General features: G+C 70.5%; 40 protein-coding genes and 1 pseudogene. 18 read left to right on the top strand and 23 right to left on the bottom strand.

The window, feature by feature from the left end; translation table 11 throughout:
* The first annotated feature begins 62 nt into the window (after positions 1–62).
* The 5 genes from ACIPSA_RS43530 (at position 63) to ACIPSA_RS43510 (ending at position 5729) form a co-directional block, all read left to right on the top strand.
* Complete coding sequence (locus ACIPSA_RS43530) at positions 63–671, top strand: TIGR03086 family metal-binding protein (protein WP_402645727.1); 609 nt, start codon at positions 63–65, stop codon at positions 669–671.
* Between the two features lie 113 nt (positions 672–784).
* The gene (locus tag ACIPSA_RS43525; protein ID WP_402645725.1) at positions 785–2092 is read left to right on the top strand and encodes a DUF692 domain-containing protein; all 1308 of its coding nucleotides are present in this window, start codon (positions 785–787) and stop codon (positions 2090–2092) included.
* Between the two features lie 171 nt (positions 2093–2263).
* A complete protein-coding gene (locus ACIPSA_RS43520) occupies positions 2264–3058 on the top strand; it encodes a DUF4142 domain-containing protein (protein WP_402645722.1) in 795 nt (264 codons plus the stop codon).
* Positions 3059–3154: 96 nt separating this feature from the next.
* Complete coding sequence (locus ACIPSA_RS43515; protein ID WP_402645719.1) at positions 3155–3940, top strand: TIGR04222 domain-containing membrane protein; 786 nt, start codon at positions 3155–3157, stop codon at positions 3938–3940.
* 133 nt (positions 3941–4073) lie between these two features.
* The gene (locus tag ACIPSA_RS43510; RefSeq protein ID WP_402645716.1) at positions 4074–5729 is read left to right on the top strand and encodes an alpha/beta hydrolase; all 1656 of its coding nucleotides are present in this window, start codon (positions 4074–4076) and stop codon (positions 5727–5729) included.
* Between the two features lie 147 nt (positions 5730–5876).
* Here ACIPSA_RS43510 and hemQ read toward each other — a convergent pair whose 3' ends face one another.
* A complete protein-coding gene (gene hemQ / locus ACIPSA_RS43505) occupies positions 5877–6608 on the bottom strand; it encodes a hydrogen peroxide-dependent heme synthase (RefSeq protein WP_402645714.1) in 732 nt (243 codons plus the stop codon).
* A gap of 5 nt (positions 6609–6613) precedes the next feature.
* A complete protein-coding gene (gene hemG / locus ACIPSA_RS43500; protein WP_402645710.1) occupies positions 6614–8068 on the bottom strand; it encodes a protoporphyrinogen oxidase in 1455 nt (484 codons plus the stop codon).
* A gap of 158 nt (positions 8069–8226) precedes the next feature.
* Between hemG and ACIPSA_RS43495 the strand changes: the two genes are divergently transcribed.
* Positions 8227–9126 carry a DUF4349 domain-containing protein gene (locus ACIPSA_RS43495; protein ID WP_402645707.1) on the top strand — a complete coding sequence of 300 codons (900 nt, stop codon included), beginning with the start codon at positions 8227–8229 and terminating at the stop codon, positions 9124–9126.
* Positions 9127–9163: 37 nt separating this feature from the next.
* Complete coding sequence (locus tag ACIPSA_RS43490) at positions 9164–10609, top strand: FAD-dependent oxidoreductase (protein ID WP_402645704.1); 1446 nt, start codon at positions 9164–9166, stop codon at positions 10607–10609.
* Here ACIPSA_RS43490 and ACIPSA_RS43485 read toward each other — a convergent pair.
* On the bottom strand, positions 10606–10890 hold the full coding sequence (locus ACIPSA_RS43485; RefSeq protein ID WP_402645701.1) for a hypothetical protein: 285 nt from the start codon (positions 10888–10890) through the stop codon (positions 10606–10608). The two genes, ACIPSA_RS43490 and ACIPSA_RS43485, sit on opposite strands and share 4 nt — an antisense overlap.
* A 92-nt stretch (positions 10891–10982) precedes the next feature.
* On the opposite strand from ACIPSA_RS43485, the gene ACIPSA_RS43480 reads away from it, so the two are divergent.
* Positions 10983–11807, top strand: a complete 825-nt coding sequence (locus tag ACIPSA_RS43480; RefSeq protein ID WP_402645699.1) for a rhomboid family intramembrane serine protease — start codon at positions 10983–10985, stop codon at positions 11805–11807.
* A gap of 1 nt (position 11808) precedes the next feature.
* On the opposite strand, the gene hemE is transcribed toward ACIPSA_RS43480, so the two are convergent.
* On the bottom strand, positions 11809–12876 hold the full coding sequence (gene hemE / locus ACIPSA_RS43475; RefSeq protein WP_402645697.1) for a uroporphyrinogen decarboxylase: 1068 nt from the start codon (positions 12874–12876) through the stop codon (positions 11809–11811).
* Positions 12877–12996: 120 nt separating this feature from the next.
* Here hemE and ACIPSA_RS43470 point away from each other — a divergent pair, with 120 nt between their 5' ends.
* The 5 genes from ACIPSA_RS43470 to ACIPSA_RS43450 all read left to right on the top strand — a co-directional run bounded on the left by ACIPSA_RS43470 (position 12997) and on the right by ACIPSA_RS43450 (position 19825).
* Positions 12997–13674 (top strand): DUF3000 domain-containing protein, encoded by a 678-nt coding sequence (locus ACIPSA_RS43470; protein WP_402645694.1) that lies wholly within the window; start codon positions 12997–12999, stop codon positions 13672–13674.
* A gap of 282 nt (positions 13675–13956) precedes the next feature.
* Positions 13957–14619, top strand: coding sequence for a response regulator transcription factor (locus ACIPSA_RS43465; RefSeq protein ID WP_263213751.1), 663 nt, complete (start codon positions 13957–13959; stop codon positions 14617–14619).
* Positions 14620–14767: 148 nt separating this feature from the next.
* On the top strand, positions 14768–16057 hold the full coding sequence (locus ACIPSA_RS43460; RefSeq protein WP_402645690.1) for an HRDC domain-containing protein: 1290 nt from the start codon (positions 14768–14770) through the stop codon (positions 16055–16057).
* A 424-nt stretch (positions 16058–16481) separates the two neighbouring features.
* Complete coding sequence (locus ACIPSA_RS43455; protein WP_402645687.1) at positions 16482–17699, top strand: thiolase family protein; 1218 nt, start codon at positions 16482–16484, stop codon at positions 17697–17699.
* Positions 17696–19825, top strand: a complete 2130-nt coding sequence (locus tag ACIPSA_RS43450; RefSeq protein WP_402645684.1) for a 3-hydroxyacyl-CoA dehydrogenase NAD-binding domain-containing protein — start codon at positions 17696–17698, stop codon at positions 19823–19825. Before ACIPSA_RS43455 ends, ACIPSA_RS43450 begins: the two co-directional genes overlap by 4 nt.
* A 71-nt stretch (positions 19826–19896) precedes the next feature.
* Here ACIPSA_RS43450 and ACIPSA_RS43445 read toward each other — a convergent pair whose 3' ends face one another.
* Genes ACIPSA_RS43445 through ACIPSA_RS43420 form a run of 6 tightly spaced genes read right to left on the bottom strand, consistent with a single transcriptional unit; the run spans position 19897 to position 29350 of the window.
* A complete protein-coding gene (locus ACIPSA_RS43445) occupies positions 19897–20289 on the bottom strand; it encodes a hypothetical protein (RefSeq protein WP_402645913.1) in 393 nt (130 codons plus the stop codon).
* A 55-nt stretch (positions 20290–20344) separates the two neighbouring features.
* Positions 20345–21733 carry a hypothetical protein gene (locus tag ACIPSA_RS43440; protein ID WP_402645681.1) on the bottom strand — a complete coding sequence of 463 codons (1389 nt, stop codon included), beginning with the start codon at positions 21731–21733 and terminating at the stop codon, positions 20345–20347.
* 50 nt (positions 21734–21783) lie between these two features.
* Positions 21784–23862 (bottom strand): PIG-L family deacetylase, encoded by a 2079-nt coding sequence (locus tag ACIPSA_RS43435; protein WP_402645678.1) that lies wholly within the window; start codon positions 23860–23862, stop codon positions 21784–21786.
* A complete protein-coding gene (locus tag ACIPSA_RS43430; RefSeq protein ID WP_402645676.1) occupies positions 23859–26723 on the bottom strand; it encodes a stealth conserved region 3 domain-containing protein in 2865 nt (954 codons plus the stop codon). Before ACIPSA_RS43430 ends, ACIPSA_RS43435 begins: the two co-directional genes overlap by 4 nt.
* Before the next feature lie 9 nt (positions 26724–26732).
* The gene (locus ACIPSA_RS43425; protein WP_402645673.1) at positions 26733–27674 is read right to left on the bottom strand and encodes a hypothetical protein; all 942 of its coding nucleotides are present in this window, start codon (positions 27672–27674) and stop codon (positions 26733–26735) included.
* Positions 27671–29350: a stealth family protein gene (locus tag ACIPSA_RS43420; protein WP_402645671.1), complete on the bottom strand. Its 1680-nt coding sequence runs from the start codon at positions 29348–29350 to the stop codon at positions 27671–27673. Before ACIPSA_RS43420 ends, ACIPSA_RS43425 begins: the two co-directional genes overlap by 4 nt.
* A 585-nt stretch (positions 29351–29935) precedes the next feature.
* Between ACIPSA_RS43420 and ACIPSA_RS43415 the strand changes: the two genes are divergently transcribed.
* Positions 29936–31051: an LCP family protein gene (locus tag ACIPSA_RS43415; protein ID WP_402645668.1), complete on the top strand. Its 1116-nt coding sequence runs from the start codon at positions 29936–29938 to the stop codon at positions 31049–31051.
* 106 nt (positions 31052–31157) lie between these two features.
* Here ACIPSA_RS43415 and ACIPSA_RS43410 read toward each other — a convergent pair whose 3' ends face one another.
* Entirely contained in the window at positions 31158–32174 is a 1017-nt protein-coding gene (locus ACIPSA_RS43410; protein WP_402645666.1) for a hypothetical protein, read from the bottom strand.
* Positions 32175–32357: 183 nt separating this feature from the next.
* Between ACIPSA_RS43410 and ACIPSA_RS43405 the strand changes: the two genes are divergently transcribed.
* Entirely contained in the window at positions 32358–32702 is a 345-nt protein-coding gene (locus tag ACIPSA_RS43405) for a hypothetical protein (RefSeq protein WP_402645663.1), read from the top strand.
* 32 nt (positions 32703–32734) lie between these two features.
* A complete protein-coding gene (locus ACIPSA_RS43400) occupies positions 32735–33115 on the top strand; it encodes an NTP pyrophosphohydrolase (protein ID WP_402645660.1) in 381 nt (126 codons plus the stop codon).
* 178 nt (positions 33116–33293) lie between these two features.
* On the opposite strand, the gene ACIPSA_RS43395 is transcribed toward ACIPSA_RS43400, so the two are convergent.
* The 10 genes from ACIPSA_RS43395 to ngcE form a co-directional block, all read right to left on the bottom strand.
* Positions 33294–34742: an ArnT family glycosyltransferase gene (locus tag ACIPSA_RS43395; RefSeq protein WP_402645657.1), complete on the bottom strand. Its 1449-nt coding sequence runs from the start codon at positions 34740–34742 to the stop codon at positions 33294–33296.
* 73 nt (positions 34743–34815) lie between these two features.
* The gene (locus ACIPSA_RS43390) at positions 34816–36309 is read right to left on the bottom strand and encodes an amino acid permease (RefSeq protein ID WP_402645655.1); all 1494 of its coding nucleotides are present in this window, start codon (positions 36307–36309) and stop codon (positions 34816–34818) included.
* A 146-nt stretch (positions 36310–36455) separates the two neighbouring features.
* Positions 36456–38384: a 1-deoxy-D-xylulose-5-phosphate synthase gene (dxs, locus tag ACIPSA_RS43385; RefSeq protein ID WP_402645652.1), complete on the bottom strand. Its 1929-nt coding sequence runs from the start codon at positions 38382–38384 to the stop codon at positions 36456–36458.
* Positions 38385–38604: 220 nt separating this feature from the next.
* A complete protein-coding gene (locus ACIPSA_RS43380; protein WP_402645649.1) occupies positions 38605–39927 on the bottom strand; it encodes a sugar ABC transporter permease in 1323 nt (440 codons plus the stop codon).
* Positions 39924–40715, bottom strand: coding sequence for an ATP-binding cassette domain-containing protein (locus tag ACIPSA_RS43375; RefSeq protein WP_402645910.1), 792 nt, complete (start codon positions 40713–40715; stop codon positions 39924–39926). Before ACIPSA_RS43375 ends, ACIPSA_RS43380 begins: the two co-directional genes overlap by 4 nt.
* Positions 40716–40986: 271 nt before the next feature.
* On the bottom strand, positions 40987–42087 hold the full coding sequence (locus ACIPSA_RS43370) for a sugar ABC transporter substrate-binding protein (protein WP_402645646.1): 1101 nt from the start codon (positions 42085–42087) through the stop codon (positions 40987–40989).
* Positions 42088–42209: 122 nt separating this feature from the next.
* Complete coding sequence (locus tag ACIPSA_RS43365; protein ID WP_402645644.1) at positions 42210–43409, bottom strand: ROK family transcriptional regulator; 1200 nt, start codon at positions 43407–43409, stop codon at positions 42210–42212.
* A 208-nt stretch (positions 43410–43617) separates the two neighbouring features.
* The gene (locus ACIPSA_RS43360; RefSeq protein ID WP_402645641.1) at positions 43618–44541 is read right to left on the bottom strand and encodes a carbohydrate ABC transporter permease; all 924 of its coding nucleotides are present in this window, start codon (positions 44539–44541) and stop codon (positions 43618–43620) included.
* Positions 44542–44558: 17 nt separating this feature from the next.
* A complete protein-coding gene (locus tag ACIPSA_RS43355) occupies positions 44559–45494 on the bottom strand; it encodes a carbohydrate ABC transporter permease (RefSeq protein ID WP_402645638.1) in 936 nt (311 codons plus the stop codon).
* Positions 45495–45561: 67 nt separating this feature from the next.
* On the bottom strand, positions 45562–47007 hold the full coding sequence (gene ngcE / locus ACIPSA_RS43350) for an N-acetylglucosamine/diacetylchitobiose ABC transporter substrate-binding protein (RefSeq protein ID WP_402645635.1): 1446 nt from the start codon (positions 47005–47007) through the stop codon (positions 45562–45564).
* A 401-nt stretch (positions 47008–47408) separates the two neighbouring features.
* Here ngcE and ACIPSA_RS43345 point away from each other — a divergent pair, with 401 nt between their 5' ends.
* Positions 47409–51149 carry a GH92 family glycosyl hydrolase gene (locus tag ACIPSA_RS43345; protein ID WP_402645908.1) on the top strand — a complete coding sequence of 1247 codons (3741 nt, stop codon included), beginning with the start codon at positions 47409–47411 and terminating at the stop codon, positions 51147–51149.
* Between the two features lie 62 nt (positions 51150–51211).
* On the opposite strand, the gene ACIPSA_RS43340 is transcribed toward ACIPSA_RS43345, so the two are convergent.
* Positions 51212–54475 carry a GH92 family glycosyl hydrolase gene (locus ACIPSA_RS43340; protein WP_402645633.1) on the bottom strand — a complete coding sequence of 1088 codons (3264 nt, stop codon included), beginning with the start codon at positions 54473–54475 and terminating at the stop codon, positions 51212–51214.
* 352 nt (positions 54476–54827) lie between these two features.
* A complete protein-coding gene (locus tag ACIPSA_RS43335; protein WP_402645905.1) occupies positions 54828–55901 on the bottom strand; it encodes a lytic polysaccharide monooxygenase in 1074 nt (357 codons plus the stop codon).
* A 290-nt stretch (positions 55902–56191) separates the two neighbouring features.
* Between ACIPSA_RS43335 and ACIPSA_RS43330 the strand changes: the two are divergent.
* Positions 56192–57671, top strand: a pseudogene (locus ACIPSA_RS43330) (histidine kinase); the annotation flags it as partial.

The raw sequence follows: 57671 nt of genomic DNA, 5'->3' as shown, positions 1-57671 counted from the left end.
GCCCGTTGGAGGCGCGAGGCAAACAACTAGCACGATCGTTCGCACAATTTTATGCTCGGCTCATGACTGTCACGGGAACGGACATCGTGGAGCTGGACCGGATCGCCGTCTACGAGTCCCTGCGAGTGCTGGGACTGGCGAAGGAGACCGACTGGGAACGGGACACCCCGTGCGCGGGGTGGACCCTGCGGCGCCTCACCGCGCACATGACCGCGCAGCACCACGGGTTCGCGGCGGCCGCCCGCGGGGCGGGCCTTGACCCGGAGTACTGGCGGGAGCCGGAGGACATGCGCGAGCCGGCGCGCGTGCACCGGGTGGCCGCCACGGCCGTGCTCGCGTCCTTCGCCGGACCCGGCGTGACGGAGCGGGAGTTCGCGTTGCCGGAGCTGGGCAGGGGTTTCCCGGGGAGGCGGGCCATCGGCTTTCACTTCGTCGACTACGTGGTGCATGCCTGGGACGTCGCGGCGGCCCTGGGCGTGGACCTGGAACTGCCCGACGACGTCCTCGGAGCGGCGCTCGCCGTGGCCCGGCGGGTCCCGGTCGATCCGGCCGGCCGCGGCCCGGGGTTCGCCTTCGCCCCGGCCCTGGCCGTACCGGAGGGGTCCGGGCCGCTGGAGGAGACACTGCGGCTGCTGGGCCGGGAGCCGGAGCGATGGCCGGTACGGGCCTGAAAGTCCCGGGGCCCGGTCGCGAACCTCAAATATTGCTCTGAAAGTGCGCGATGCGGGGTTCGGGGCCGGGCGCCGGGGCGATACCCCCGTCACGCGAAGGAGGGGGAAGGGCCATGCGGCGACTGGGGACGGGGATCGGCTGGCGGCCGGAGATCGCGGACGCCGTGGAGCGCATGCCCGGCATCGACTGGGTGGAGGTCGTGGCGGAGAACGTGTGCCCCGGGCATCTGCCCGAGTCGCTGCTGCGGCTGCGGGAGCGCGGGGTGACCGTGGTGCCGCACGGTGTCTCGCTCGGCCTCGGCGGCGCGGACCGGCCCGACGAGGGGCGGCTGACCGCCCTCGCCGAGCGGGCGGCGGCGCTGGGTGCGCCACTGGTCACCGAGCACATCGCGTTCGTCCGGGCGGGCGGGCCGCTGACGGCCTCCCCCCGCCTGGAGGCGGGCCACCTGCTGCCGGTGCCCCGCACCCGGGACGCCCTCGACGTGCTGTGCGAGAACGTGCGCGTCGCGCAGGAGGCGCTGCCCGTGCCGCTCGCCGTCGAGAACATCGCCGCGCTGATCTCGTGGCCCGGCGAGGAGCTGACCGAGGGGCAGTTCCTGTACGAGCTGGCGGACCGGACCGGGGTGCGGCTGCTCATCGACGTGGCGAACCTGCACACGAACCACGTCAACCGGGGCGAGGACCCGGCCAAGGCGCTCGCCGAGCTGCCGCTGGAGGCGATCGCCTACGTCCATGTCGCGGGCGGCTTCGAGCGCGGCGGCGTCTGGCACGACAGTCACGCCCACCCCGTCCCGCGGCCGGTCCTCGGCATCCTGACCGACCTCGCCTCGCGGGTCGCGCCGCCCGGGGTGCTGCTGGAGCGGGACGAGAACTTTCCCGAGCCCGGCGAGCTGGAGCGGGAGCTGGGGGCGATCCGGGACGCCGTGGCCGAAGGGCGTGCGATGCGCTCGGTTTCCGGCACCTCGCCGGAGGTCCGCCCCGCACCCCTGCGGGCCCCCGCCGACGGCACCCGGGAGCGGCTCGCGCTCACGCAGACCGCGGTCCTGTCCTCGCTGGTCGCCGGGACGCCCGTGCCCGAGGGGTTCGACCGGGTGCGGATGGGGGTGCAGGCGCGGGCGCTGGCCGCGAAGCGGGCGGGCGTGGTGGCGAAGGTCGCGCCCGAGCTGCCGGAGATCCTGGGGGACGGGTACCGGACGGCGTTCCTCGACTACGCCCACGGGCACCCGATGACCGATGGCTACCGGCGCGACGCCCTGGACTTCGCGGGACATCTGCTGTTCGCGGGGCGGATCGAGGACGCGGACGTGCGGCGGGAGCTGCGGGAGTGGTGGCTGGAACGGTCGGGGCCGGTGCCCCGGTCCCGGCGGCCGGTGGTGCGGGTCGCCCGGGCCGCGCGGAGGGTGCTGCTGCGGAAGGGGTGACAGCCGTAACATCTGCGCCCTTTTTGGCGCGTTTCATCACTCCATGTCCCCTCGCCCGTACGGTGGTTGGCTCGAACCCCGCAGTAAATTGGCCTGAACTCAGCAGTAATATGGCCAACCCCGCACCCATCCGACCCTCACTGGCGTGCGGTGCCGTAAGCAGGAGGCACCATGCGACCACGACCCCCGATCAAGGGCCGAGGCATATTCAGCGGCACCGGGCTCATCATCACGGGCCTGGCGGCGACCGCGGCGGCGCTGCTCTACCCGATCTTCTCGTACAGCGGCCCGCCCGGGGCGGCCGACGCCGACACGCTCAGCGCCCAGACCGTGCTGACACAGTACGGCCGGCTGTCCGCACTGGACCGGGACTTCGTCACCAAGGTCCGGCTGGCCGGGCTGTGGGAGCTGCCCGCCGGGCAGCTGGCCGAGGAGAAGGGCACCACCCAGGCCGTACGGACGGCCGGAGAGCACCTCGTCGCCGGGCACACGTCCCTGGACGCGCACGTCCGCATGGTCGCCACCCGGCTCGGCCTGCCCCTGCCCAACGAGCCCAACGAGCAGCAGAAGCAGTGGCTCGCCACCCTGGGCGGGGCGCAGGGGCAGGACTTCGACCGCGAGTTCGCCAACATCCTGCGGCTCGCCCATGGCCGGGTGTTCTCCGTCGTCGCCCAGGTCAGGGCCGGTACCCAGAACTCGCTCGTGCGCGATCTCGCCGACGACGCCAACAGCACCGTCCTGGACCACATCAGGGTCCTGGAGGCCACGGGATACGTGGACTTCACCTCCCTGGCCCAGAACCTGGCGGCCACCACGAGCCCCTCGGCCTCCCCCTCCCCCGTGCCGACCGTCGACCCGGCCCAGGCGGTCCCGGTCACCCCCTCGCCGTCGGCCACCCCCTCGTCCTCGGTCACCTACTCGCTCCCGCCGGCCGTCTCCGGCCCACCGCCGACGAACGGCTCCTGACCTGTGTGAGAAGCGGAACGTCACGTACCGGCAACACTCCGTCCGGATGGTGAAAAGGGCATGGCGTTTCCCAGGCCCCTGGCATAGAAACACGTCATGTTCTGGGTCCTTCTCCTGCTGCTGGCCTGGGCCGTCGCCGGCACCGCGTGCACGCGACTGTGTCTGGCCGCCGTACGCGCGGCGGCCGTTGACGCGGAAGACGCGAGCGCGAGCCGGGGACACGATCTGACGCTGTACGAGGCGGCGTTCCTGTCGGGCGGACCCGCGCGGGTCGCCGACCTCACCATGGTCTCGATGGCGCGTCAGCGGCGGCTGCTGCTCGCGCACACCGGCTGGGCGACCGTCGTCGACCCGCGGGGCCGGGACGACATGGAGCGGTCCGTCATAGGGGCCATAGGACCGGAGGGCCAGTCCCGCATCGAGCCGGTGCGCTCCGCCGCGGCGGGCGCCGACGCCGTGCGCAGCCTCGCCGACGGGCTGGTCCGGGCGGGGCTCGCGGTACCCGACGGGGCCCGTACGACCGTGGCGGCCGGGGTCCGGCAGGTCCGGGTCGCCGCGCTGGCCGTCGTCGCTCTGGGCACGACCGCGCTGCTGATGCCGGCTCAGACCGAGATGCCGCGCAACCTGGTCGCCGCCTGGTTCGCGCTTCCCCTCGCCCTGACCCTGAGCTGCCTCGCCATCGCCCGGGTCGAGGTGCACCCGTACTCGCGCTGGGCCTCCCCGGCCGGGCAGCGGCTGCTCGGCGCCCTGCCCCGGCGCGCGACCGGTGCCGGTGACGACCGCACCTATCTCACCTCCGTGGCCGTACGCGGAATCCGCGCGATCGGCGAACCGGAGCTGCGCGCGGCCTTCGCCCACCGCGAGCAGCCCTGGCGTGAGTGAGCGCATCGGACGGGCGCATAGGGGGCATTGACGCCGACACCGCCGGGGCGGTGCTTGCCTTCGCCAACGGCCGAACGAATTATCCCTTTTGTTGCCGCAGTGCCAGTGCTGCCGCGCACCGAAGGGATACGCCATGCGAGCTGCCGCCCTCTACACGGCCGCCGGGTCCTTGCTTGTGACCACCCTCGCCGCCGCCCCGGCCGACAGTGCGCCGGGGGCTCCGGGCGGCCCCGGAGCGGTGGCGGAGCAGCGCGGCACCGCGGTCGCCGTCGCGCGCGCCCAGGTGGAAGGCATCGCCTTCGGGAAGTGCCCCGCCGAACAGAACGCCCCGGACAACCTGGAGTGCGGCACGGTGCGCGTCCCGCTGGACTACGCGCATCCCGACGGCAAGCAGATCACGCTGACCGTGAGCCGGGCCCTCGCCACCCACAAGGACCCGCACAACAGCAAGCGGAAGGTGCCCCGTCAGGGCGCCCTCGTCTACAACCCGGGCGGTCCCGGCGCCTCCGGCATGTACTTCCCGCTGGTCGGCATGGTGCCGGAGTGGAAGCGGATCGCGGCCGCGTACGACCTCATCGGCTACGCCCCGCGCGGGGTGGAGCGTTCGGCGCCGCTGTCCTGCCAGGATCCCAAGCGCTTCTTCAAGGGGCCCTCGCAGTCGCCGACGCACCCCTCGGAGTCGTACAAGAAGAAGCGCATCGCCGAGGCGAAGGCGTACGCACGCGGCTGCGCCAAGCGGTCCGGAAGCGGACTGCGGTACTACAACTCGCTCAACAACGCTCGTGACCTGGACGTCCTGCGCGCCGCGCTGGACGAGCCGAAGCTGACCTTCATGGGCGCGTCGTACGGCACCTACTTCGGGGCCGTGTACGCGACGCTGTTCCCCTCGCACGTACGGCGGATGGTGCTGGACTCGGTCGTGAACCCGGACCCGGCGCAGATCTGGTACCGCGACAACCTGGAGCAGTCGGCCGCGTTCGAGAGCCGCTGGACCGACTTCCGCGAGTGGATGGCCCGGCACGACGACGTGTACGGGCTCGGTGACACGGCCGAGAAGGTGCAGCGCACCTACGACAGTGCGCGGACGCGGCTGGCCGCGAAGCCGGCGGGTGGCGAGGTCGGGCCGGGGCAGCTGCAGGGCGCGTTCCTGACGGCCGGGTACTACGACGACTTCTGGCCGAGCCGCGCCGCGGCGCTCTCGGCGTATCTGAAGGGCGACCCGAAGCCGCTGGTCCGCGTCGCCGGGCCGGCCACCGGGGCGGCCGCCGAGGCCGAGAACGCGAACGCCGTGTACACGGCCGTGGAGTGCAACGACGCCTCCTGGCCGACGGACTGGAAGGTGTGGGACCGCGACAACACGAGGCTTGCGCGCGTCGCGCCCTTCGAGACCTGGGACAACGCGTGGATGAACCTGCCGTGCGCCTACTGGCCCGCGCCCCGGCAGCGGCCGCTGGACGTGCGGACCGGGCCCGGTGAGCTGCCGCCGGTGCTCATCATGGCCGCCGAGCGGGACGCGGCCACGCCCTACGACGGCGCCCTGGAGATGAACCGGCGGCTGGCCGGCTCGGTGCTGGTGACCGAGCGGGACTCCGGCACGCACGGCGTCGCGGGCGGGCCGAACCGGTGCGTCAACGCCCACCTGGACGCCTACCTGCTGGAGGGCCGGCTCCCGACGCGGCGCGCGGCGGCCTGCGAAGGTCACCCGGAACCGAAGCCGGAGGCGCCGGCCGGCCGCTCCCGGAAGCAGTCCGTGAGGGACTCCCTGAAGGGAAAGGCCGACCAGCGCTGAGCGCTCCGCTGGAAGTCCGGTGCGTCGTCCGCGGGACCGTCGTGGCTGGTCGCTCCCCCAAGTTCTCGGCTTCGCTCGAACGGGGGGGACCCCCATCGCGGCGGAGCCGCATGTCGATACCGCCCCGCGCCCCTTCAGGGCGCTGCCCTACGCGAGCCCCGCCACCAGTTCGGCAATGTCCTTGCGGCGGCCCGTGAAGAACGGGATCTCCTCGCGGACGTGCATGCGGGCCTCGGAGGCGCGCAGGTGGCGCATGAGGTCGACGATGCGGTGGAGCTCGTTGGCCTCGAAGGCGAGGATCCACTCGTAGTCGCCGAGGGAGAACGAGGCGACCGTGTTGGCGCGCACGTCCGGGTAGCCGCGGGCCATCTTGCCGTGGTCGGCGAGCATGCGGCGGCGGTCCTCGTCGGGCAGCAGGTACCAGTCGTAGGAGCGCACGAAGGGGTAGACGCTGACGTAGTCGCGCGGCGTCTCGTCGGCGAGGAACGCCGGGATGTGCGAGCGGTTGAACTCGGCCGGCCGGTGCAGCGCCATGTTCGACCAGACCGGCTCCAGGGCGCGGCCCAGCCTGGTGCGGCGGAAGAGGCTGTACGCCTCCTGCAGCTGGTCGCTGGTCTCGGCGTGCCACCAGATCATGAGGTCGGCGTCGGCGCGCAGACCGGACAGGTCGTACGTGCCGCGGATCGTCACGTCCTTGGCGGCGAGCTGGTCGAACAGCTCCTGGACCTCGTCGGCGTAACCCGCGCGGTCCTCGGGCAGCACGTCCTTCAGCTTGAAGACGGACCACAGCGTGTAACGGATGACCTCGTTGAGGTCCTTGGCCAGCTTGCCCTTGTTCGGGATCCTGCCGGTCTCGGTGGTGGGGGCGTCGTCACTCATGTCCCTTATTCTCCTGCTCCTCCGTGCAGACTCTGCACCGGGTTGGCGGTGAGCTCCTGCACACCGCGCAGATCGCCGCCCAGCAGGTCCACCGCCGCGTACGCGCTCGCGATGCAGGCCGGGATGCCGACGCCGTCGTACTGTGCGCCGCAGACCACCAGGCCCGGCAGCTTGGCGACCTGCTCACGGACGCGGGCCACGCGCGCGTGGTGGCCGACCGGGTACTGCGGCAGGCCGTCGTCCCACCGGGTGACGCGGGTCTCCAGGGGCTCGGCGTCCAGGCCGATGGCCTCGCGCAGGTCGCCCCGGGAGATGGCGACGAGGTCGGCGTCCTCGCGGCCGAGGATCTCCGTCTCGCCGTACCGTCCGACGGAGGTGCGCAGCACCAGCACGTCCGGGTCCTCGTCGGCGATCCAGCCCCACTTCTGGGAGGCGAAGGTCGACGCCTTGATCGTGCGGCCGTCCACCGGCGGCACCAGGAAGCCGCTGCCCTCGGGCAGGGCGAGGCCGGCGCGGCGGTAGGCGAGGGTGACCAGGGCCATGGAGGCGTACTCGATCGTGCGCAGCTCGGCGGCGGCCGCGGGGGACTCGGCGCCCAACAGCCCGGCCGCGACCGGGGCGGGCACGGCGACGACCACCGCGTCGGCGGGCAGCACCCGGTCACCGGCGACCACCCGCCAGCCCTCCGGCGCCTCCCGGCGCAGCTCCGTCACCGGCGTCCCGGTCAGGATCTCGCCGCCGCGGGCCCGCACCGACTCCGCCACCGCGAGCGGCAGTTGGCCCACGCCGCCCTCGATGCCCATGAACACCGGGCCGCTCTGCCCGCTCGCGGCGGCTCTGGCCTGGATCTCCCGGACGGCTTCGGTCAGCGAGTCATGGGTCCGCGCGGCCTCGAAGAGCTGCGGGACCGCCGAGCGCATCGAGATGCGGTACGCGTCGCCCGCGTAGACACCGCCCAGGAGAGGCTCGACCAGGCGGTCGACGACCTCGTGGCCGAGGCGGGCCGCCACGTACTCGCCGACCGCCACGTCGTCGCCGACCTCCGTGCGGGGCAGGTCGGCGTCGCGCTCGATGCGGGCGAGGCCCTCGTCCGACAGGACGCCGGCGAGGGCGGCGGCGGTGCCCGGTACGCCCATCACATGTCCCTTGGGCATGGGGCGCAGGGCGCCGCGGGTCCAGATCGAGGCCGCCGCGGTGGCCGGCGGCCGGAGCCCGCCGCTCAGGCCCACCTCGCGCGCGAGGGTGACCGCCTCGGGCCGGCGCGCCAGCATCGACTCGGCGCCCAGGTCGACCCGGACGCCCGCGATCTCCCCGGGCAGCAGCTTTCCGCCGACCCGCTCCGAGGCCTCCAGGACGGTCACGCGCATCCCGCGCCCGAGCAGTCTGTGCGCGGCGGCCAGCCCCGCGATGCCGGCCCCGATGACGACGACATGATCCGTTCCCGTGCCTGATCCGCTCATGGCTCCACCTTCTCAGACGCCGCTGACACTCCCGCCAGGGCCATGCGGCCCTTTCGAGTCCCGACCGTGACCTCATCGGGACCGTCCCGGCCAAACGTCCCGGCCCGCCCCGGCGTCGAAGGAGCGTCATCAGTCACGGCCCTCGGGGGTACCACCGCATGCGCACACGACGTTCCGTACGACCGGCCCAGGCTCTGGCCGGACTCCTGCTCGCCACCACGCTCGGGCTCGCGGGCTGCAGCGCCTCGGACTCCTCCGGCGGCGCGAGCAGCGACTCCAAGGCCGCCGCGGGAAGCGCGCCCCAGCGGGGTGCCGCGGAGTACGCCGCCGGCTCGGAGAAGGGCTCTGGGGCCAAGGCGCCCGAGCTCACCGCGAACCGCATCATCCGCACCGCCTCCCTCACCGTGCAGGTCAAGGACGTGCCCAAGGCGCTGGACGAGGCCCGCGCCACCGCCGAGAACGCGGGCGGCTACGTCGGCAAGGAGAGCACCAGCCGGGACCCCCGGGGCCACGAGCGCACCCGCGTCGTCCTGCGCGTGCCCACCGACAAGTACGACGAGGTCCTCACCGACCTCCAGGGCACCGGCAAGCTGATCGACCGGAGCACCAAGGCGCAGGACGTCACCGACCAGGTGGTGGACGTGGAGAGCCGCATCCGCTCGCAGCGGGCCAGTGTCGCCCGGGTCCGCGAGCTGATGGACAAGGCGGCCAAGCTCAGTGACGTGGTCACCCTGGAAGGGGAGTTGAGCAGCCGCGAGTCCGACCTGGAGGCGCTGCTGGCGCGGCAGGCGTCCCTGAAGGACCGGACGAGCCTGGCCACGATCACCCTGTCGCTGTCCGAGACGCCGGTGAAGAAGGCCGCGAAGGACGACGACCCGGACTTCGCGGACGCGGTGTCCGGCGGCTGGCACGTGTTCGTCACGATGCTGCGCTGGATCGCCCTCGCCCTGGGTGCGGTGCTGCCGTTCGCCGTGCCGGCGGGACTGCTCCTGGTGCTGTGGCTGCGGGTCGTACGCCCCCGCAGGGCACACCGCGCGACCCCCGGCGAGGAGGGCTGAACGCGACTGAAATGCCCCGTCCCCGTAGCGTGTTCACATGGGCATGAGCGGTGGACGGGGCACAGCGGAGCGGTTGGTCGTGATCGGCGGTGACGCCGCGGGGATGTCGGCGGCCTCGCAGGCGCGGCGTATGCGCGGGCCGGGCGAGCTGGAGATCGTGGCGTTCGAGCGCGGCCACTTCACCTCGTACTCGGCGTGCGGGATCCCGTACTGGGTGGGCGGCGACGTCGCCGGACGGGATCAGCTGATCGCGCGCACGCCCGAGGAGCACCGGGCGCGCGGGATCGACCTGCGTCTGCGTACCGAGGTCACGGAGATCGACGTGGAGCGGCAGCGGGTACGCGCGCGTGACGTCGATTCCGGCGCCGAGTCCTGGACGTCGTACGACAAGCTCGTGATCGCGACCGGCGCCCGCCCGATCCGCCCGGACATGCCGGGCGCCGACGCCCCCGGTGTCCACGGTGTGCAGACCCTCGACGACGGCCAGGACCTGCTGGACTCCCTGGCACGCACGCGTGGCGGCAGCGAACCGGCGCGCGCGGTGGTGGTCGGCGCGGGTTACATCGGCGTCGAGATGGCCGAGGCTCTCATCAACCGGGGCTATGAGGTGACGGTCGTCAACCGCGGCAGCGAGCCCATGTCCACGCTCGACCCCGACATGGGCCGCCTGGTGCACAAGGCCATGGAGGACCTGGGCATCACCATGGTCGACGACGCCGCGGTCACCAAGGCCCTCACCGGGCAGGACGGCCGGGTGCGGGCGGTGGCCACGCAGGACGCGGAGTATCCGGCGGACGTGGTGGTGCTGGGCATCGGCGTGCGCCCCGAGACCACCCTCGCGAAGGCGGCGGGCCTGCCCCTCGGCCACCACCACGGCCTGCTCACCGACCTCGCGATGCGGGTGCGCGGCCACGAGAACATCTGGGCCGGCGGCGACTGCGTCGAGGTCCTCGACCTGGTCTCCGGCCAGGAACGGCACATCGCCCTGGGCACCCACGCCAACAAGCACGGCCAGATCATCGGCACCAACGTCGGGGGCGGTTACGCCACCTTCCCGGGCGTGGTCGGCACGGCGGTGAGCAAGGTCTGCGACCTGGAGATCGCCCGCACCGGTCTGCGCGAGAAGGACGCGCGCCGGGTGGGACTGCGCTTCGAGACGGTCGTCATCGAGTCGACCAGCCGCGCGGGCTACTACCCCGGCGCCTCCCCCATGACGGTGAAGATGCTGGCCGAACACCGCACGGGACGGCTGCTCGGCGTGCAGATCGTCGGCCGGGAGGGCGCGGCGAAGCGGGTCGACATCGCCGCGGTGGCCCTCACCGCGGGCATGACGGTGGAACAGATGACGGCCCTGGACCTGGGCTACGCCCCGCCGTTCTCGCCGGTGTGGGACCCGGTGCTGGTGGCGGCGAGAAAGGCGGCGGCGAAGGTCCGCGCGGGGACTGTCCAGGGCCCGTCCGACGGAGCGGGCGGGACGGCCTAGGCCGTCCCGCTGATCCTCGGCAGGGAGGTCACGCCCGGGGCGGACGACACGGCCGCGGGCTGCTCCCCCGCGGGCTTCGCGTGGGCGGCGGACGGCCTCGTGGAGCGCAGCCGGTTGCTCACGGCCTCGTCGAGCGTCACCGGCCGCTGCATCTGCGCGGCGAGCCGCCCGGCCTCCTGGCCGAGCCGGGCCACGTCCTCCCAGGGGAGACGTACGACAAGGGACAGTTCCGCCTCGCCGTCGGGCAGAGCATGCATGGGAAGAGTAACTCGCTCGTTCATCGCCTGATCCTCACGTCGGTTGAGGAGTGATACGCGCGCGTGGCGGGCCGTGTTCACCGGTTCGACCGCCGTATCGGGGGCAGTACTTCTGTGTGGTGATCCCCGTCCATGACGTGAATCCGGTGCGCCGCACCCCTTGGGTGACGTATGCGCTCATCGCCGCCAACGTCCTCGTCTTCGTCGCGACGCCCGGTGTCACCGGTTCCGTGGCGGGCGGCAGCGATCTGGCTCAACTGTGTCATCTGCAGGCGTTCATGGAGCACTACGCGGCGGTGCCCAGAGAGCTGATCCACCATCAGCTGCCCCGGCTGGTCCCGACCGGGGCCGTGGGGGTCGGCCCGCACGGCCCGGGGTGCGTGGCGGGGCCGCCGGCCTACGACAAGTCGCCCGAACTGTCGGTCTTCACGGCGATGTTCCTGCACGGCAGCTGGCTGCACCTGCTGGGCAACATGCTCTTCCTGCTGATCTTCGGCAACAACGTCGAGGACCGGATGGGCCACATCCGGTACGTGCTCTTCTACGTCTTCTGCGGCTACGCGGCCGGTTACGGCTTCGCGCTGCTCAACGACGGCTCGGGAGACCCGCTGATCGGCGCGTCAGGGGCGATCGCCGGGGTCCTGGGCGCCTATCTGGTGCTGTTCCCGAGGGCCAGGGTCTGGGTCCTGGTGCCGTTCCTGGTCTTCCTGCCGCTGCGGCTGCCCGCCTGGCTGGTGCTGGGCTTCTGGTTCGCACTGCAGGCGGTGTACTCGTCGGGTCACGGCGTGTCCGGCGCCGGGACGGTGGCGTACTCGGCGCACGTCGTGGGTTTTGTCGCGGGCATGCTGCTCGCGCTGCCCCTGCGTCCGGGCACCCCACCGCCGCCGGAGCCGCCCCGCCTGCTGTTCGGCAGACAGGCGCGGACCCGGCAGACGTGGTGAATCAGCGGGCGGTCTGCGTGTGGACGTACTCCACGAGCCGGGTGAGCGCGTCCGGGTCGGTGGACGGCATCACGCCGTGGCCGAGGTTGAAGACGTGCCCCTCCAGGCCGGCGGCCGCGTCGAGCACCTCGCGCGCCTTGGTCTCCACCACGTCCTTGCCGGCGAACAGGACCGTCGGGTCGAGGTTGCCCTGCAGCGCCTTGCCGGGGCCGATCCGGCGGGCGGCCTCGTCGAGCGGGACGCGGTAGTCGACTCCGACGACGTCCGCGCCGGCCTCGCCCATGAGCCGGAGCAGCTCGCCGGTGCCGACACCGAAGTGGATGCGGGGGACGCCGTACCCGGAGACCGCGTCGAAGACCTTCGCGGAGGCGGGCAGCACCGAGCGGCGGTAGTCGGCGGGGGCGAGCGCGCCCGCCCAGGAGTCGAAGAGCTGGACGGCGGAGGCGCCGGCCTCGATCTGCACCTTGAGGAACGCGGCCGTGATGTCGGCGAGGCGGTCGAGCAGGTCGGCCCAGAGCTCGGGGTCGCCGTACATCATCGCCTTGGCGTTCTCGTACGTGCGTGAGGGGCCGCCCTCGACGAGGTAGCTCGCAAGGGTGAACGGGGCGCCGGCGAAGCCGATCAGCGGGGTCGAACCCAGCTCCTGGGTGAGCAGGCCGATCGCCTCGGTGACGTACGAGACGTCCTCGGGCGTGAGGTCACGGAGCTGGGCGAGGTCGGCGCGGGTGCGGATCGGGTGCTCGACGACCGGGCCGACGCCGGGCTTGATGTCCAGGTCGACACCGATGGCCTTGAGCGGGACGACGATGTCGCTGTAGTAGATCGCCGCGTCCACGTTGTGCCGGCGCACGGGCTGGAGCGTGATCTCGGTGACCAGCTCGGGCCGCGTGCAGGACTCCAGCATGGGGATGCCCTGGCGCACCTTGAGGTACTCCGGCAGCGAGCGTCCGGCCTGGCGCATGAACCACACGGGGGTGTGCGGCACGGGTTCACGCCTGCACGCCTTCAGGAAGGCACTGTCGTACGTCGCTGTCGGCTGCTGGCCCGTGGGGCTTCCGTTCGCACTCACGACGGCAAGTCTCGCACGCCCCCGGAGCCGCCGTGGCCGCGCCCTGTGCGGCACCTCGGGTGGTGCCTTAGGTGGTGTCTCTCCCTGCGCGAAGCCCCGCTTCCCCTTAATCTTCCCCGCATGGCTGCGGCTCAGGGACGACTGTCGGACGGCGCTGGCGGAATGGACGACGCGAAGGACAAGGGGGAGGCGGAGCGGCATACGGGCAACACGGCTCCGCCCGCCTTCCGGGCCGCGGTCGAGGCGCTCAGGGGCGCACGGCTGCGGCCGCAGGTCGAGGTGGAGCCGACACCGCCGCCGCAGCGGCTCGCCCCGTTCTCGTACGCCCTGGAGGCCGCGATCGTCGACGGCGACCAGGACCTCGCCGACGGGCGCCTGGTGCTGCTGCACGACCCGGCCGGGCACGACGCCTGGCACGGCACCTTCCGGCTGGTGACGCTGGTGCGTGCCGAGCTGGAGCCGGAGATGGCGGCGGATCCGCTGCTGCCCGAGGTGTGCTGGTCGTGGCTGACCGGGGCGCTCCAGGCGCGTGGGCTGTCGTACGGCGAGCCGAGCGGCACGGTCACGCGCGCGAGTTCGCACTACTTCGGCGGGCTGTCCGAACGCCCGGCCGCCTCGCAGATCGAGATCCGCGCCTCCTGGACGCCTCGCGAGGGCCTGGGCGGGGTACCGGACACGGCGGCCCACCTGGCCTCCTGGTGCGATCTGCTGGCCCAGGTCGCCGGCCTGCCTCCGGCCGCGCCCGGCGACGCGTCGGTGGTGACCCTGCCGCAGCGCCGGGGACCGCAGTCCCGCTGACCCCTCGCCGCCGCTTTCGCCGTCCCCCGGTTGATCATCATCTCGTTGACCATCTCTTTGTCGATACGGCCACTTTCAGTCTCGTAATCGCCACCGGTCGAACCGACTCGATCTTCGGGTGATCGATCGCGTGTCCGAATTGCACGGATTGTTACTCACTAGATCGTGATCATTCCCTAAAGGCGGACGGGTTTGGTGCCGAAGACGACTGTGACCTTGAAAGCACGGTTCGTCCCGGCTTCATCCCCAGAGCCGGCCCCTTCCCGCACCCCAGGAGGCCTGGTGTCCGTTCTCCTAGAGCAGCCCGCAAGCCTGGTCGCCTACCGCCCGAACAAGCCGACCGCCATGGTGGTCGTGGCCGACCCGCGCGTCCGCTCCACCGTCACCCGCCATCTGTGGGCGCTCGGTGTGCGCGATGTCATCGAGGCCTCGTCCATCGCGGAGGCTCGTCCCCGCATCGGCAACCCCCGTGACATCTGCGTCGCCGACGTCCACCTCCCGGACGGTTCCGGCCTGACCCTCCTTTCCGAGACCCGTGCCGCCGGCTGGCCGAACGGGCTGGCACTGTCCGCCGCCGACGACATCGGCGCCGTGCGCAACGCCCTGGCCGGCGGGGTCAAGGGCTATGTCGTCACCGGCACCCGGACCAACATCGGGCTCCCCACCCGGCCGGGCACCTCCCCCATCGGCGCCACCGCCGCCCGTATGCACCGCCGCCCCCCGGGTTCCCCGAGCCACCCGGGTGGCTACCGCGAGCTGTCCGGCCGCGAGGTCGAGGTGCTGCGGCTGGTCGCGGAGGGCCAGTCGAACAAGGCGATCGGCGTCTCGATGGGCCTGTCCGCACTGACCGTCAAGAGCCACCTCGCCCGGATCGCGCGCAAGCTCGGCACGGGCGACCGGGCCGGGATGGTCGCGGTGGCCCTGCGCACCGGAATCATCCACTGAACCGGCTGGAGGACCGCCCCGGAGCATGGTGGCCGTTCACTCACGTGAACGGGATGTTTCACCGACCTGACTGGTTTACGACCCCCTGACGCCCGTCGACGGAACGTTACGTCGACGGGCGCTGTCCACGCACAGATACCCTTGACAGGTGACCGACGCCCAAGAGACCGCAGCAGACATGCCACTGCGCACCACCGGGGGGACCCCTCCGGACGACGGCGTATCTTCTGCGACGGAGGCGCCGATCCCTCTGCTCGCCCCGCGTGAGGGCGTTCCGCCGGTGATCGCCGACGAGGCCTCGCTGGCCGAGGTGGTCGCCGCGTTCGCCGCGGGCTCCGGCCCGGTCGCCGTGGACGCCGAGCGCGCCTCCGGCTACCGCTACGGCCAGCGCGCCTACCTGGTGCAGCTGCGTCGCGAAGGTGCCGGGAGCGCGCTGATCGACCCCGTCGCCTGTCCCGACCTGTCGGGCCTCGGCGAGGCACTGTCCGGCGTGGAGTGGGTGCTGCACGCGGCCACCCAGGATCTGCCCTGCCTCCGTGAGATAGGCATGGTCCCCAGCCGCCTGTTCGACACCGAACTGGCCGGCCGGCTCGCCGGGTTCCCCCGGGTCGGCCTCGGCGCGATGGTCGAGAGCGTGCTCGGATACGTACTCGAAAAGGGGCACTCGGCCGTCGACTGGTCGACCCGGCCGCTGCCCGAGCCCTGGCTGCGGTACGCGGCCCTGGACGTCGAGCTGCTCGTCGACCTGCGGGACTGCCTGGAGAAGGAGCTGGACCGGCAGGGCAAGCTGGAATGGGCCCGGCAGGAGTTCGACGCGATCGCGTCCGCTCCGCCGGCCGAGCCCCGCAAGGATCCCTGGCGACGCACGTCCGGCATGCACAAGGTGCGCCGGCGGCGGCAGCTCGCCGTGGTGCGGGAGCTGTGGGAGACCCGGGACCGGATCGCCCAGCGGCGTGACGTGTCACCCGGAAAGGTGCTCGGCGACACCGCGATCGTCGAGGCGGCGCTGGCCCTGCCGGTGAACGCGCACGCGCTCGCGGGACTGAACGGGTTCGGGCACCGGATGGGACGGCGCCAGCTGGAGCAGTGGCAGGCCGCGGTGGACCGTGCGAACGCCCTGCCGGACACGCGGCTGCCGCAGCCGGGGCAGCCCGTGACCGGGCCGCCGCCGCCTCGGGCCTGGGCCGACAAGGATCCGGCCGCCGCGGCTCGGCTCTCCGCCGCGCGGGCCGCCGTCTCGGCGGTGGCCGAACGGCTCGGCATGCCCCAGGAGAATCTGATCGCGCCCGACACCGTACGGCGGCTCTGCTGGGAGCCGCCGAAGTCGGCCGACGCCGAGTCGGTGAGCGGTGCGCTCGCCGGATACGGTGCGCGGCCGTGGCAGGTGGAGCAGGTGACGCCCGCGCTCGTGGAGGCACTTGCCGCGAAGGAGGCGTAGCCGCCGCGTACGGCGCGGCCGTCGTGGCACTTCGCCGCGTACGGCCGCCCGCGGGCACCGGCCGCCGACCGGCATCGGCAAGGCCCGCGCACGGGCACGGCTGACGCCGCCCTCCCCACGGAGAGGCGGGCCGCCGACAAGGCCGCACGGCCGCGCGGCGTCATCGTGCGGCGGCCGCCGAAAACCCGGTCCGCGCCGGTCCCGGACCGCCGACCGGGATCGGCAAGGCCCGCGGAAGCGGAACAGGGGCGTCGAGATCGCGCCAAGATCCCGGGGCGATCTCCAGCGGCCGGGATGTGACGTTCGCCGCTCCCCGCGCCAGGGCTGTGCAGCTACGTTACCCACAAGTAGCATGAGCCCTGAGCGCGCGCTCAGCGCTTGCGCGTCGCAGCAGTGCCATCCCGCACCCTGGAGGAGAGCCATCGTGCCTCGTACCGTCAGGGATGTCGTCTTCGTCGACGGCGTCCGCACCCCGTTCGGCAAGGCGGGCCCGAAGGGCATCTACCACGAGACTCGCGCCGACGACCTCGTCGTGAAGGCGATCCGGGAGCTGCTGCGCCGCAACCCCGGCCTCGACCCGAAGAAGATCGACGAGGTCGCCATCGCCGCGACCACGCAGATCGGCGACCAGGGCCTGACCCTCGGCCGCACCGCCGGCATCCTCGCGGGCCTCCCGCAGTCGGTGCCCGGCTACTCGATCGACCGCATGTGCGCCGGCGCCCTGACCGCCGTGACGACCACCGCGGGTTCGATCGCCTTCGGCGCCTACGACGCCGTCATCGCCGGTGGCGTCGAGCACATGGGCCGCCACCCGATGGGCGAGGGCGTGGACCCGAACCCGCGCTTCGTCAGCGAGAAGCTGGTCGACGAGTCCGCCCTGTTCATGGGCATGACCGCCGAGAACCTGCACGACCGCTACCCGAGCATCACCAAGCAGCGCGCCGACGAGTACGCCGTGCGCTCGCAGGAGAAGGCCGCCAAGGCGTACGCCAACGGCAAGATCCAGCAGGACCTGGTGCCGATCTCGGTGCGCCGCACCAACCCCGAGGCCGGCGAGACCGGTTGGGGCCTGGTCACGGCCGACGAGCCGATGCGCCCGGGCACGACCCTGGAGAACCTCTCCGGTCTGAAGACCCCGTTCCGCGTCCACGGCCGGGTCACCGCCGGTAACGCGGCCGGCCTGAACGACGGCGCCACCGCCTCGATCATCGCGAGCGAGGACTTCGCCCGCGAGAACAACCTGCCGGTCAAGATGCGCCTGGTCTCCTACGCCTTCGCCGGCGTCGAGCCCGAGGTCATGGGCTACGGCCCGATCCCGGCCACGGAGAAGGCCCTCGCCCAGGCGGGCCTGTCCATCTCCGACATCGGTCTCTTCGAGATCAACGAGGCCTTCGCCGTCCAGGTCCTCGCCTTCCTGGAGCACTACGGCATCGCCGACGACGACGCGCGCGTCAACCAGTACGGCGGCGCCATCGCCTACGGCCACCCGCTGGCCTCCTCCGGTGTCCGTCTGATGACGCAGCTGGCCCGCCAGTTCGAGGAGCAGCCGCACGTCCGCTACGGCCTGAACACCATGTGCGTCGGCTTCGGCATGGGCGCGACCGTCATCTGGGAGAACCCGCACTTCGAGGGGGACAAGTGAGCACCACCGCTGAGCTTCTGAAGGGTGCGGCCGAGCTGTTCCCCGACGAGGTCGTGACGTCCGCGCACGTACGCCACCTCGACCTGCCGTTCGGCGCCGGGCGCTTCGCGCTCATCACGCTCGACAACGGCCTGGACCACACCAAGCCGACCACCTTCGGCCCGGCCTCGCTGGCGAACCTCAACACCGCCATCGACCAGGTCGAGGCGGAGGCCGCGGCCGGCGACATCGTCGGCGTCGGCATCACCGGCAAGCCGTTCATCTTCGCGGTCGGCGCCGACCTCAAGGGCGTCGAGCTGCTGAAGAAGCACGAGGACGCGCTGGCCATCGGCAAGGGCGGTCACGAGGTCTTCAAGCGCCTCGCGGGCCTCGCGGTCCCGACCTTCGCGTACTACAACGGTGCCGCCATGGGCGGTGGCGTCGAGGTCGGCCTGCACTGCTCCTACCGGACCGTCTCCAAGGCGATCCCGGCGTTCTCCCTGCCCGAGGTCTTCCTGGGCCTGGTCCCGGGCTGGGGCGGCTGCACGATCCTGCCGAACCTGATCGGCGCCGACAAGGCCGTCTCGGTCATCATCGAGAACAGCCTCAACCAGAACAAGCAGCTCAAGGGCCAGCAGGTCTTCGACCTGGGCATCGCCGACGCTCTCTTCGAGGGTGCCGACTTCCTGGAGCAGTCGCTCATCTGGACGGCGAACGTCCTCAAGGGCGAGACCGAGGTCGAGCGCCCGGTGATCGACCGCGGCGAGGGCTGGGACCAGGCCGTCGCCAAGGGCCGCTTCATCGCGGACTCCAAGGTGCACGGGGCCGCCCCGGCCGCCTACCGCGCCCTCGACATCATCGCGGCCGCCAAGAACGGCGACCTGCAGCAGGGGTACGACGCCGAGGACAAGGCGCTCGCCGACCTGATCATGGGTGGCGAACTGCGTTCCGGCATCTACGCGTTCAACCTGGTGCAGAAGCGCGGCAAGCGCCCGGCCGGCGCCCCGGACAAGAACCTGGCGCGCCCGGTCACCAAGGTCGGCGTGGTCGGCGCGGGCCTGATGGCCTCGCAGCTCGCCCTGCTGTTCCTGCGCCGCCTCGAGGTCCCGGTCGTCCTGACCGACATCGACCAGGAGCGTGTCGACAAGGGTGTGGGCTACGTCCACGCCGAGATCGACAAGCTGCTCGGCAAGGGCCGGATCAACCAGGACAAGGCCAACCGCCTCAAGGCGCTGGTCACCGGTGTCCTGGACAAGGCCGAGGGCTTCTCCGACGCGGACTTCATCATCGAGGCCGTGTTCGAGGAGATCGGCGTCAAGCAGACGGTGTTCGCGGAGGTCGAGGCGGTCGCCCCGGCGCACGCGATCCTCGCCACCAACACCTCCTCCCTCTCGGTGACGGAGATGGCGTCGAAGCTCCAGCACCCCGAGCGGGTCGTGGGCTTCCACTTCTTCAACCCCGTCGCCGTCCTCCCGCTCCTGGAGATCGTCCGGGGCGAGAAGACCGACGACGCCTCGCTGGCCACCGCCTTCGCGGTCGCCAAGAAGCTGAAGAAGACCGCGGTCCTCACCAAGGACGCCCCGGCGTTCGTCGTGAACCGCATCCTGACCCGCTTCATGGGCGAGATCCAGAACGTCATCGACGAGGGCACCCCGGTCGAGGTCGCCGAGAAGGCCATCGAGCCGCTCGGCCTGCCGATGTCCCCGCTGGTCCTGCTGGAGCTGGTCGGCCCCGCGATCGGTCTGCACGTCTCGGAGACCCTCAACCGGGCCTTCCCGGACCGCTTCACGGTCTCCGAGAACCTCGCGGCCGTCGTCAAGGCGGGCAAGCGCGGCTTCTACGTCTACGACTCCGGCAAGCCGGAGCTGGACCCGGAGGTCGCCGCGCTCCTGAAGCAGGGCGATGTCGTCCTGACCGAGGAGCAGGTCCGCGCCCGCGTCCTGGACGCGGTGGCCCAGGAGATCGGTCTGATGCTCGACGAGGGTGTCGTGGCCGAGGCCCAGGACATCGACCTCTGCCTGATCACGGGCGCCGGCTGGCCCTTCCACCTGGGCGGCATCACGCCGTACCTGGACCGCGAGGGCGTCTCGGAGCGCGTGAACGGCAAGAAGTTCCTGGCTCCGGGCGTGGCGAGCGTCCCGGCGTAACCGGTTCCGCAGCGTTCCGTACGAACGGACGATGCCCGGCGCACCCGAGTGGTGTGCCGGGCGTCGGCGTTTCAGGAAGCGGGCGGACGGGCGTCCTCGACGTGGATGACGTGCAGTTCCCTGCCGTCCTGGTCGCGCTTGGACCGTCCGTGCATCCCGACGGCCAGGTGCGAGGGGTCCTCGGACTCGTCGAGGGCGACGAAGGTGACGACGTCCGGATGATGGCCCGTCACCAGCCAGCCCACATCATTCTTGAGTTCGAGCACGCGGAAGTCGCCGGCCGGACCGCCCACGTGCACGGGGCCGAACTCCCGCAGGATCTCGGTCGCCCGTTCGTCGAGCGGCCCCTCGGGCTCTTCCAGCACCACACAGGTGCCGTGCTCGAAGAGCACCCACGATTTTCCGGAGCCGGTGAGGAGACGCCGCCATGCGTCGATGAGTGTCTCGGTGTCCACGGCGGCCATCATCGCGCACTCAGACCTCCCGCCGACCGGTGGGTGCTCGGCGAGGAGCCGTGGGTCACCACTGCGGCATGGCCGGGTAGTGCTCGCACTCGCCGGAGCAGGCGGTGCGGGACGAGAGCGACGTGTGCAGCCAGCTGTCCTCGGGGATGCCGTGCACGCGCAGCGTCAGCGCGGTGGGCGCCGAGCGGATGGCGCTGAACACCGCCACGAACTCGACGGTGTGGGTGCCCGGCCGCCAGTCGTGGGCGTGGGTGACCTGCCAGGTTCCGTCCTTCTTGACGGGCACCTCGGCGATGAGCCTGCCCTGTTCGAGGACCACCACCTTGGACGTGCCGCGGGACGCCGTGCCGAAGAAGCGGGGCCGCGGTCCGCTCCAGACGTCCGGCTCGGGGCCGAGGACCTCCGGCGGCTCCAGGCGGTCGAGAACTTCGAACTCCAGTACCGAGGTGCGTGAGACGGCGTTGCCGACGACCGCGAGGACCTCGACGCTGTGCAGGCCCGCGGACCAGCACATGGCTCGGCGCCACTGCCACGCCCCCGACGCGGAGACCGCGCTGCCACCCAGGTAGCGGCCCTCCTCGTAGAAGAGAACGTAGTCCGTCCCGACGGGTGCCTTACCGGCCAGCTTGCGCTGGGCACTGACCAGCTGACCGGGAGCGGGCGAGGTGAATACCGGGTTGTCCAGCAGGGTCGGCGCCATGGTGAGCGCCATCTCCGGATGACTCACCGTGAACTCCGTCAGCACCGGCGGCAGTTCACTGGGAGTCAGCGACTGCTGGTCGACGATGTCGCGCGGCAGGCCGGGCGTCTCGAGCAGGCCGGCGGCCAGCCGACAGGCCACCGTGCGCGCACCCAGCTCGTTGAGGTGGGAGGAGTCGACGATGCCGTCGGGGTGGTTGGGGTGCTCGCCCGGGTCCAGCCACCGGTACAGCCGGCGGGCGCGCGTCGGTCCGAGTTCCGTGAGCATCTGCGTGGTGAACGCGGCCATGTCGACCAGCGCGGCACCCGTCTCGGCCGAGGCCTCTCGGGTGAGCTGGACGAATCCGCCGTGGGTGTCCGTGACGACTCCGGCCTCGTCGAAGGTGCATCGAGCCACGGGGGTGAGCAGCACGGGGATGGCTCCCTCGGACCGGATCGCGTCGACGCACAGGCGCAGATACTCCTTGTACTCGCGGGGCCCGTGGTAGCGGTCGGGCTGGTCGATGCGCTGCTCGACGTGGCCGAATGCCAGGAGCACCACGTCGTCGGGGCTGAGGAGGGTGAGGAGCGTGGCCATGCGCTTGGTGAAGTAGCCACGCAACGTCATGGCATCACGGGCGTAGTTGCGCACCTCGTTGCCCTCGACGAGAAACTCGCCGAGGTACTGTCCCCAGCCGGCGAGCGGTGCCTCGCTCTCGGGCCGGGAGGTGGCCACCGAGTTGCCCAGGATGCAGATCTTCCTCATGTTTTCCTCATTGCCTTCCTCATTTCCCTGTTCGGTGGTGCCGGGACCCGTCAGACGACCGTCGGCGGCCCGAAGCCGTCGGCGATGTCCGGCGTCTTCTGCCGCATCACTCTCAGCCGCGAGTCCGTCCCCATCACCGCCACGACGACCCGGCCGGACCGGTCCAGCGCGAGCGCGGGCGGCCGGGCCATCAGCACGTCGTGGTCGGACCACTCCAGGTCCTGGTCCCGGCCCCGGCCGCAGCCCTGGGTGGCGAGCACCGTCGTGCTCAGCCGGTTCTCCGCGTTGCGGCGCGCGAGGACGATGCGGTCCTCCGGGCCGGTCATCCGCCGTAGCGCCGCGATCCTGCCCGTTCCGCCGTGTCCGCCCAGACGTTCGGCCCGTCCGCTCCACCGGCCGTCAGGTCGCCGGCGCAGGCACATCACCTCGCCGGAGTCCTCCTCGCGGTAGAAGACCGCCACGCGCGAGCGTCCGATCTGCACCGGCGTGATGCCTCCGCTCGGGCGCCAGGCGTCGGGATCGGCCGACGTCAGGCTGTCCTGCATCTTGTACGGGCCGTACATGCCGTCCTGGTACCAGCGCACCCCGCTGCCGCGGTTCGCCGCGTACAGCTCGATCCGTCCGGTGCTCATCAGGACCGCGTTCAGGCAGTCCTGCGTGTCGCGGCCGCGCAGGTCCTCCCAGTCGCCCCAGCCGTCCACGGTCTCGCGGCGGGCGCTGACGCCGGATCCGAAGTTTCGCACGAAGACGTGCAGGATTCCCGCGCTGCCCACGACGGCCTCGGGAACTCCGACCTCCCGGCAGCGCTTCCAGTCCTTCGTGTCGTCGTCGGGGTTGCCGATCCGCTGCCAGGGCACCACCGAACCGGTATGGGCCTGCCGCCACATGCGGACGATCTCCACGTCCACCCGGCCGGCCAGCGCCCGGGTGCGGCGCAGCGCGACGAGATGCACCCCGCCGTCGGAGTCCGGGGCCACGGACAGCGACGGAGCGAGGCCGCTGCCGGGCAGCACGGCCGGCGGGCCCCACACGTCGCTGCCCGGCTCGCTCTCGGTCCAGACCGCGACCCGGCCGCCCAGCGTGACGTAGGCGGCGAGGCGGCCGTCGGCCTGCAGATGGAGCCAGTCCGTGCCGCCCTCGTACCGGGCCCGGGTGCTCCATCCGTAGCGACGGGTGTCGGCACCGTCGGACAGCTGCAGGTCACCGCAGTAGCGGTGGCGGCAGTCGTGGCCGTCGGCGGAGGTGTACACCTCCAGGACGCGCTTCTTCTCGGCCCAGGCGTGCTCCGTGAGGTTGCTGGGCCAGATCTTGTTGCCGTAGCCGACGCAGTGGTCCACCAGGGGCGGCGCGCCGCCCTCCACGACGTACCGCTCCAGGGCCGCGAGCGCGAACTGCGCCGTCGCGGTGTGGTCCTGGTGGTCGCTCGGCTTCGGGCCCCGCTCCTCGTCCCAGTCGGTGTGCCAGGGGTCGGGGTCCATGGTCCAGAACTGGCTGGGCCGCGTGCGGTGGAGCAACTCGACCAGGCAGCGCAGCAGACCGTCCTTGGTGATCTGCTGCGGCTCGCGCAGCGGGGACTCCGCGGCGATCAGGGTGAGCTGGGAGACGGCCTCCCCTGTCCACAGTTTCACGAGCCGGACGGACGGCACGTCGGCCGGGAATCCGTGCCCGGTGTTGACGATCCGCAGCCCGAAGAAGAACAGCTGGACATGGGGGGCGGCCAGCAGCGTGGAACGCTCCGCGGTCACTCCCGCCGAGAACGACACCACGTCGCGCGCCCACGGGCTCTCGCGATCGCCCGTGACCATGTCCGCGTACGCCGCGCGCAGTCCCTGCTGTCGCGCCTCGGCGTATCCCTCGTAGTCCGGCGGGCTGTCCATACGGCGGGGGTCGCGGGTGTCGATGTTGCGCCCGTCGGCCTCCGCCGCCGTCAGGTACACGCTCGTGACCCGGTGGCCCGCCTCCAGCGCACGCTGCAGGTCGGGGTTGATGAAGTACAGGTCGTCGTCCGGGTGCGCCAGTATCTGGACGAGCGACGCCTGCACGGGGGGTCCTCCGGTGGGCTGTGCGACGGCGTCGCCTCGCCCGCGGACGGACGGGCGGCGGTGCAGTTCCGGCATGCCGAAGCTCATAGCGGCCATTCCGGCAGACGTCCCGCGTGGAATCTCTGGTTGCGCGGCGAACCCGTCTCGAACTGGCTCGCGATGGGGAAGTAGCTGGGCAGGAAGGCGGCCAGCGTTGCGTCCTGCTCGTCCTCCGACACGTCTCCGTCGTGGAAGTCGTTGAGGCAGAAGACGTCGTTGGACCGTGTGGCGAGCATCCGGTTGAGCTTCTTCACCTGCTCGCTCAGACCGACGTTGACGAACCCGCCCCCGATACGGCCCGGCACACTGCGGCCCGTGTAGTAGCCGAAGTAGTGGTGCAGTGACGAGGCGACCGACACGTCGGAGGCGTTGCGCAGCTGGTTGCCCGCGGTGTTGCGCAGCGCATCGGCGAAGTGGGTCTCCAGATCTCGCATGACGCTCCGGCGCAGCGGATGCGGCGCGTGGATGAACGAGTTGACCAGGACCCGGCCGAACTTCTCCGACAGCAGCCGCCGGTTGTTCTTCGCCGCCATGCGACTGAACTCGTCGCCGTCGGCGATGGGGTTCATGGGGATGGCGTTCGACGACGGGAAGTGCTTCGACTGGCCGTTGCCCAGGAAGAAGAGGCTGGGCTGGATCGGGCGTGCCGCGAAGACGTCGTCGTTGAAGTACAGGAAGTGCTCGGAGAGGCCGTCGATGTGGTGCAGCCGGCTCTCGATGGCGTGCGAGTTGTACGTGGGCAGCTGTCCCTGACCGGCGAAGATCTCCGTGTGGTCCACCACGCGCACCCGGGGGTGGGTCGTGTCCAGCCACGCCGGGACCTGACGGTCCGTCACCAGGTAGATGTTCCGGATCCAGGGCGCGTACATGTCGAGGGACCTGAGGGAGTAGCGCAGCTCGTCCCGGTTGCGGAACCGCGCGGCGCTGGTCGCCGCGTCCTGGGTCTCGATGCCCTTGGACGCGAGCACGGCGTTCTTGCGCTCCAGCCAGGCCACGTCGGAGCCGTCGACCCAGGTGTACACGGCGTCGATGGGGAAGGTGACGTCGTCGTGGAGCTCCTGGTTGAACGCCTCGATCGTTGGGTACTCACGACCGCCCAGGCGCATGAAGTCCCGGAGCAGTGCCGCCTTGGGCAGCCGGGCGCCGATCAGCGTGCGGAACGGGGAGACCAGGTAGTCGGGGTCGTTCTCGTCCGCTTCCCAGAAGGCGACGGTGCAGCCGTACGTGGCTCCGAGCCGCAGCGTGCGGGAGGGGGTGACCACGCTCTGGTAGACCCGGACTCCCGCGCAGGGAGTCTCCGCATGGTCGGCCGTCAGGCCGCCGACCGTGGTGATGACGGAGTTGTCCCGGTCGTTGAGCAGCGCGACGTACACCGCCTGCCGCTTGAAGCTGTGCCCGAACGCCCTGAGGACGGCCTCACGGTAGCTGGCGTGCACGGCGACGGTGTGCCGCACCTTGGCCGTCCGGGTGACGAAGTACGGGATGTCGGCCGCCTCCAGGGCGGTCGCGACCATCGCGAGGTTGGCCTGCACGATGTCGTACGGGGTCTCCGCCTCGATGACGCGGCACACCTGCCCGCCGTCGCGCACGAGGCCGCCGCCCCGCCGCAGCATGCGTTCCTCGGCCGTGGCGAGCTCGTCCGTGTGCTGTGTGCTACGCGGCGCGGCGGCGGCCGCCCTGGCCTGACCACCAGATCCCGACGTCAGCGAGTGGGCCGCGATCCGCGCGGCCTTGCGCACGGCGCGGCGCCCGGAGACGCGGTCCTCCTCCAGGCTCGCGAAGAGCCGGTCGAAGTTGCGGTTGTACCGGAAGCCCGCCGCGGTCTCGGCCGCCTCGGCGCCCATGGACCAGCGGATCTCGGTGTTCTCGATCATCTCGAGCAGGGCCAGGGCGAGGGCGTCGGTGTCGCCGGGAGTGACCAGCAGGCCGGTCCGTCCCTTCTGCACGACCTCGCGCGGGGCGGTCGGGCTGTCGTAGGCGACCACGGGTACACCGGCGGCGTGGGCCTGCATCAGGAACAGTCCCAGCGCGTCCTCGGTCGCCGTGCTGAGAGCGATGCTCGCCTTGGCCCACTCCTCGGAGAGGTCCGCCGGCGCCTCGCCGACGAACTGGACACTGCTGTGCAGACCGAGCTCGTCCCGGCGCGCCCGCAGCTCCTTGCCGAGCGGGCCGTCGCCGATGATCCGCAGGGTCCAGGTGGGGTGCTGTGGACCGATCTTGGCCCACGCGGCCAGCGCCTGCGCGATGCCGAAACGTTCCTCCAGGCGGGCGACGAGCGTGACCATACGCGTCTCGAGCGTCGACCGGGGCCGGAACCTCCGGGTGAGCGCGGGCCGGGCGATCGTGACCGGCGGCACCGCCGGCCCGAAGGTCTCGGTGAACCACTGCCGCGAACGGGCACGCGGCAGGGCGAGCGCGTCACAGCGCACGATGTGCCGCAGCAGCGGCTCGGCGGCGAAGCCGGCGACCTCGGGAGCGCCCAGCTCGTAGTGGACGGTGATGATGTGCGGCGGCAGGAAGCGTGCGGCGTACGCGAGGAGCGCGGGCGACGTGGTGACCAGGATGTCCGTGTCGAGGTTCTGGAGCGCGTGCTCCATCTCGATGTCGGCGAGCCGGTGGAACCGGTCGTCCCAGCGCCGCTCGACGAAGTCGCTGGGCAGGGAAGCCAGGGCCGCCTCGGCGTCGGGGGCGAGACCGGTCCGGCGCACGGCCCGGGACCTGAGGGACTCGATGAGGAACGTGACGTCGACGCGCGGGTCCGGGGACACGAAACGACGGCGGCGTTCCTTGAAGACGCTGACGATCCGGACTTGCTCGTGCCGGCCAGCGAGCGCAGCGGCATGACCGAACACGGCGCGCTCCGCGTCGCCCAGCACGTCCGCCTGGGTCAGCAGAAAAGCGACTCTCAATCTGGTTCCTTACTCAGCCCGAGCGCCATCGCTACAGGTGAACCTGAGGCTCCCTGCAGGCGTGTACCGGGGTTCGATCCGCATCAGGATGCCGCGGCGCGGTGCCACGAGGATCTTGCGCATCGTGAACACCCGCCCCGGCACCCGTACGTCGTGAAGCCGCCTGCCGAGGCGGAGGGGCGCGCCCCTGTCCGGGTGTACCAGGACGTCCCAGTGCTCGCGCCCGCCACCGGTCGGCACCATCTCGGCCAGCGGCACCTCCAGCCGCCAGACGCCGGGCTGCACCTCCACGAGCGGGCACCTCACCCGTCGTCCCGCGGCCAGGACCTCGGCCCAGGGAGCGGTCGCCCGGACACCGAGCACCCGCAGATCGACATCGATGCGCGCGTGCTGGATGTGTACCGCGGCCACTTCCGCCTCGGGCCGGGCCCTGGCGCACACGACGCGCGCGTCACCACGCACCGTACGTCCGAGGCGGTACCGGTCCGCGGTGAGCGGCGATCTGGTCATGGGACCCGTGGCACCGATCCGCGGCGTGGTCGGTTCGGCCAGCGAGAGCGGCAGCCGCACGCTCCGGCCTCCCGAGCGCACGTCGAGCCTGAGCTTCCAGCGCCCCGGACCGACCGGCACGCCACCCGCCTCGGCGCCGAGCAGCACCGCGGCGTCCATGAGCCACGGCCCGTCAGGGTCCGGGTAGACCCGCGCCGGGCGGCGGTGCCGCTGCAGCCCTCGCCGGAGGACGATCTCGGCCGTGTCCGCCTGGGTGACGGACGCGGGCAGTTCGGCATGCAGGTTCACGGTCTGGCCGTCCAGCAGCGCGGCGTAGCGCAGCCATGCCGTCTGCCCCGCGCGCCGGGGCAGGAAGAAGCTGGTCATCAGCCGTGTGCGGTACACCGTGAGGCGCCGCAGGGCACGCCGGCGCAGGGCACCGAGCTTCCGTCCCGGTCTCATCGGACCCCCGTTCCGAGCTGGGAGAGGCGCCGCGAGGGGGCCGCTGCCGGCCGCTCGAGCTCGTAGGGACTCGCCACGGGGAAGTACGCGTCGAGGAAGCGGGTCACCATCCGCAGCTGCGCCTCTCTGTCTTCCGGCACCACGGTGTCGTTGATGCAGAACGTGTCGAAGTCCCGTCTGGCGAGCAGCCGGTCCAGCCTCTGCTCCGCCTTGCCGTCGCCGATGTCGACGTAGAGGTAGCGCAGGTCGCCCGTCGTGGCGCGCGCCGAGTGGTACGCGTAGTAGTGGTGCAGCGACGAGGCGATGGGGACGTCGTGGGGGGACCGGAAACGCGCGTGCTGGGTCACCCAGTGCGCCCGCGGGTAGACCTCCTCGATCTCGGCGAGGACGCTGCGCCGCAGGGCGTGCGGGGTGTGCTTCATCTTCTGGGAGATGACGGTGCCGAACTGCTGGGCGATGAGGCCCCGGCTGTTCTTCGCCGCGGCGTCCACGGGCAGGTCGTCCGGCTCGATGTGGCCGGGCGGGATCAGCGCCTTGGACATGAAGAACTTAGTCAGACCATTCGGGTGGAAGAACTGGTCCGGACGCACCGGCCGTCCGAAGAACACGTCGTCGTTGAGGTAGAGGAACTGCTCCGCCAGATCGGGAATGTGATGCAACTGGCTTTCGATCGCATGGGAGTTGAAGGTGGGCAGAGCCGCCGGGTCGGAGAAGATCTCCCGGTGGTCGACCACCCGCAGGCCCGGGTGGTCGGTGTCGAGCCAGTCAGGAACCTGTCCCGCGGTCACCAGGAAGACGTTGCGCACCCAGGGCGCGTACTGGTGGAGCGACCGCAGGGAGTAGAGGAGTTCGTCGCGGCTCGTGTAGCGCGCGTCGTTCGCCGCCTGTTCGTGCAGCGCCGTCGGGCCGGCGGCCAGCGTGCGCCGCGCCGCCTCCCTGCCCCTGCGCCACACCGGGTCCGAGTCGTCGACCCAGGTGTAGACGACGTCGATGGGGTAGCCGTGCTCACCGATCAGCGAAGCTGTGAACTCGGGCAGGGTGCGGGTCCGGCCCGTTCCGTACAGCGGCGGTATCGGGGTGAAGAGGCTCTGCTCGGCCTGACGGCGCGGGCCGCGCACCGGCGTCCTCGTGATCACCGAGTTGGGCCGCGGCGCGACCAGCGCGCCGTCGGCCTCCTCCCAGAACTCCAGGTCGCATCCCGACTCGTGGGCGAAGACGAGGTTCTCCGTGGGATCGCAGACGTTCCAGGACAGCCGGAGCACCTGCTCCGAGCGGAGTCTGCGCCAGGTCCTCAGCGCCCCGCCGAAGCGCGGCTGTCCCCCCGGTACCGCGCAGACGTAGCCGGGACTGCCGGCGAAGACGAGCCGGAGCGCTTCCTCCACGACCGGACGGAGCGCGGCGGGGACGGCCACGCAAGGCACGTTCTTGCCGGTGCCGCGCACGGCGAAGTAGTCGATCTCGGCGTTCTCGAGCACCGCCACCAACAGATGGAGGTTGCGGGCACGGGCGGCCCACTCGGTGGCACCCGGGACGACCGTGGCGAGGACGTGCCGGCCCTTGGACTGCACCACACGCATGGGCACCTGGAGGGCGCGCAGAGCCGGAGCTCGGCGCCCGCCCAGCACGGCCTTCACCATCGCCGAGCGAGAGGCGTCGACGGCCGCGAGGGCCCGCATCACGGCACCTCGCAGGTGGCGCGGCACACGGCGCACGATGCGCCGGCGCGTCCGCACCGGCACCAAGGAGCGATACGTCGACACCAAGGCACTGGCCTCAGGGTTCCCCGGGCTCACCGCTACTCCTCAGCATCCTGCAGAAAAGGGCTGAGGCCCCCCTCACACCCAAGTCGTCGTACAGGCGCGAGCGTCGGGGCGGACATCCGAACCGAACGATTCGCGCCACGCGATCTTCACATCTCGGCCACTCTTTGTCTATGTAGTGAACATGCATGAGACACGGTTCACTTCAACATTCACCTAAATCGCAAGCGCTACGGTGTCGCGTGCACGACAATGCCCTTTTCGCAGGCATCGACGGCATCGGCGGGACCGCGCCCCGGACGTCCGCCGGCTTCGCCCGTGCCGTTCGGCGCCTCACCGGCTCCCCCGCGGACGGCCCTGATCGGACACCTGTCCGGATGCCTGTCTATAGTGCACGTCAGCCCGGCAATGCACGGACCGGCTTTCGCCCCCCTCACCCGAGTCCTCAAGCCATCGACGTCCGCCCTTCGAGGGCTCGACCAGCTAGGACCCGGATTCAGGATGAGCCACGTCCCGACCCCTCAGCTCGCCCCAGACACGCCGCCCGTGCGCCCCGGTGGTGACACGGGAGGAGGAGACGGCGGGCGGCCCAAGCGCCGTCGTCGTACCGGCCGGATCGTCCTGATCGTCCTCACCGTCCTGGTCCTGGCCGCCGGCGGCACCGCGTACTGGCTGTACAGCGGCCTGAACGGGAACCTCAGGGGCATCGACATCGACACGGCCATCGGTGACGACCGGCCCGCCAAGCTGCCCACCTCCGGTCAGAACATCCTGATCCTCGGCTCCGACTCGCGTGCCGGCGCCAACGCGGACCTGCACACCGGTCACGTCTCCGGCGCCCGCTCCGACACCGCGCTGGTGATGCACATACCCGAGGGCCGCACCAGGGCGGTCGGGGTGAGCATCCCCCGCGACACCCTGGTCACCCGGCCCCGGTGCACGAAGTCCGACGGCACCGAGGTGGCCTCGGCGCAGCGCGTCATGTTCAACTCCATCTACTCCCAGGTCGGTCCGGCCTGTGTGGTCAAGACCGTGGAGCAGATGTCCGGCATCCGCATGGACCACTACGTCGAGATCGACTTCGCCGGCTTCAAGGGGCTCGTGGACGCGATCGGCGGGGTCACGGTCACCGTCGACCAGGACATCCACGACAGGTCCAGCGGCCTGGACCTGACCAAGGGCACCCACCGGCTGGACGGCACCCGGTCCCTGGAGTTCGTCCGTACCCGGCACGGCATCGGTGACGGCAGCGACCTCGGACGCATCGGTCTCCAGCAGAAGTTCATGCTGGCCCTGCTCGGCCAGATCAAGAAGCAGGACCTGCTGGGCAGCCCCACGAAGACCTACGAGATCGCCGACACCCTCACCTCCGCCCTCACCACCGACTCCGGTCTCGCCTCACTCACGAAGCTCGTCCGGTTCGGCGGCAGCCTGAAGGGCATCGACCCCTCCACCATGGAGACGATCATGCTGCCGGTGCGTTACGACACCCAGGACCCCAACCGGGTGGTGGCGGCCCAGCCGCAGGCCAAGCGGCTCTGGCACGCGCTGCGGCTGGACGCGGCCATCCCGGAGTCGGCGAAGAAGTCGCCGGCCACGGGCGGGCCGACGCCCTGAGCGGCACCCGCCGCACCCGCTGACCGGCCTCCGAACCCTGGGCGGCGGCGCGTCCGCACGGACGCGCCGCCGCCCAGGGCCTGTTGCGAAGCTCCCGGAGCGCGTCTCAGACCTCCCGCCACGCCTCCAGTGCCAGACCGGGCTCGTCCTTGCGGCGGGTGACCAGGAGTTGCCCGGTCGACGGGGACAACGTTGCCGCCACGACGCGGTCGTCCTCGTCCACCGCGAGGGACACCAGAGCGTCCAGCGGGAGTTGGGGACCCGACTCGGTCCACCAGGCGCCCGCCGCCTCGTCCTCGGTCGGATACGCGGCGAAGGCCACGCGGCCGCTCGACGAACGCTGGGCGAGGAGGGTGCAGTCGTGGCCGTCCAGTTCGCAGCGGACCGCCGAGACCGGGCCGGGTCCGGCCGAGGGCAGTACGGCGACCGGCTTGCCGCCGGGGCGCCAGGCGCAGATGTCGCCCGAGTCGTCGGTGTAGAAGAGGGTGGTGCTGTCGGGGGACGTGGCGAGGGCGTGCAGGCTGCCCGGACGGGCCGGGGCCTCCAGCGCCTCCTCCAGGACCGGCTCGGTGCCCGGCTCCTCCTGGCGCCAGTGCAGGATGGCACCGGGGACGGTCGCGTACAGCTCGACCCTGCCGGACTCCCCCGTCACCGCGGCCAGTTCTTCCTGGACGTCCCGGCCCTTGAGGTCGCGCCAGGGGGCCCAGCCGCCCTTCTCCTTCTGGGCGAGCAGGCTCACTCCGCCGCCCTTGTGGCGCACGAAGACGTGGGCTCGGCCCTGCGCGTCGACGGCGACCGCCGGAGTGCCGGTGCGGTCGCCCTTCTTGTCGGGGTGGCCGACCGGGCTCCAGTCCAGGGCGGCGAGGTGCGGCCGGTAGTGGGTGGAGTGCACCAGCCCCGCCTCGCCGGGCGCCGTGGGCCGCCAGGAGACCAGATGGGCGTAGCCGTCGGCGCCCTGACCGATGGCCAGGGCGGGGTCCAGCTTCTGGGTGCCGCCCATCGGGCGCGGAGCCCCCCAGGGCCCGCCGGGTCCGCGCTCCGCCCGGCACAGGACGGCTTCGCCCGACGGCAGGTAGACACCGAGCCGGCCGTCGCGGCCGCGTATGAGCCAGTCGCCGTTCACCGTTTCACTCTAAGCCGGACGGGCGGCCGAACGCGGCCCGCCCCTGGCCGATCACGGCAACGGACGAGCAAGACCCCACCGGTGGCGCCCGGCCCCGGCCGAACAGGCCGCGCCGGCGGCGCCCGGCCCCGGCCGAACACGCCCCGTCCATGACGCCCGGCACCGCACGAAGAAGCCCCGTCCATGACGCCCGGCACCGGACGAGCACCGCTTTGGCCGTGGCGCCCCCGCACAGACGAACTCGACCCCGACCACGCGGCCGGGCACCGGACCAGCGAGACCCTGCCCGTGACGCCCACACAGAACGAACTCGACCCCGACCACGCGGCCGGGCACCGGACCAGCGAGGTCCCGGCCGTGACGCCCGGCACCGTCGGCAACGACAGTTGGGCCCGGCGCGGGTGTCCCCGCTGCTCCTCGGGGACCCACGGGTCGAGCCTCCGCGGCTCCGTCCGCCGACGGCCGTGCCGCCGGGCGGGGAGCTGTGAGCGGCCCGGCAAGGGCCCCGCACGGCTCCTCAGCGGATGATTCGAGCCCCGTGGCCGTGGGACCCTTGGCCCATGGACGAGGATGCCCCGCTGCTCGTGATCGTCGACGCCGCGAACGTGGTCGGGTCGGTGCCCGACGGATGGTGGCGGGATCGCAAGGGGGCCGCCGAGCGACTGCGGGACCGGCTGGCCTCGGAGGGGCTGCCCGGCCATCCGAGCCCCGTGGAGGTCGTGCTCGTCGTCGAGGGCGCTGCGCGCGGGGTGGAGTCCGCGCCGGGCGTGCGGGTGGAGGCGGCGCCGGGCAGCGGCGACGACCGTATCGTCGAACTGGTCGAGTCGAACCGCGGCCGCCCCTGCCTGGTCATCACGGCCGACCGCGAACTGCGGCGCAGAGTCACGGAGTTGGACGCGGAGGTGACCGGGCCGCGGGCGGTGCTCGGGGGGAGTCCCTAGGGCCTGTCCGGCGGATCAGGTCGCAGGAAAGCAGCGGCGCCTCATCAACCCAGGTGAGCGGGGCCATGGGGGTCCCCCGCGCGAGCGCAGCCGAGCGTGGGGGAGTCGGCAACCGACGACAACGCGGCATACAGGCGTGCCAGGCCCCGCGTCTGCGGCATGGTCCGCCGGACAGGCCCTAGCTCCGCGGCACCCGCGCGTACAGCACTGCCCCGTCCACCTCCCCCACCTCCTCGTACCGTGCCGCCAGCAGCCGTCGCAGGGCCGGTACGCGGTCCGGGGCGTACGGCTTGCCCCGGGAGTCGTCGACCACCAGGGCCGGGGCATGGGCGGTCATTTCCGCGCGGAAGACGGGCCAGGTGCCCTGGACGGCGTACTTCTCGCCGACCTGGGGGCCGTTGCGGCCGCCGCTGTAGTTGGTGAGGAGGCCCGCGGTGAGGTAGCGGCTGGCGGGGGTACGGGCGCAGAGCCAGTACGTCTCCGGGTGTATGCCCCACACTAGGACCCGGTCGGTATGGGTCGTGCGGTGGGCCACGGCGGACGCGAGGCGCTGGGCGTGGGTGAGTTCGAGGCGGGGTGCCAACAGGCCCCAGACCAGGAAGAGGGAGCAGCAGCCGGCCGAGGTGAGGACCGCGGACGTCAGCCGTTCCCGGGGCAGGATCTGCAGCGCGGCCGTGGCCAGCAGGGCGAACGGCGGGATGAGCTGCAGGTAGTAGTGGCCGAAGAAGTGGAAGCCGAGGGTGACGGCCAGGGCCGAGGAGGCCAGCCACAGCCACAGGTCCACCGCTCCCGTGCGGGCCACGCGCAGCACCCGTACCACCGGCGGGATCAGGCCCGCGCAGGCCACGGCCAGGATCGCCGTGTTGGCCAGCCCCCTGAACAGGACGTGGAGTTCGGAGCCGGTGAAGGAGGCGTACGCCCCCGAGCCGGTGATCGTCCAGAAGACGAAGCCGGCCGGGTCCGTGGCCAGGGCCGCGCACAGCACCGGGGCGGCCGTGCCGGCGGCCAGCCGGAGCACGGCACAGCGCTGAGCGCCGTACCGGTACGCCAGCCACACCACCGGCACCAGCACCGCCCCGCCGGTCTGCTTGGCGAGGAGCGCACCGGCGACGGCCACCCCGGCCGCGCCCCAGCGGCGGCGGTCCGCGCACCACATCGCGGCGGCCGTGGACGGCAGCATGAACACCTCGAAGGTGGCGGCCTGCGCGTCCTCGGGGTTGAGCCCCACGGAGACCAGCAGGTACAGCACCCCGGCCGCACGGCCGGCGGTGTCGCCCCACCGGCGCCGGGCGAGCGAGGCCAGCAGGACGGCGGTGAGAAGCTGCGCGAGGACCGCGAGGATCCGGACCGGCGTGAGCGATCCGGAGCCGCCCAGCGCGAACGCGGCCTGGTACAGCCACGGCACGAGCGGCGGCTTGCGGTCCACCACCGTCTCGTACAGCTGTCCGCCCTGCGCCAGCATCCGGGCCTGTACGGCGAGATAGCCCTCGTCCGGGTTCCACAGCGGCCGCGCGAAGGACGGCGCCCGGGTGACGCAGGCCAGGGCCGCCAGCGCCGGCAGCAGCCGCGTCCAGTACGCCTTCCGTGCGACTGCGGTACGTGGTGGGGCGAGCGACGCGGCGGGCATGATGAGCACGCTATCCGGCCCGGCAGTCCGTATCGAAGCGGGACATACGGGGCCGGGATGGCAAGCCGTTCGGCTACAACGCCTTCGCGTTCTCCTCGTGCCTCGCGAGGCGGCTGTGCGAGCGGCCGTACAGGAAGTACACGACGAAGCCGATGACCATCCAGATGGCGAACCGGAGCCAGGTCTCGGCGGGCAGGTTGAGCATCAGCCACAGGGTGGCGAGGACGGACAGGACCGGGATGAACGGCACCCACGGGGTGCGGAAGGCGCGGTGCAGGTCCGGGCGGGTGCGGCGGAGGATGACCACGCCGAGCGCGACGACGACGAAGGCGAACAGGGTGCCGATGTTCACCAGTTCGGCAAGTTCGCTCAGGCTGGTGAAGCCCGCGATGATCGCGATGATGACGCCGAGCAGGATGGTCGGCCGGTGCGGGGTCCTGAAGCGGGGGTGGACGATGGAGAAGAAGCGCGGCAGCAGGCCGTCACGGCTCATCGCGAAGAACACCCGGGTCTGGCCGAGCAGCAGGATCATGCAGACCGTGGTCAGGCCGATGACGGCACCGAAGCTGATCGCGCCCGCGTACCAGGGGTGCCCGAGGGCCTTGAAGGCGTCCGCGAGCGGGGCGTCGACGGAGAGCTCGCTGTAGTGCTGCATGCCGGTGACGACGATGGACACCGCCACGTACAGGGCCGTGCAGATGAACAGGGAGCCGAGGATGCCGCGCGGCATGTCCCGCTGCGGGTTCTTCGTCTCCTCGGCGGCGGTGGCCACGACGTCGAAGCCGATGAAGGCGAAGAAGACGACGGAGGCGGCGGTGAAGATACCCATCACGCCGAAGTTGGACGGCGCCCAGCCGAACATCAGCTGGATGATCGGTGCTTTGAGCGTGCCCCCGGCCGCCACCGTCTGGGCCTTGGGGATGAACGGCTTGTAGTTGCCGCTGTTGATGAAGAAGGCACCGGCGATGATCACGATCAGGACGACCGTCACCTTGATGGCGACGACGACCTCCGTGACCCGCGCGGACAGCTTCATGCCGATGACGAGGATGGCGGTGAGCACCAGGACCAGCGCGGCGGCGAGGATGTCGAAGCCGAAGCCGGTGGCCCCGTCCCGGCCGGCGAGATAGTCCGGCAGGTGCCAGCCCGCGTTGTCCAGGAGCGACCGCATGTAGCCGGACCAGCCGACGGCGACCACCGCGGTGCCGAGCGCGAACTCCAGCACCAGGTCCCAGCCGATGATCCAGGCGGGCAGCTCACCGAGGGAGGCGTACGAGAAGGTGTACGCGGATCCGGCCACCGGGACGGTGGAGGCGAACTCCGCGTAGCAGAGCGCGGCGAGGGCGCAGACGACGCCGGCCGCGACGAAGGCCAGGGAGACCGCGGGGCCCGCGTTCTCCTTGGCGACCTTGCCGGTCAGGACGAAGATGCCGGTGCCGATGATGACACCGACCCCGAAGACGGTCAGATCCAGCGCGGACAAGGATTTCTTGAGCGCGTGCTCTGGCGCCTCGGTGTCGAGGATGGACTGCTCCACCTTCTTCGTCCGGAAGAGGGTACTGCTCACGGGGTACCTCCCACGCTTGTCGTCCTCGACATGATCGAGAGGGGGCGTGGTACGTATGCCCCGGAGTATCCCCATTCACGCAAATGGGCCGGTTTCACCACTCCTGGAAGTGGTGAAACCGGCCCGCACGGGCGCTCTCCCGTGTTCTAGTCGCGCGCGGGCTCCACCGGGTCGACCTCGGCGTCCGGCTGGTCGAACCGTCCGTCCAGCTTGGAGACGAGGCCGGTGACCTGACGGGCGATGTCGGGCGCGGTCAGCCCGATCTCGGCCATGACCTCGGCGCGGGAGGCGTGGTCGAGGAAGCGCGGCGGGATGCCGAAGTCACGCAGCGGGATGTCGACCCCGGCGTCCCGCAGGGCCTGGGCGACCGCCGAGCCGACGCCGCCCACCCGGCTGTTGTCCTCGACGGTGACGACCACGCGGTGCCGCTCGGCGAGCGGGGCCATGGCCTCGTCGACGGGCTTGACCCAGCGCGGGTCGACGACGGTGGTGGAGATGCCCTGCTTGTCCAGCAGGTTCGCGATCTCCAGGCACATCGGGGCGAGGGCGCCCACGGAGACCAGCAGCACGTCCGGGATGTCGGTGCCGGGCTCACGCAGCACGTCCATGCCGCCGACGCGTCCCACGGCCGGTACGGCGGGGCCGACGGCACCCTTCGAGAAGCGCACGACGGTCGGCGCGTCCTTGACCTCCACGGCCTCGCGCAGCTGGGCGCGCACCTGGTCGGCGTCGCGCGGCGCGGCCAGCCTGAGTCCCGGCACGACCTGGAGGATCGACATGTCCCACATGCCGTTGTGGGAGGCGCCGTCGGTGCCGGTGACGCCGGCCCGGTCCAGCACGAAGGTCACCCCGCACTTGTGCAGGGCCACGTCCATCAGCACCTGGTCGAAGGCGCGGTTGAGGAAGGTGGCGTACACCGCGAAGACGGGGTGCACCCCTCCCGTCGCGAGGCCCGCCGCGGAGACGGCGGCGTGCTGCTCGGCGATGCCGACGTCGTACACCCGGTCCGGGAAGGTCTTGGCGAACCTGTCGAGTCCGACCGGCTGGAGCATCGCGGCGGTGATGGCGACGATGTCCTCCCGCTCCTGACCCAGCTTCACCATCTCCTCGCCGAAGACGGAGGTCCAGTCGGCACCGGAGCTGGCGATCGGCAGACCGGTGTCGGGGTGGATCTTGCCGACGGCGTGGAAGCGGTCGGCCTCGTCCTGCAGGGCGGGCTGGTAGCCGCGGCCCTTCTCGGTGAGGCAGTGCACGATCACCGGGCCGCCGAACCGCTTGGCGCGGGCCAGTGCCGACTCCAGGGCCTCGATGTCGTGACCGTCGATCGGGCCGACGTACTTCAGGCCCAGGTCCTCGAACATGCCCTGCGGGGCGATGAAGTCCTTCAGACCCTTCTTGGCGCCGTGCAGGGTCTCGTACAGCGGCTTGCCGACGACCGGGGTGCGGTCGAGGATGTCCTTCGTCCGGGCCAGGAAGCGCTCGTAGCCGTCGGTCGTGCGCAGGGTCGCCAGGTGGTTGGCGAGCCCGCCGATGGTCGGAGCGTAGGAGCGCTCGTTGTCGTTGACGACGATGACGAGCGGGCGGTCCTTGGCCTCGGCGATGTTGTTCAGCGCCTCCCAGGCCATGCCGCCGGTGAGGGCGCCGTCACCGATGACGGCGACGACATGACTGTCCTGTTTGCGCAGTTGATTGGCTTTTGCCAGGCCGTCAGCCCAGCCGAGGACCGTCGAGGCGTGCGAGTTCTCGATGATGTCGTGCTCGGACTCGGCCTGCGAGGGGTAGCCGGACAGGCCGCCCTTCATCTTCAGCCTGGAGAAGTCCTGGCGGCCCGTGAGCAGTTTGTGCACGTAGGACTGGTGTCCGGTGTCCCACAGCACCTTGTCCTTCGGGGATTCGAAGACGCGGTGCAGGGCGATGGTGAGCTCGACCACGCCCAGATTGGGTCCGAGATGTCCGCCTGTCTTGGAGACGGCGTCGACGAGGAAGGTCCGGATCTCCTCTGCCAGCTGGTCCAGCTGCTCCAGGCTGAGCCGGTCCAGATCGCGCGGTCCCCTGATGCGGGTCAGCAGCGGCACCCGTGCCTCCTTGCAGTAAGAGCTGATCGAGCTGTTGCCGGGCTTGTCGAGTCTAATGTTCCGCCTTTGCGGGCGGCGTCCGGGCTGGGCGTCATACGTCACGCGAACGGCCGTACCCACCGGAACCGTTCCCGAGACGCGGCGGACACAGCTGTGCCCGGCACCGCCGTTGGTGCCGGGCACAGGCTTCAGGTGTGAGCTACGGCGAGGGCTGTGCGCGCTATCCGCGCCCCGCCGCCTTCTGGCTCCTGCGTGAGATCGAGTCGATGACGACGGCGCCCAGCAGCACTCCACCGGTGATCATGTACTGGATCGAGGTGTTCATGTTGAGCAGGTCGAGACCGGTCTGGATGGACTGGATGACCAGCATGCCCAGCAGGGCGGACCAGACGGAGCCGCGGCCGCCGAAGAGGCTCGTACCACCGATGACGGCCGCCGCGATGGCGAGCATCAGGGTGTTGCCGCCACCGGCGTTCAGCGTGGCGCTCGCGGTCTGGCCGGCGAGGAACATGCCGCCGATCGCCGCGAAGGCGCCGGAGATGGCGAACACGGTGATCCGGACCACCGGCACGCTGATACCGGCACGGCGGGCGGCCTCAATGCCACCACCGACCGCGAAGACCTTCCGCCCGAAGGTCGTACGGCGCAGCACGAAGTCGATGATCACCAGCGACGCGAGGAAGATCACCAGGGCGTTGGAGACACCGGAGGCGTTGTTCAGCACGGCCGCGGCGGCGAACGACGCGATGGCGAGCAGGCCGACCCGGATCAGGATCTCGCTGGTGGGACGGAACGGCACACCGGCCGCGCGGCGGCGGCGCTGCTCGTTGAAGGAGCCCACGAGCGACAGCACGACACCGAGACCCGCCAGCAGGTAGGCACCGACGATGGCCTGGTCCATGAAGAAGGAGCTCTGGCCGAGCAGGTGCACCGGGCCGGACTCGGCCGGGATGTTGATGGTGCCGCTGTCGCCGAGCAGCCACAGCATCAGACCGTTCCAGCCGAGGAAGCCGGCCAGGGTCACGACGAACGCCGGTACACCGATCTTGGCGAAGAACCAGCCCTGCAGCGCACCGATGCCGACACCGGTCACGATCGTCAGGACCAGGGCCAGCCACGGGTTCATGCCGTGGTTGACCACGAAGACGGCGAACACCGTGGACGCCAGGCCGCTGACCGAGCCGACGGAGAGGTCGATCTCGCCGAGCAGCAGCACGAACACCAGGCCGATGGCGAGCATGCCGGTGCCCGACAGGAAGTAGCTGATGTTCGAGAGGTTGTCCGCGCTGAGGAACAGGTCGTTCTTCAGCTGGAAGATCGTCCAGATGACGACCAGCCCGACGAAGACCGGGAGCGAACCGAGCTCGCCGCCCTTGATCTTGCGCTTGAACTCGGTGATGTAGCCCTTGAAGCCCTCTTCACGGACCAGCAGGCGCGGGTCGACGACGGCCACCGGGGCGGCCGTGGGGTCGTCGGCGGGGGCCACGGTGTTCTGCACCTCTGCGGCGGGGTCGACCTTCTCGACCTTGGACGTGTCACTCACTTTGCCGCCTCCGTGGTGCGACGCTCCGCACGACGAGTCACGGCGTTTTCCGTGGCTCCCGTGATCGCGGCGATGATCTCTTCGTGGCTGGTGCTCTTCACAGGGAAGGAGCCGTTGTTCTTGCCCAGGCGCAGGACGGCGACGGTGTCCGCGACAGCCTTCACGTCCGCCATGTTGTGGCTGATGAGGATGACGCCGAGGTTGCGCTCGCGCAGCCGCTCGACCAGGTCGAGGACCTGCGCGGTCTGCTCGACGCCGAGGGCGGCGGTGGGCTCGTCGAGGATGACGACCTTGGGGTCACCGATCAGGGCGCGGGCGATGGCGACGACCTGGCGCTGACCGCCGGAGAGGCTCGCGATCGGGATGCGCACGCTGGGGATGCGGATCGAGAGCGTGCTCAGCAGCTCCCGGGCCTGCTTCTCCATCGTCACCTCGTCGATGACACCGCGGTGCAGCAGCTCGCGGCCGAGGAAGAGGTTGCCGACCACGTCGAGGTTGTCGCACAGCGCGAGGTCCTGATAGACCGTCGCGACGCCGAGTCCCTGGGCATCGTGGGGCTTGTTGATGCTGACCGCCTTGCCCTCCCACTCGATGACGCCCTCATCGATGGGGTGGACACCCGCGATCGTCTTGACCAGGGTCGACTTTCCTGCGCCGTTGTCGCCCACCAGGGCGACCACTTCTCCGGCGTGGACCTCCAGCTCGACGTCGGTGAGGGCCTGGACCGCACCGAACCGCTTGGAGACTCCGCGCAACGCCAGCACGGGCGTAGCGGACACGTGAACCATCTCCTTCGCCGCCTGACCGGCGGGGATGCCGCGCTTGGACAGGCGCGGAGGGACGTGCACAAGGCACGAGGTTTACAAGATGAACATGCGCGAATCCGCTGCCCTTGGCAACGGTTTCCGTCCGACGCCCGCCCCGGCAGCGGGGTATGTAGGCCGGGGCGGGCGTCGGAGGGGTTTCGCGGGACCGCCTGGGCGGTCGGGGCTCGCGCGGCTCGCACGAGCCCCTCAGCCGAACGTCACTCGAACTATTGATCGAGTGACGCTCGAACGATTACTGGAGGCCGGCGGCCTTGCAGGCCTTCGCGAACTCGGCGGTGCAGATGTCCGCGACGGTGTACAGCTTGTCCGCGATCACCGTGTCCTTGATGTTGGCCTTGGTGACCGACACCGGGGTCAGCAGCTGCGAGGGCACCTTGTCGCCGGAACCGCTGGTCAGCTCCTGGGTGGCCAGGGACTTGATGTCCTTGTTCTGCAGCAGGTTGACCGCGAGCTGGGCGGCGGCGTCCGCCTCCGGCTTGAAGGCCTTGTAGACGGTGCTGGACTGGGTGCCGGCGACGATGCGCTGGATGCCCGCGAGCTCCGCGTCCTGACCGGTCAGCGGGATGCCGCTGATGCCGGCGCCCTTCAGCGTGGTGGCGATACCACCGGCCATGCCGTCGTTGGCGGCGTAGACGCCCGCGATCTTCTTGGCGCCCAGCTGGGTGATGGCCGCCTTCACCTTCTGCGCGGCGACCGTGTCCTTCCAGAGGCCGGACTGCTCGTAGGCGATGTCGACCTTGCCGTCGAGGACGTTGTGGGCACCCTTCTTGAACTGACCGGCGTTCGGGTCGGCGTCGTCACCGTTGATCATGACGACCTTCGACTTCTTGGTCGCCTTGGAGCCGAGCGAGTCGAGCAGCGCCTGACCCTGGAGCTCGCCGACCTTGACGTTGTCGAAGGAGACGTACGCGGAGACCGGGCCCTGGGCGAGGCGGTCGTACGCCACGACCTTGATGCCCTTGTCGACGGCGGCCTGGATGGAGGACTTGATGGCGGCCGAGTCCTGGGCGCTGATCACGAGGACCTTGACGCCCTTGGTGATCATGCTGCTGACCTGCTGGGCCTGCTTGGCCGCGTCACCGGCGGCGTTCGCGTACTCGACCTTGCAGTCCGAGCACAGCTCCTTGACCTTCGCCTCGAAGAGCGGGTGGTCGAACTTCTCGTAGCGCGCGGTCACGCTGTCGGGGAGCAGCAGACCGATGGTCTTGCTGCCGGAGGAGCTGCTGCTCGACGAGTCGTCCTTCTTGTCGCCGGCCTTGCCACAGGCGGCCACGGACAGGGCCATCGAAACAGCGGCCGTGCCGATGACGACTCTACGCATCGTGACGTTCATTTGGGGGTGCCTCCCTGACAGGGCCGCAACGCTGCGGCCGAGGTGGCTCGAAGTCAACTCGGCCGCAAGTTCGACGTCAAGAAGTAAATACTTAACGAGATGGCAACGGCGTCATGCGTTCTCTAAGTGAAGGCGGGCGCCGACATAGTCAGAGTACCGTCCAAAAGGGTCGAATCGCCCATCTCGCTGAGGGCGAGGGCGAGCGCTCCGAGCACCTCGGCGCGGCCGCCAAGTGCCCCTGGGAGGACGGAAAGTTGACGCGCCGCACTGGGGATCGCATAGCGGCTCACGGACTCCCTGATGGGCCCCAGAACCAGCTCCCCGGCCTCCGCGAGATCGCCGCCGAGGACCACCCGGCTCGGGTTCAGCAGATTGCAGAGATTTGCCACACCGCTGCCGATGTGGCGGCCGACGTCGGCGATCACCCGACGGCAGCCGGGGTCACCGTCCCTGGCCAGCCGTACGACGCCTTCCATGGTCAGATCGGTGCCATGGCTGGGCTGGAGCAGCGGGAGCACATAGCGCGCCGCCGCGAAGGTCTCCAGGCAGCCGCGGTTGCCGCAGCGGCAGACCGGGCCGGATTCGTCGAGGGTGATGTGTCCGATTTCACCGGCGGTGCCGCCGGGTCCGCGGTAGATCTTCCCCTCGATCACCAGGCCGGCGCCGACACCGCTCGCGACCTTGATGTAAGCGAGATCACGCACCCCGCGGCCACTGCCCCAGACCAGCTCGCCCAGGGCGCCCAGGTTGGCGTCGTTGTCCACGTGCACGGGCACACCTAGCCGCCCCCGCAGCTCCTCGGCGGGTCTGGTGCCGATCCAGCCCGGCAGGATGGCGGACGAGCCGAGCGTGCCGGACTCCACGTCGATCGGCCCGGGCACGCCGAGACCCACCCCGGCGATCTTGGATCGGTCGACCCCCGTGGCCTCGATCAACCGGTTGACCAGCTGTTCCGCCCGGTCGAAGCCCTGGGCCGCGGAGGCGTCCACATCCAGCGGCTCGGACTCCTCGGCGAGCACCTGATGGGCCAGGTTGCCGATCGCGACACGTAGGTGCGTATGGCCGAAATCGACGCCGATGACGATCCCCGCGTCCCCGCTCAGGGAGACGCTGCGGGCCCTTCGGCCGCCCGCCGACGTGGGCGTGACCTCGACCGTTCCGCCGTCCTTCAGCTCCCGCACGATATTGGAGACGGTTGCTGCGGACAGACCGGTGGTCCTGGCGATCTCCGCCTGCGTGAGCGACCCGGCGAGTCGTACGGCGCGCACGACCCGCTCCAGGTTGGCTCGGTGCAGTGACGACTGCGACCCCGGAGTCTCCACGACGACCTCCTGCGCGCGGGACCGCTTCGGCGAGGCCCCTCTATGTCCAACTAGTGAACTCTAAGCTGAGCCGTTAGGGTCACCTCCCGTCAAGAGGTTGAACGATTTCCGGGGTCTTGCGCACACGGCCGCGCGCCGCCCCCGGAGCCGGGAACGGCGCGCGCACGGACCGTTTCGGAGCGCTACTCCGAGCGCCCCCGAACGGGCACTATTTCAGGGTCGCCGAGGTCAGACCGGCCTGTACCTGACGCTGGAAGGACAGGTACACGACCAGCATCGGGACCATGGCGATGGTCACACCGGCGAACAGAACGGGCAGGTCAGAGGCGTATCCCTGCTGTTGCTGGAGCTGGATGAGGCCCTGGGTGAGGACGTACCGCTCCGGGTCCGAGCCGCTCTGCGGCTGCATGAGGACCGTCGGCAGGATGAACTGGTTCCACTGACCCAAAGTGTTGAAGATCCCGACGCTGATCAGACCCGGCTTCGCCATCGGCAGCATCACCTGGAAGAAGGTCCGGGTGTGCGAGGCGCCGTCCAGGATCGCCGCCTCGAAGACCGCCGTGGGCAGGGTCCGGAAGAAGGCGTGCATGAAGAACACCGTGAACGGCATCGAGTAGGCGACGTAGACCAGGATCAGGCCCTGGTAGGTGTTCAGCATGTCCAGCCGTTTGACCATGAAGAACAGCGGGACCAGGGCCAGGAACACCGGGAACATCGCGCCGGCGACGAAGAAGTAGTAGAGGAGCCGGTTGCCCCAGAACCGGTAGCGGGCCAGGACGTACGCGGCCATCGAGCCGAAGAGCATGGTCAGCGGCACGCTGAACACCAGCACGATGACGGTGTTCAGGAAGTAGTCGCCGATGCCCTTGTTCCAGGCACGGCGGAAGACGTCGAAGGACCAGTTGTGCGGCCAGCCGAACGCCGAGCCGCCGATCTGGGCGTCCGTCTTGAAGGAGCTGAGCACCAGCCACAGCAGTGGCAGCACGATCAGCAGGGCCCACAGGGCGAGGAAGCCGTGCGAGAACACGTTCAGGGCGATGCCCTCGCCGCGCCGGTCGCCGGCGCGGGCGGGCAGCTTGTCGGCGGGCCGCTCGGCGGGGACCGCCACGGATTCCTTGAGAGGTGCGCTCATGTCGTCGTATCTCCCGCTCAGAACTCGACGCGCTCGCGGCGGGTGGCGCGCAGCATGACCACGGACAGGACCAGGGTGAGCACCAGCATGACCACGCCCATGGCGCAGGCGTAGCCGCTCTTCCCGAAGTATTCGAAGTTGCGCATCATCACCGTCGACATCACGTCGCTGTGGTGGTCGGGGCCGCCGCCGTACGCGCCCATGTTCTGGGTCATGGAGGAGACCAGGACGAACATGTCCATCGCGACGATGCCCAGATAGACCCAGGCGGTCTGCACCGTGTCCCACAGCAGGGGCAGGGTGATGCGGAAGAAGGACTGGTTGCGGCCCGCGCCGTCGATCAGGGCGGCCTCGTAGATGTCCCTGGGGATGGACTGCATGGCGGCCGAGAACAGCACCAGATAGAAGCCGACGCCGTGCCAGACGACGGCCGCCATCAGCGCCCACAGCACCATGTTGGGCTCGTTCAGCCATTCCACCGGATTGTCGGCGTCGACCAGTCCGAGTTTGATCAGGAAGCCGTTGAGGAGGCCGCCGCCGTCGCTGCGGTACACCGCGTTGAACAGCACCGCGACGATCGCCAGCGACAGCACCTGCGGGAAGAAGTAGACAATTTTGTAGAACTTGGATCCAGCGACACCCTGCACTCCGCCCGCCCTGCTGCGTCCGCCCGCGTTCACCATGAACGCGAAGAACAGGGCGAGCAGAATGGTGATCACCGGGATGAAGATCAGGAACAGGATGTTGTGCCAGATGGCCTGCATGAAGACGTCGTCCTGGAACAGCGCCTTGTAGTTGTCCAGTCCGACGAACTTGAAGGTCTGCGACTGGCCCTTCCAGTCGGTCAGCGAATAGCCGAACGTCTGGAGGTACGGCCAGATCACGAAGATCAGATAAAGCGCCACGGGCACGAAGAGAAATCCCGCGACGAACCTGTACTGCCCTTTGCGCATTGGCGTTCCTGCCCCTGGTGTCCCTCCCCCGGGCCGGAGTTCTCCGGCCCGGGATACGGCGTTGCGGTCAGTCCCGGTGGTTCTTCTTGGAAGCCGGGTCCTTGGCCTGCTTGTCGACCGCGGCCTGGCACCGCTTCAGCCACTCCTTCGGCTGGATGCGCTTGGCCATCAGTTCGTTGGACGCGTTCTGGATGGCCGTGTCCATCTCGCTGTACCACTCGGGGTACAGGTAGCGGAAGGTGTTGTCACCGGCCGCCTTGGACGCCTCGACGGTGGACTGGGTGCCCGGCCGGAGCTTGACGCTGGGGTCGACGCCGTCCTTGAGGATGGTGAGCGAGTTGGCCTCCTTGGCGAACAGCGTCGACCACTCCTTGGAGAGCATGCGCCGCATGAACTCCTTCGCCCCGGCCAGGTTCTTCGCCTTCGCCGGGATGATGAAGGGTTCGCCGGAGCCGGCCCGGATCGCCTCGAACGGCAGCTTGCTGCCGGGCACCAGCGGCATCGGCATGAACTTCATGTCGAAGTCCGCCGGGGTCTGCTTGAGCTGCTCGTTCTCCAGCCAGGAACCGCAGGTGATGAAGGCGGCCTTGTACTGGTTCCAGCGGGTCTGCGACTCGGTGTGGGTGAGGCCGTTGGTGCCGGGCATCAGCAGGCCCTTCTCGACGACCTCGTAGATCGCCTCGACACCGGCCTTGGCCGCGTCCGAGCCGACGAACGCCTTGGGGTCGAGGTTGTCGATCGCCTTCATCGCGTCCAGACCGCCCGTCTTGGCGATCAGGTCCATGATGGCGACGTTGATGTAGTACGGGTACTTGCCCTGGTGGGCCAGGCCGCCGATGCCCTGCTTCTTGGCGTCCTGACAGATGGTGAGGAAGTCGGCCCAGGTCTTGGGCTCCTCCCAGCCCTTCTCCTTGAAGAGCTTGCCGGAGTACCACAGACCCCACACGGTGTAGATGTAGTTCAGGGCGACGATCTTGCCCTCCTGCATACCCGCGTCCAGGGTGCCCGGGATGATCATGTCCCGGACCTTCTTGCTCGGATCGTCGACCGACGGCGCGTCGAGCACCGAGGCGAGGTCGAGCAGCTGGCCGTTCTTGTACAGGACGTCGACCTTGATCTGCTGGGCGCCGGAGTCGTCCACGATGTCCGGCGGGTTGCCGGCGTTGAAGCGGGGCTGGAGCTTGCCGGTGATCTCCTGGGTGCCGGTGTGGGTGGAGGTGATGCCGAGCTTCTTCTGGTAGTCCGACTCCCACGCCTTGGCGTAGTCGTCGCCGTACCCGCCCTTGAAGATGACGACGTCGAGATTGCCGCCCTTCTTCACGCCGAAGGGGTTCGACTTGGACGTCTTGCCCTGGTCGCCGTCGTTGGAGTTGTTGTCGCCGCCGCCGCTGGCGCAGGCGGACAGAAAACCGGCCGTGGGAATGGTCAGCAGGCCGAGTGCCGCGGACCTCCTGATCAGATCGCGACGGCCTACACCCTCGTTACCGGGGTTCGCTGCGGAAGTGGATCCCATGCTCAAGTCCTCGCCTTCTCCAGGACTCAGGCGGTGAACCGGATCCTCCCGGCACCGCGGTCGGGTAGCGCTGGGTCGTGCAGGAAACGCCGACAGGTATAGTCCACTTCCGGCCGACGGAGCAAGATCGAACGCAAGGTTGGACATGGGTCTTTTCCGAGTTGAGACCTCTCGGAAATATGAGGCGCCTGTGGCCGCCCTGCCGGAAAAATCCGCACCATAGGCCGCCGAATGCCGCACCCAACACCCTTGACACCAACGGCCACTTGACTCCCTACTGGTTCCTGCGCAGGTAGTTGACAACGTTGTCCTCGGTACGCGCAGGGAGGGTACCCGTTTTGTTGCAGCGGAGAACTCGGCACAGATGGGGTCCGGCGGCCGTCCTGACGGCCGCCTTCGTCATGGCGGTGGGCTCGCAGGGGGCCGCGGTCGCCCTGCCCGCCAAGGCACCGGTCGCCGACCGGGAGTTCGCATCCTCGTTCGAGGCGGACGACCCGGCGCCGGAGTGGCTGAACACGGTCGACACGGAGCCGGACGGGAGCAGGCGCGCCTCGGGCGTCGACGGCGGCTACAGTACCGGCATCCCGGGCAATGTCACCGACCACGTCACCGATGTGCGGGCGAGCGGCGAGAACACGGGCGCGGGCGAGGTGAAGGAGAACCTCGTCGACGGGGAGCCGGACACCAAGTGGCTGGCCTTCGAGCCCACCGGCTGGGTCGAGTTCGACCTGGACAAACCGATCAAGCTGGTGACATACGCCCTCACGTCGGCCAACGACTACGACGAGCGCGACCCGAAGGACTGGACCCTCCAGGGCTCCACGGACGGCAAGGACTGGACGACCGTCGACACCCGCTCCGGCGAGTCCTTCTCCGAACGGTTCCAGACGAAATCATACGATCTCGCCGAACCGGCCGAGTACCAGCACTTCCGGCTCGACATCACGAGGAACAACGGCGCTTCGGGCATCGTCCAACTCGCCGACGTGCAGTTCTCCACGGGCGGCAGCGGCGGCCCGGTCCCGCAGGACATGCTCTCCCTCGTCGACCGCGGCCCGAGCGGCTCGCCGACCGCGAAGGCCCGCGCCGGCTTCACCGGCACCCGGGCCCTGCGGTACGCCGGACGGCACACGGCGACCGGCCGGGCGTACTCGTACAACAAGGTCTTCGACGTGAACGTGAGGGTCGGCCACGGCACACAGCTGTCGTACCGGATCTTCCCCTCCATGGCCGACGGCGACCTGGACTACGACGCCACGAACGTCTCCGTCGACCTGGCCTTCACGGACGGGACGTATCTGAGCGGCCTGGGCGCGACCGACCAGCACGGCTTCCCGCTCTCACCGCGGGGCCAGGGCGCGTCGAAGGCGCTGTACGTCAACCAGTGGAACAACGTGGCCTCACGGATCGGCTCGGTCGCGGCGGGGAAGACCGTGGACCGGATCCTGGTGGCGTACGACTCCCCCGCCGGTCCGGCGAAGTTCCGCGGCTGGATCGACGACGTGGCGATCAGGACGGTGGCCCCACAGAAGCCCAAGGCACACCTGTCGGACTACGCGCTGACCACCCGCGGCACCAACTCCAGCGGCAGCTTCTCGCGCGGCAACGACTTCCCGGCGACCGCCCTGCCGCACGGCTTCAACTTCTGGACGCCGGTGACCAACGCGTCCTCACTGAGCTGGCTGTACGAGTACGCACGAGCGAACAACGACGCAAATCTGCCGACCATCCAGGCGTTCAGCGCGAGCCACGAGCCCAGCCCCTGGATGGGTGACCGGCAGACCTTCCAGCTGATGCCGTCCGCCGCCGGCACCCCGGACACCGGCCGCACGGCACGGGCGCTGGCCTTCCGGCACGAGAACGAGACGGCACGGCCGTACTACTACGGCGTGCGGTTCGAGAACGGCCTGACGGCGGAGATGACCCCGACCGACCACGCCGCCGCGCTGCGCTTCACCTATCCCGGCGACGACGCGAGCGTGCTCTTCGACAACGTCACCGAGCAGGCGGGCCTCACCCTCGACAAGGACCACGGGATCGTCACCGGCTACTCCGACGTGAAGTCCGGTCTGTCGACGGGCGCGACCCGGCTGTTCGTGTACGGGGAGTTCGACAAGCCGGTGACGGACGGGGGCGCCGCCGGAGTCAAGGGCTATCTGCGGTTCGACGCGGGCGCGGACCGCACCGTCACCCTGCGTCTGGCGACCTCGCTGATCAGCATCGACCAGGCGAAGGACAACCTGCGCCAGGAGATCCCCGACGGCACGTCTTTCGACACGGTGAAGGCACGGGCGCAGCGGACCTGGGACCGGCTGCTCGGCAAGGTCGAGATCGAGGGCGCGACCCCGGACCAGCTGACCACGCTGTACTCCTCGATGTACCGGCTGTACCTGTACCCCAACTCCGGCTTCGAGAGGGTCGGCGGCACGTACCAGTACGCCTCGCCCTTCTCCCCCATGCCGGGCCCGGACACCCCGACGCACACCGGCGCGAAGATCGTGGACGGCAAGGTGTACGTCAACAACGGCTTCTGGGACACCTACCGGACGACCTGGCCCGCGTACTCGCTCCTGACACCCGGCCAGGCGGGCGAGATGGTCGACGGGTTCGTGCAGCAGTACAAGGACGGCGGCTGGACCTCCCGCTGGTCCTCCCCCGGCTACGCCGACCTCATGACGGGCACCTCCTCGGACGTCGCGTTCGCGGACGCGTACGTCAAGGGCGTCGACTTCGACGCGAAGGCGGCGTACGACGCGGCCCTGAAGAACGCCACCGTCGTCCCCCCGTCCTCGGGTGTGGGCCGCAAGGGCATGAGCACCTCGCCCTTCCTCGGCTACACCGGCACCGACACCCACGAGGGCCTGTCGTGGGCGATGGAGGGCTATGTCAACGACTACGGCATCGCGAAGATGGGCGAGGTCCTCTACCGGAAGACCGGCGAGAAGCACTACAAGGAGGAGTCCGCGTACTTCCTCAACCGCGCCCAGGACTATGTGAACCTCTTCGACTCCAAGGCGGGCTTCTTCCAGGGCCGGGACGCCAAGGGGAACTGGCGCCTGGACTCGTCGAAGTACGACCCGCGTGTGTGGGGGTACGACTACACGGAGACCAACGGCTGGGGCTACGCCTTCACCGCCCCGCAGGACAGCCGCGGACTCGCCAACCTCTACGGCGGGCGGGGCGCCCTGGCCGACAAGCTCGACGAGTACTTCTCCACCCCGGAGACGGCCTCCCCCGACCACGTCGGCTCCTACGGCGGCGTCATCCACGAGATGACCGAGGCGCGCGACGTGCGGATGGGCATGTACGGCCACTCCAACCAGGTCGCGCACCATGTGATCTACATGTACGACGCGGCCGCCCAGCCCTGGAAGGCACAGCGGTACGTCCGTGAGGCGCTCTCCCGCCTCTACACGGGCAGCGAGATCGGTCAGGGCTACCACGGCGACGAGGACAACGGCGAGCAGTCGGCCTGGTACCTCTTCTCCTCGCTCGGCTTCTACCCGCTGGTGATGGGCAGCGGCGAGTACGCGATCGGTTCCCCGCTGTTCAAGAAGGCGACCGTCCATCTGGAGAACGGCCGGGACCTGGTCATCAGGGCGCCGAGGAACAGCGCGGAGAACGTGTACGTGCAGGGTCTGACAGTCAACGGCCGCCCCTGGACGTCGACCTCGCTCCCCCACTCGCTGCTCGCCAAGGGCGGGGTGCTGGACTTCCGCATGGGCTCGAAGCCCTCGGCGTGGGGTTCGGGCAGGAACGCGGCCCCGGCCTCCATCACCCAGGACGACAAGGTCCCGACGCCACGCGCGGACGTGCTGAACGGTGACGGCGCCCTGTTCGACAACACGTCGGCGACGGACGCGACGGTCACCTCGGTGGACCTGCCCGTGGCCGGCGCAGCCAAGGCGGTCCAGTACACGCTGACGTCGTCCGCCGACCACACGAAGGCGCCGACCGGCTGGACCCTCCAGGGCTCCACGGACGGCACGACCTGGCAGACCCTGGACCGGCGCTCCGCCGAGTCGTTCCCCTGGGACAGGCAGACGCGGGCGTTCACCGTCGCCGCGCCGGGCTCGTACGCGAAGTACCGGCTGGTCCTCGACTCCGAGTCGACGCTGGCGGAGGTGGAACTGCTCGCCTGACCCGCGGGGCGGGAAGGGGGCGGGCCCGGCCGGGCCCGCCCCCTCTGTTCTGCTGTCCCCGCTCAGCCGGTCGCGAGGGTGAACACGTGCAGGTCCCTGTTCACCGGGAGCTTCACGCTCCTGATGGTCTTCCCGGCCGGTGCTTCGAACGGCCTGGTCGCGAAGACGTAGGCCGCCACCGGGTCCTTGTCCGCGCCGGCGACGTTGCGGTACGCGCTCCTGGCGACGACCTCGTTGCCGTACTGGACGGTGCCGCCGCCTCCGCCGACGGTCCAGTCGGTGAAGGAGAGGTCGATCGTGTCGGTGGTGCCGTCGGTGTAGGTGACGGTCGCCCGGGTCTGCTGGTTGCCGTTGACCCCGCTGCCGATGAAGGACAGCCTGCTCGCCGGGGCGGTCGGCTCGATGGTCTGGCCGGCCGAGGAGGCGTTGTCCGGGCGGCCGGAGGGCGAGCCGGGCCAGGTGAAGGTGAGGCCGTCGACGGTGCCCTGCGTGCCCGGGGTCAGGCCCGCCGCCGCGAGGGCCTGGCGGGAGTAGCTCCAGCCGCCGCCGTCGTAGTCGGCCTCGGCGTGGTCGCCGGCGTCGTCCGAGATGCCGGTGTCGTTGTAGGCGGCGAGGAGGGTGCCGGGGGCGGCCACGGTCAGGGCGACCGGCTGCTCGTACGAGGTGTCGTCCGAGGTCACGGTGACCTTGACGTCGTAGAACCCCTGGTGGATGTCGTCGGCGGCGGAGAGGGTGATCTCCTGCGAGCCGTCGGTCACGGTGCCCTCGGTGGGCGTGGCCGTGATGCCGTCCGGGGTCTCGACGTGGAAGCGGACCTCGGGGCCCGTGCCGCCGTTCAGCGACAGGGCGCGGATGCCGACCTTCGTGCCGGCGCCGGGCGCGACCGTGGCCGCGGTCGGGCCGACGCCGATCTGGTACGGCTGCTCGCCCTCCCGGAAGGACGGCGGCGGGGCGGATGTGCCCCAGGCGCGGTTCGGGGTGCCGGACAGCGTGTAGTCCAGCCGGCCGCCGTCCCGTACGAAGGAGGCCGGGAGCCAAGGCCGGTCGCTGGTGAGGCCGTTGACCTTCAGGGACTGGACGTAGGGTGCGTCGGCGGCCGCCCCCGTCGCACGGATGGAGATCTCGTTGCCGTGCGGGCGGTCGATCTCGATCCGCTCGAACAGCGGTGAGGCGAGGACGAGTTCGGCACGTGACGGCACCTGGGGGTACATGCCGAGCGTGGAGAAGACGTACCAGGACGACATGGCGCCGAGGTCGTCGTTGCCGGGGATGCCGCCGGGCCGCGTCGACCAGAGCTGCCGCATCGCCGCCCGGACCGTCTCCTGCGCCTTGTACGGGGCGCCCGCGTAGTCGTACAGGTAGGGGACGTTCACCGACGGCTCGTTGTCCAGTTCGGACTTGGCGCCCCCGCTGCCGGTGAACGCCCAGCTTCCGTCCGCGTTGTGGAAGAAGTCGTCGAGCCGGGCGAGGGCCTTGCCGGTACCGCCCATCGCCGCGAACAGGCCCGCCGGGTTGTGCTGGACCATCCAGGTGTACTGGGCGGCCGTGCCCTCCACGAACCCGCTGCCGGTGTCGGGTGCGAAGCCGGTGACCCAGCTGCCGTCGGCCTTGCGGTCGGCGATGTAGCCGCCGCTGGGATCGGCGGCGATGTCGAAGTTGTTCTGCCACCACTGGGCCCGGCGGGCGAAGGCAGCCGCCGTGCCCTTCTCCCCTGCCGCAGTGGCCAGTTGGGAGAGCGAGAAGTCGGCGGTGGACATCTCCAGGGTCTCGGCGGCGCCGCTCCAGGCATTGGACACGGACGGCATGTAGTGGTGCGCCAGGTACTTGTCCAGGGACGGGCGTTGGCCGACCGACAGCACCGGCTTGCCCGCCGCCGACAGGTCCTGCTCCGTCGGTACCGTGGCCGCCCCGACCAGCGAGTCCAGCGCGCCGCGCAGGTCGAAGTCCGTGCCGCCGAAGGCCCGGATTCCGGCGAGCGCGGTGGGCGAGGGGTCGCCGTTCATGACGTGCGTGCCGCTCGCGCCGTGCAGCCACCGGTCCCAGACCCCGCCGTTCTGCCGGGCGAGTTCGTACAGCGACTGTGCGACGTCCGAGCCGGTGCGCGGGTCGAGCAGGGTGAGCAGCTGCACCTGGTCGCGGTAGACGTCCCAGCCGGAGAAGGTGCCGTACTGGGCCCGGTGGCCGAAGCCGACCCGGTGCACCTCGTCGTCGCTGCCCCGGTACCGGCCGTCGGCGTCGCTGATGACGTTCGGGTGCAGGAGGGAGTGGTAGAGGGCGGTGTAGAAGGTGGTGCGGTCGGCGTCCGTGCCGCCGCCGACGCGGACGGCGTCCAGGCGGTCGCGCCAGGCCGCCCGGGCCGCGTTCCGCACCGCGTCGAAGGAGCGGTACGACGGGTTCTCGGCCGCGAGGTTCGCCTCGGCGCCCGCCCGGCTCACGTACGAGATGCCGACCTTGACGTTCACCGGACCGGTGCCGGGCGCGAACTCGACGTACCCGCCCGCGCCCTTGCCCGCGACGGGCCGCCCGCCGTGGGAGAAGCCGCCGGTCCCGCCGGAGGCGGACGTCGCCCCCGGGTTCAGCCTGTCGTCCTCCCAGGTGCCGGTGGCCTTGAAGGCGCGGTCGAAGCGGGCGGTGAAGTAGAGGGTGTAGTAGGCGCGTTGGCCCTCGGGATCGAGGTAGCCGCAGAAGTCGCCCGAGGTGACGGAGCCGGAGACGGTGCGGGTGTCCGGGTCGATGGTGATCGACGAATCCGTGGACCCCGCCTCGGAGTTGGCGGTGCGGACGAGCAGCGAGGCGGGCTTGTCGTCGGGGAAGGTGAAACGGGCCGAGCCGGTGCGTGCGGTCGCGGTGAGGTCGGCCGTGACGCCGGAGGCGAGGCCCACCTTGTAGTGGCCGGGTTCGGCGGTCTCGTCGGCATGGCCGAAGTCGGAGGCGTAGACGGCGTCCTTGGTGTCCCTTGCGGGGGACGAGGTGACCTCGCCCGCGTACGGGAAGAACGGGATGTCGCCGCTGCCGCCCGCACAGCCCGTGCCGGACATGTGGGTGAGGCTGAAACCGCGGATGCGCGTGGCGTCGTACTGGTAGCCGCCGGGTGCGGCGGTCCGGCCGGCGTCGCCTCTGGTGTTCTCCGGGCTCCAGGAGAGCATGCCGAACGGCACGACGGCGCCCGGGAAGGTGTCGCCGCCGTTCCTGGTGCCGATCAGCGGGTCGACGTAGGCGGTGGCATCCCTGACGAGATCGGGGGGTGCGGCGGTCGCCGCGAGGGCGGGGGATCCGCCGGCCGCGAGTACCGCGGCGAGCAGCAGGGACATGGGACGGAAACGCATGGCGCGGCCCTCCTCCTTCGGACGGGTCGCGCATCACGGGTCGCACAAGCCGCAGGGACAGTAGCGTGCGCCAGCCGTACCACGGAAGACCGCGTGCACCAGCGCCGACGCGCGCCGGGACCACCCTGTTGGGTGAACCGAAGTCCCTTGACATCGTTGTCCGTTGGGACGGTAAAGTCATGTACAGACCACCGAGACAACGTTGTCGCCATCACGGTGCCGACACAAGCCACGCTCTCCCGAGCTCACTGTCCCGGTCGAGCGGGGGAGCCACCTCCGGGCGGACCGAACCCCCCTCGCCGCCCGGCTCGCGGACCCGGTGTGCACCGCCACCGGGTCCGCCCAGAGCGGATCAACCGACCTGACAGGCCAGGGTCGTCGCGCTGTCACCGCCGGAGCCCTGGACGACGTACCCGAACGTCGTGCTCTGCCCCGGACTCAGCGAGCCGTTCCAGTCGGCGTTGTGGACCATCATGTCCTGCCCGCTGTACGTGGCATTGCCGTTCCACAGGCTGGCCACCGACTGACCGCCCGGCAGCGTCCAGTCGACCATCCAGCCGAGCATCGGCACGTCGCCGCTGTTGGTCACGGTCACCTCGGACTGGTAGCCGCCGGGCCAGCTGTTCGTCGTCCTCCGGGTCGCCGTGCAGGTGCCCGGCGGGGGCTCGGTGGGGTTGCCCGGGTCATGGATGCCGGTCACCTCGCCGTTGCCGCCGTCGAAGACCACGTCGGAGCAGGAGTAGAACGTCTCAGTGCTGTCCGAGCGCTGCCAGACCATGTAGATGATGTGGCGCCCCGACTTGTTGGCCGGGAGCGTGCCGGTCCAGGAGTAGTCGGCCTCGACCGTGCCCGGGGTGCCGTTGAGCGGCGGGTGGTCGACCGTGAGGAACGGCTGGTCCTCCATGTCGTTCCAGGTGAGCGTCTTGGTCGGGTCGAAGCCGTCCTTGGTGATGTAGACGTAGAACCAGCCCGGGTGCGCCGCCCAGGCGTTGTAGGAGAAGTCGACGGTCGCACCCGAGGTGAGGTGGGTGACCGACCAGTCACTGCGCGGCAGGTCGAACCCCGTGAAGTTGGGGTTGCCGCCACTGCACAGCTCGCCGTCGGGCACGAAGCCGCGGGTGCGGCCGGCACCGTCCGAGCGGAGCACCGAGAACCAGTTGTAGAACGGCGTGGTGCCGCTGACCTGCTGGGCCGCCTTGCAGGCGGGGTTGACGGGCTTGATCTCCCCGGTGTCGGTGAGCCCGTCCTGCCAGCACAGGAAGGTACGGCTGCCCGGCTTCATGGGAGTGCCGTGGGCCTCGGCACGGGTGCCGGTGGCGAGGATCAGCCCCAGGGCCGGGACGGTGGTGAGCAGGGCCAGGAAGATCAGGAAGAAGGCATTGCGAGGGGTGGAGCGCGGTAATCGCGGACACCTAAGGATTGCCATGGGCATGACACTTGCCCCTCTGCGGTCGGACGGTCAGGCGGAAGATGTGCGGGGGTGCGCCGATCGGCACATGGGGCGGGAGCTGGCCCGCACGGCGGGTTCCGGTCCACCGAATGGGAGCGCTCCCACCCCACTCTCCTGCGAAGTTAGCGCGGACCGCGACAGCTGTAAACGCCCGGTGCCCAAGGGCGGGGACCTGGGGTGAACCGGGAGTGACGACGCGGTCCCCAACTTGCATCAGGTTGAAGCAGGCCATAGCCACCAGGAATTACCGGTGCTACAAATGTCGCATGGCGGACAGATTCGCCCGGTTTCGACGCTTCTCATGGCGCTCGCTCACCGGCAAGAGCCCGCGAAGTGTTGCCGGGCAGGTCTTCGTGCTCCAGGTGGCGCTGGTCGTGCTGCTCGTGGTCTGTGCCGTCTTCGCCCTCGTCCTGCAGTCGGAACGGGACACCAGCTCCGAGGCCAAGCGCCGGTCCATAGCCGTCGCGCAGACCTTCGCGCACGCTCCGGGCATCCAGGAGGCGCTGAAGCTCCCCGAGCCGTCGAAGGTGCTGCAGCCGCTCACCGAGGCGGGGCGCAGATCCGCGGGCGTCGACTTCATCGTGGTCATGGACACCAAGGGAATCCGCTACACCCATCCCCTGCCGGACCGGATCGGGAAGCGCTTCGTCGGCACGATCGAGCCGTCGCTGGCCGGAAAGGTCTATACAGAGAGCGTCCACGGTCCGCTGGGCCACGAGGTGCAGGCCACCGTGCCCATCTACGGCACCGACGGCAAGGTGACCGCCCTGGTCTCGGCGGGCCTGAAGGTCAAGAACGTGACCAGCGAGGTGAACCGGCAGCTGCCGATCATCCTGACCGCCGGGGCCGGAGCGCTCCTGGTGGCGACCGGCGGAACGGCGCTGGTCGGCAGACGGCTGCGACGCCAGACCCACAGCCTCGCCCCGGCCGAGATGACCCGGATGTACGCCCACCACGACACGGTGCTGCACTCCGTACGGGAAGGGGTGCTGATCGTCAGTGAGGACGGTCGGCTGCTGCTGGCGAACGACGAGGCGAGACGGCTGCTGGAGCTGCCGCCCGACGCCGAGGGACGGCCGGTGTGGGAACTGTCGAGCCTGGAAACCGAGACGGTGGCACTGCTCGTCTCCGGCCGTGAGGCCACCGATGAGGTGCACGCCGCCGGGGAGCGGCTGCTGGCGGTGAATCAGCGGCCGACGGACCCCGGGGGCGGCGGGGCCACGGTGACGACGCTGCGTGACTCGACCGAACTGCAGGCGGTGTCGGGCCGGGCGGAGCTGGCGCGGGAGCGGCTGAAGCTGCTGTACGACGCGGGGCTGGGCATCGGGACGACGCTGGATGTGGTGCGCACGGCGGATCAGCTGGCGCAGGTGGCTGTTCCGCGGCTTGCGGACTTCGTGACGGTGGATCTGGCGGACGGGGTGCTGCACGGGGAGGAGCCGGGTCCCACGGCGACCGGCATGCGGCGTGTCGCCTTCTCCGGGATCCGAGAGGACCACCCGTTGTACGAGAAGGGCGAGCTGATCGATTTCGTGCCGACGACGCCCCAGGCGCGCGGTTACGGCAGCGGGCGCTCCGAGCTCGTGACCGATCTCTCGGCGTCGATGGGCTGGCAGGCGCAGGACCCGCAGCGGGCCAGAGACATCCTCGGCTACGGCATTCACTCGCTCATCGCCGCTCCGATCCGGGCCCGGGGTGTGGTGCTGGGCATGGCGAACTTCTGGCGCGCCAAACGGCTGGAGCCGT

This window comes from Streptomyces sp. NPDC086549, from assembly GCF_044746205.1.
Classification (GTDB): domain Bacteria; phylum Actinomycetota; class Actinomycetes; order Streptomycetales; family Streptomycetaceae; genus Streptomyces.
This window is presented reverse-complemented; position numbering and strand designations above follow the sequence as displayed.

What these genes read in the sequence shown, in the direction of transcription:
- ACIPSA_RS43345 (WP_402645908.1), top strand. Translation starts at nt 47,409, where the DNA reads ATGGCGGTGGGCTCGCAGGGGGCCGCGGTCGCCCTGCCCGCCAAGGCA.
- ACIPSA_RS43375 (WP_402645910.1), bottom strand. Translation starts at nt 40,715, where the DNA reads ATGGTTCACGTGTCCGCTACGCCCGTGCTGGCGTTGCGCGGAGTCTCC.
- ACIPSA_RS43370 (WP_402645646.1), bottom strand. Translation starts at nt 42,087, where the DNA reads ATGAACGTCACGATGCGTAGAGTCGTCATCGGCACGGCCGCTGTTTCG.
- ACIPSA_RS43485 (WP_402645701.1), bottom strand. Translation starts at nt 10,890, where the DNA reads ATGAACGAGCGAGTTACTCTTCCCATGCATGCTCTGCCCGACGGCGAG.
- ACIPSA_RS43340 (WP_402645633.1), bottom strand. Translation starts at nt 54,475, where the DNA reads ATGCGTTTCCGTCCCATGTCCCTGCTGCTCGCCGCGGTACTCGCGGCC.
- ACIPSA_RS43470 (WP_402645694.1), top strand. Translation starts at nt 12,997, where the DNA reads ATGGCTGCGGCTCAGGGACGACTGTCGGACGGCGCTGGCGGAATGGAC.
- ACIPSA_RS43415 (WP_402645668.1), top strand. Translation starts at nt 29,936, where the DNA reads ATGAGCCACGTCCCGACCCCTCAGCTCGCCCCAGACACGCCGCCCGTG.
- hemG (WP_402645710.1), bottom strand. Translation starts at nt 8,068, where the DNA reads ATGAGCGGATCAGGCACGGGAACGGATCATGTCGTCGTCATCGGGGCC.
- ACIPSA_RS43355 (WP_402645638.1), bottom strand. Translation starts at nt 45,494, where the DNA reads ATGCGCAAAGGGCAGTACAGGTTCGTCGCGGGATTTCTCTTCGTGCCC.
- ACIPSA_RS43440 (WP_402645681.1), bottom strand. Translation starts at nt 21,733, where the DNA reads ATGAGGAAGATCTGCATCCTGGGCAACTCGGTGGCCACCTCCCGGCCC.
- ACIPSA_RS43445 (WP_402645913.1), bottom strand. Translation starts at nt 20,289, where the DNA reads ATGGCCGCCGTGGACACCGAGACACTCATCGACGCATGGCGGCGTCTC.
- ngcE (WP_402645635.1), bottom strand. Translation starts at nt 47,007, where the DNA reads ATGGGATCCACTTCCGCAGCGAACCCCGGTAACGAGGGTGTAGGCCGT.
- ACIPSA_RS43525 (WP_402645725.1), top strand. Translation starts at nt 785, where the DNA reads ATGCGGCGACTGGGGACGGGGATCGGCTGGCGGCCGGAGATCGCGGAC.
- ACIPSA_RS43515 (WP_402645719.1), top strand. Translation starts at nt 3,155, where the DNA reads ATGTTCTGGGTCCTTCTCCTGCTGCTGGCCTGGGCCGTCGCCGGCACC.
- ACIPSA_RS43425 (WP_402645673.1), bottom strand. Translation starts at nt 27,674, where the DNA reads ATGAGACCGGGACGGAAGCTCGGTGCCCTGCGCCGGCGTGCCCTGCGG.
- ACIPSA_RS43520 (WP_402645722.1), top strand. Translation starts at nt 2,264, where the DNA reads ATGCGACCACGACCCCCGATCAAGGGCCGAGGCATATTCAGCGGCACC.
- hemQ (WP_402645714.1), bottom strand. Translation starts at nt 6,608, where the DNA reads ATGAGTGACGACGCCCCCACCACCGAGACCGGCAGGATCCCGAACAAG.
- ACIPSA_RS43495 (WP_402645707.1), top strand. Translation starts at nt 8,227, where the DNA reads ATGCGCACACGACGTTCCGTACGACCGGCCCAGGCTCTGGCCGGACTC.
- ACIPSA_RS43530 (WP_402645727.1), top strand. Translation starts at nt 63, where the DNA reads ATGACTGTCACGGGAACGGACATCGTGGAGCTGGACCGGATCGCCGTC.
- ACIPSA_RS43360 (WP_402645641.1), bottom strand. Translation starts at nt 44,541, where the DNA reads ATGAGCGCACCTCTCAAGGAATCCGTGGCGGTCCCCGCCGAGCGGCCC.
- ACIPSA_RS43420 (WP_402645671.1), bottom strand. Translation starts at nt 29,350, where the DNA reads ATGCGGGCCCTCGCGGCCGTCGACGCCTCTCGCTCGGCGATGGTGAAG.
- ACIPSA_RS43335 (WP_402645905.1), bottom strand. Translation starts at nt 55,901, where the DNA reads ATGGCAATCCTTAGGTGTCCGCGATTACCGCGCTCCACCCCTCGCAAT.
- ACIPSA_RS43510 (WP_402645716.1), top strand. Translation starts at nt 4,074, where the DNA reads ATGCGAGCTGCCGCCCTCTACACGGCCGCCGGGTCCTTGCTTGTGACC.
- ACIPSA_RS43405 (WP_402645663.1), top strand. Translation starts at nt 32,358, where the DNA reads ATGACGCCCGGCACCGGACGAGCACCGCTTTGGCCGTGGCGCCCCCGC.
- ACIPSA_RS43395 (WP_402645657.1), bottom strand. Translation starts at nt 34,742, where the DNA reads ATGCCCGCCGCGTCGCTCGCCCCACCACGTACCGCAGTCGCACGGAAG.
- ACIPSA_RS43435 (WP_402645678.1), bottom strand. Translation starts at nt 23,862, where the DNA reads ATGAGCTTCGGCATGCCGGAACTGCACCGCCGCCCGTCCGTCCGCGGG.
- ACIPSA_RS43490 (WP_402645704.1), top strand. Translation starts at nt 9,164, where the DNA reads ATGGGCATGAGCGGTGGACGGGGCACAGCGGAGCGGTTGGTCGTGATC.
- ACIPSA_RS43400 (WP_402645660.1), top strand. Translation starts at nt 32,735, where the DNA reads ATGGACGAGGATGCCCCGCTGCTCGTGATCGTCGACGCCGCGAACGTG.